This window comes from Pseudoalteromonas arabiensis (assembly GCF_001550155.1).
GTDB lineage: Bacteria > Pseudomonadota > Gammaproteobacteria > Enterobacterales > Alteromonadaceae > Pseudoalteromonas > Pseudoalteromonas arabiensis.
Genome location: NZ_LRUF01000005.1, coordinates 115,344 through 173,014 on the forward strand (window position 1 = coordinate 115,344; position 57,671 = coordinate 173,014).

General features: G+C 41.7%; 51 protein-coding genes (2 of these 51 cut by a window edge). 34 read left to right on the top strand and 17 right to left on the bottom strand.

From position 1 onward, the window contains the following. The 4 genes from secA to PAARA_RS01275 form a co-directional block, all read left to right on the top strand. Nucleotides 1-2,687 carry the 3' portion of a preprotein translocase subunit SecA gene (secA, locus tag PAARA_RS01260; RefSeq protein WP_062567271.1) on the top strand. 22 nt of this gene lie to the left of the window's left edge, so the window shows 2,687 of its 2,709 coding nt (coding positions 23-2,709); its start codon lies off the left edge, out of view; its stop codon occupies nucleotides 2,685-2,687. 61 nt (nucleotides 2,688-2,748) lie between these two features. Continuing rightward, nucleotides 2,749-3,150, top strand: coding sequence for an 8-oxo-dGTP diphosphatase MutT (gene mutT, locus PAARA_RS01265; protein WP_062567272.1), 402 nt, complete (start codon nucleotides 2,749-2,751; stop codon nucleotides 3,148-3,150). Between the two features lie 251 nt (nucleotides 3,151-3,401). Then, nucleotides 3,402-4,406 (top strand): NAD-dependent epimerase, encoded by a 1,005-nt coding sequence (locus tag PAARA_RS01270; RefSeq protein WP_062567273.1) that lies wholly within the window; start codon nucleotides 3,402-3,404, stop codon nucleotides 4,404-4,406. 275 nt (nucleotides 4,407-4,681) lie between these two features. Continuing rightward, nucleotides 4,682-6,754 (top strand): M13 family metallopeptidase, encoded by a 2,073-nt coding sequence (locus PAARA_RS01275; RefSeq protein WP_062567274.1) that lies wholly within the window; start codon nucleotides 4,682-4,684, stop codon nucleotides 6,752-6,754. A gap of 146 nt (nucleotides 6,755-6,900) precedes the next feature. Here the strand turns inward: PAARA_RS01275 and yjgA are convergent, their stop codons facing one another. After that, nucleotides 6,901-7,422, bottom strand: coding sequence for a ribosome biogenesis factor YjgA (gene yjgA / locus PAARA_RS01280; protein WP_062567435.1), 522 nt, complete (start codon nucleotides 7,420-7,422; stop codon nucleotides 6,901-6,903). 137 nt (nucleotides 7,423-7,559) lie between these two features. Between yjgA and pmbA the strand changes: the two genes are divergently transcribed. Beyond that, nucleotides 7,560-8,897 (top strand): metalloprotease PmbA, encoded by a 1,338-nt coding sequence (gene pmbA, locus PAARA_RS01285; RefSeq protein ID WP_062567275.1) that lies wholly within the window; start codon nucleotides 7,560-7,562, stop codon nucleotides 8,895-8,897. Between the two features lie 130 nt (nucleotides 8,898-9,027). Continuing rightward, the gene (locus PAARA_RS01290; protein WP_062567276.1) at nucleotides 9,028-9,444 is read left to right on the top strand and encodes a VOC family protein; all 417 of its coding nucleotides are present in this window, start codon (nucleotides 9,028-9,030) and stop codon (nucleotides 9,442-9,444) included. A 108-nt stretch (nucleotides 9,445-9,552) separates the two neighbouring features. On the opposite strand, the gene PAARA_RS01295 is transcribed toward PAARA_RS01290, so the two are convergent. Continuing rightward, on the bottom strand, nucleotides 9,553-10,212 hold the full coding sequence (locus PAARA_RS01295; protein WP_062567277.1) for a LiaF domain-containing protein: 660 nt from the start codon (nucleotides 10,210-10,212) through the stop codon (nucleotides 9,553-9,555). 329 nt (nucleotides 10,213-10,541) lie between these two features. On the opposite strand from PAARA_RS01295, the gene PAARA_RS01300 reads away from it, so the two are divergent. The 3 genes from PAARA_RS01300 (at nucleotide 10,542) to PAARA_RS01305 (ending at nucleotide 11,784) form a co-directional block, all read left to right on the top strand. After that, entirely contained in the window at nucleotides 10,542-11,108 is a 567-nt protein-coding gene (locus PAARA_RS01300; RefSeq protein ID WP_062567278.1) for a BON domain-containing protein, read from the top strand. 61 nt (nucleotides 11,109-11,169) lie between these two features. Continuing rightward, nucleotides 11,170-11,328 carry a YqaE/Pmp3 family membrane protein gene (locus PAARA_RS20320; protein WP_064971745.1) on the top strand — a complete coding sequence of 53 codons (159 nt, stop codon included), beginning with the start codon at nucleotides 11,170-11,172 and terminating at the stop codon, nucleotides 11,326-11,328. Between the two features lie 243 nt (nucleotides 11,329-11,571). Next, nucleotides 11,572-11,784 carry a hypothetical protein gene (locus PAARA_RS01305; RefSeq protein WP_062567279.1) on the top strand — a complete coding sequence of 71 codons (213 nt, stop codon included), beginning with the start codon at nucleotides 11,572-11,574 and terminating at the stop codon, nucleotides 11,782-11,784. Here the strand turns inward: PAARA_RS01305 and PAARA_RS01310 are convergent. Beyond that, nucleotides 11,769-13,796: a methyl-accepting chemotaxis protein gene (locus PAARA_RS01310; RefSeq protein WP_062567280.1), complete on the bottom strand. Its 2,028-nt coding sequence runs from the start codon at nucleotides 13,794-13,796 to the stop codon at nucleotides 11,769-11,771. The two genes, PAARA_RS01305 and PAARA_RS01310, sit on opposite strands and share 16 nt — an antisense overlap. Nucleotides 13,797-13,918: 122 nt before the next feature. Between PAARA_RS01310 and PAARA_RS01315 the strand changes: the two genes are divergently transcribed. Continuing rightward, a complete protein-coding gene (locus PAARA_RS01315; protein ID WP_062567281.1) occupies nucleotides 13,919-14,689 on the top strand; it encodes a Rossmann-fold NAD(P)-binding domain-containing protein in 771 nt (256 codons plus the stop codon). Between the two features lie 4 nt (nucleotides 14,690-14,693). Here PAARA_RS01315 and hutC read toward each other — a convergent pair whose 3' ends face one another. Next, nucleotides 14,694-15,401 (bottom strand): histidine utilization repressor, encoded by a 708-nt coding sequence (gene hutC / locus PAARA_RS01320; RefSeq protein WP_062567282.1) that lies wholly within the window; start codon nucleotides 15,399-15,401, stop codon nucleotides 14,694-14,696. A 153-nt stretch (nucleotides 15,402-15,554) separates the two neighbouring features. On the opposite strand from hutC, the gene hutI reads away from it, so the two are divergent. Continuing rightward, a complete protein-coding gene (gene hutI, locus PAARA_RS01325) occupies nucleotides 15,555-16,796 on the top strand; it encodes an imidazolonepropionase (protein ID WP_062567283.1) in 1,242 nt (413 codons plus the stop codon). 120 nt (nucleotides 16,797-16,916) lie between these two features. After that, nucleotides 16,917-18,590, top strand: coding sequence for a GGDEF domain-containing phosphodiesterase (locus tag PAARA_RS01330; RefSeq protein WP_209438162.1), 1,674 nt, complete (start codon nucleotides 16,917-16,919; stop codon nucleotides 18,588-18,590). An 85-nt stretch (nucleotides 18,591-18,675) separates the two neighbouring features. Here PAARA_RS01330 and PAARA_RS01335 read toward each other — a convergent pair whose 3' ends face one another. Further along, nucleotides 18,676-19,725 (bottom strand): formimidoylglutamase, encoded by a 1,050-nt coding sequence (locus PAARA_RS01335; protein ID WP_062567285.1) that lies wholly within the window; start codon nucleotides 19,723-19,725, stop codon nucleotides 18,676-18,678. A 5-nt stretch (nucleotides 19,726-19,730) separates the two neighbouring features. Then, nucleotides 19,731-20,231, bottom strand: a complete 501-nt coding sequence (gene rraA, locus PAARA_RS01340) for a ribonuclease E activity regulator RraA (protein WP_062567286.1) — start codon at nucleotides 20,229-20,231, stop codon at nucleotides 19,731-19,733. 212 nt (nucleotides 20,232-20,443) lie between these two features. On the opposite strand from rraA, the gene PAARA_RS01345 reads away from it, so the two are divergent. The 3 genes from PAARA_RS01345 to PAARA_RS01355 all read left to right on the top strand — a co-directional run bounded on the left by PAARA_RS01345 (nucleotide 20,444) and on the right by PAARA_RS01355 (nucleotide 23,999). Then, nucleotides 20,444-20,980, top strand: a complete 537-nt coding sequence (locus PAARA_RS01345) for a phosphatase PAP2 family protein (RefSeq protein ID WP_062567287.1) — start codon at nucleotides 20,444-20,446, stop codon at nucleotides 20,978-20,980. Next, nucleotides 20,977-22,026, top strand: a complete 1,050-nt coding sequence (locus tag PAARA_RS01350) for an MJ1255/VC2487 family glycosyltransferase (protein ID WP_062567288.1) — start codon at nucleotides 20,977-20,979, stop codon at nucleotides 22,024-22,026. The genes PAARA_RS01345 and PAARA_RS01350 overlap by 4 nt, the downstream gene beginning before the upstream one ends. A gap of 92 nt (nucleotides 22,027-22,118) precedes the next feature. Further along, nucleotides 22,119-23,999 (top strand): methyl-accepting chemotaxis protein, encoded by a 1,881-nt coding sequence (locus PAARA_RS01355; protein WP_062567289.1) that lies wholly within the window; start codon nucleotides 22,119-22,121, stop codon nucleotides 23,997-23,999. 70 nt (nucleotides 24,000-24,069) lie between these two features. Here the strand turns inward: PAARA_RS01355 and PAARA_RS01360 are convergent, their stop codons facing one another. From PAARA_RS01360 to priA, 5 genes are all read right to left on the bottom strand, one after another. Continuing rightward, complete coding sequence (locus PAARA_RS01360) at nucleotides 24,070-24,444, bottom strand: gamma-butyrobetaine hydroxylase family protein (RefSeq protein WP_062567290.1); 375 nt, start codon at nucleotides 24,442-24,444, stop codon at nucleotides 24,070-24,072. 75 nt (nucleotides 24,445-24,519) lie between these two features. Then, nucleotides 24,520-25,848, bottom strand: a complete 1,329-nt coding sequence (gene hslU, locus PAARA_RS01365) for an HslU--HslV peptidase ATPase subunit (RefSeq protein ID WP_062567291.1) — start codon at nucleotides 25,846-25,848, stop codon at nucleotides 24,520-24,522. A gap of 11 nt (nucleotides 25,849-25,859) precedes the next feature. Then, nucleotides 25,860-26,378, bottom strand: coding sequence for an ATP-dependent protease subunit HslV (gene hslV / locus PAARA_RS01370; RefSeq protein WP_062567292.1), 519 nt, complete (start codon nucleotides 26,376-26,378; stop codon nucleotides 25,860-25,862). 79 nt (nucleotides 26,379-26,457) lie between these two features. Beyond that, nucleotides 26,458-26,985, bottom strand: coding sequence for an SPOR domain-containing protein (locus PAARA_RS01375; RefSeq protein WP_062567293.1), 528 nt, complete (start codon nucleotides 26,983-26,985; stop codon nucleotides 26,458-26,460). A gap of 16 nt (nucleotides 26,986-27,001) precedes the next feature. Continuing rightward, the gene (gene priA, locus PAARA_RS01380) at nucleotides 27,002-29,182 is read right to left on the bottom strand and encodes a primosomal protein N' (RefSeq protein ID WP_062567294.1); all 2,181 of its coding nucleotides are present in this window, start codon (nucleotides 29,180-29,182) and stop codon (nucleotides 27,002-27,004) included. 233 nt (nucleotides 29,183-29,415) lie between these two features. Between priA and rpmE the strand changes: the two genes are divergently transcribed. Then, the gene (gene rpmE, locus PAARA_RS01385) at nucleotides 29,416-29,631 is read left to right on the top strand and encodes a 50S ribosomal protein L31 (protein ID WP_036973208.1); all 216 of its coding nucleotides are present in this window, start codon (nucleotides 29,416-29,418) and stop codon (nucleotides 29,629-29,631) included. 535 nt (nucleotides 29,632-30,166) lie between these two features. Next, complete coding sequence (locus PAARA_RS01390; protein WP_062567436.1) at nucleotides 30,167-31,408, top strand: malic enzyme-like NAD(P)-binding protein; 1,242 nt, start codon at nucleotides 30,167-30,169, stop codon at nucleotides 31,406-31,408. Between the two features lie 75 nt (nucleotides 31,409-31,483). On the opposite strand, the gene metJ is transcribed toward PAARA_RS01390, so the two are convergent. Beyond that, nucleotides 31,484-31,804 carry a met regulon transcriptional regulator MetJ gene (gene metJ, locus PAARA_RS01395; protein WP_062567295.1) on the bottom strand — a complete coding sequence of 107 codons (321 nt, stop codon included), beginning with the start codon at nucleotides 31,802-31,804 and terminating at the stop codon, nucleotides 31,484-31,486. A 225-nt stretch (nucleotides 31,805-32,029) separates the two neighbouring features. Between metJ and metB the strand changes: the two genes are divergently transcribed. Together metB and metL are read left to right on the top strand one after the other, a co-directional pair. Continuing rightward, nucleotides 32,030-33,289: a cystathionine gamma-synthase gene (metB, locus tag PAARA_RS01400; protein WP_062567296.1), complete on the top strand. Its 1,260-nt coding sequence runs from the start codon at nucleotides 32,030-32,032 to the stop codon at nucleotides 33,287-33,289. A 5-nt stretch (nucleotides 33,290-33,294) separates the two neighbouring features. Further along, nucleotides 33,295-35,640, top strand: a complete 2,346-nt coding sequence (gene metL / locus PAARA_RS01405; RefSeq protein ID WP_062567297.1) for a bifunctional aspartate kinase/homoserine dehydrogenase II — start codon at nucleotides 33,295-33,297, stop codon at nucleotides 35,638-35,640. A 96-nt stretch (nucleotides 35,641-35,736) separates the two neighbouring features. Here the strand turns inward: metL and PAARA_RS01410 are convergent, their stop codons facing one another. Beyond that, nucleotides 35,737-38,238 carry a penicillin-binding protein 1A gene (locus tag PAARA_RS01410; protein ID WP_062567298.1) on the bottom strand — a complete coding sequence of 834 codons (2,502 nt, stop codon included), beginning with the start codon at nucleotides 38,236-38,238 and terminating at the stop codon, nucleotides 35,737-35,739. 132 nt (nucleotides 38,239-38,370) lie between these two features. On the opposite strand from PAARA_RS01410, the gene PAARA_RS01415 reads away from it, so the two are divergent. The 9 genes from PAARA_RS01415 (at nucleotide 38,371) to PAARA_RS01455 (ending at nucleotide 47,231) form a co-directional block, all read left to right on the top strand. Further along, nucleotides 38,371-39,450: a pilus assembly protein PilM gene (locus tag PAARA_RS01415; protein WP_062567299.1), complete on the top strand. Its 1,080-nt coding sequence runs from the start codon at nucleotides 38,371-38,373 to the stop codon at nucleotides 39,448-39,450. Continuing rightward, nucleotides 39,438-40,010, top strand: a complete 573-nt coding sequence (locus PAARA_RS01420) for a PilN domain-containing protein (protein ID WP_062567300.1) — start codon at nucleotides 39,438-39,440, stop codon at nucleotides 40,008-40,010. Before PAARA_RS01415 ends, PAARA_RS01420 begins: the two co-directional genes overlap by 13 nt. Then, nucleotides 40,000-40,605: a type IV pilus inner membrane component PilO gene (locus PAARA_RS01425; protein WP_062567301.1), complete on the top strand. Its 606-nt coding sequence runs from the start codon at nucleotides 40,000-40,002 to the stop codon at nucleotides 40,603-40,605. Before PAARA_RS01420 ends, PAARA_RS01425 begins: the two co-directional genes overlap by 11 nt. 20 nt (nucleotides 40,606-40,625) lie before the next feature. Further along, complete coding sequence (locus tag PAARA_RS01430) at nucleotides 40,626-41,138, top strand: pilus assembly protein PilP (RefSeq protein WP_062567302.1); 513 nt, start codon at nucleotides 40,626-40,628, stop codon at nucleotides 41,136-41,138. Nucleotides 41,139-41,190: 52 nt separating this feature from the next. Further along, nucleotides 41,191-43,203: a type IV pilus secretin PilQ gene (locus PAARA_RS01435; protein ID WP_405128702.1), complete on the top strand. Its 2,013-nt coding sequence runs from the start codon at nucleotides 41,191-41,193 to the stop codon at nucleotides 43,201-43,203. Nucleotides 43,204-43,382: 179 nt separating this feature from the next. After that, entirely contained in the window at nucleotides 43,383-43,901 is a 519-nt protein-coding gene (gene aroK, locus PAARA_RS01440; RefSeq protein WP_036973192.1) for a shikimate kinase AroK, read from the top strand. A 26-nt stretch (nucleotides 43,902-43,927) separates the two neighbouring features. Next, a complete protein-coding gene (gene aroB / locus PAARA_RS01445) occupies nucleotides 43,928-44,998 on the top strand; it encodes a 3-dehydroquinate synthase (RefSeq protein ID WP_062567304.1) in 1,071 nt (356 codons plus the stop codon). Continuing rightward, nucleotides 44,998-46,335, top strand: a complete 1,338-nt coding sequence (locus PAARA_RS01450) for an AAA family ATPase (RefSeq protein ID WP_062567305.1) — start codon at nucleotides 44,998-45,000, stop codon at nucleotides 46,333-46,335. Before aroB ends, PAARA_RS01450 begins: the two co-directional genes overlap by 1 nt. A 53-nt stretch (nucleotides 46,336-46,388) precedes the next feature. Further along, entirely contained in the window at nucleotides 46,389-47,231 is an 843-nt protein-coding gene (locus PAARA_RS01455) for a Dam family site-specific DNA-(adenine-N6)-methyltransferase (protein ID WP_062567306.1), read from the top strand. Here PAARA_RS01455 and PAARA_RS01460 read toward each other — a convergent pair. Then, the gene (locus tag PAARA_RS01460) at nucleotides 47,203-47,388 is read right to left on the bottom strand and encodes a DUF2970 domain-containing protein (RefSeq protein ID WP_062567307.1); all 186 of its coding nucleotides are present in this window, start codon (nucleotides 47,386-47,388) and stop codon (nucleotides 47,203-47,205) included. The two genes, PAARA_RS01455 and PAARA_RS01460, sit on opposite strands and share 29 nt — an antisense overlap. A gap of 5 nt (nucleotides 47,389-47,393) precedes the next feature. Then, nucleotides 47,394-47,690 carry a hypothetical protein gene (locus PAARA_RS01465; RefSeq protein ID WP_062567308.1) on the bottom strand — a complete coding sequence of 99 codons (297 nt, stop codon included), beginning with the start codon at nucleotides 47,688-47,690 and terminating at the stop codon, nucleotides 47,394-47,396. A gap of 317 nt (nucleotides 47,691-48,007) precedes the next feature. On the opposite strand from PAARA_RS01465, the gene rpe reads away from it, so the two are divergent. The 3 genes from rpe to trpS are packed head-to-tail and all read left to right on the top strand — an operon-like array spanning nucleotide 48,008 to nucleotide 50,407. Further along, nucleotides 48,008-48,694, top strand: coding sequence for a ribulose-phosphate 3-epimerase (gene rpe / locus PAARA_RS01470; protein WP_062567309.1), 687 nt, complete (start codon nucleotides 48,008-48,010; stop codon nucleotides 48,692-48,694). Then, nucleotides 48,691-49,356 (top strand): phosphoglycolate phosphatase, encoded by a 666-nt coding sequence (locus PAARA_RS01475; protein ID WP_062567310.1) that lies wholly within the window; start codon nucleotides 48,691-48,693, stop codon nucleotides 49,354-49,356. Before rpe ends, PAARA_RS01475 begins: the two co-directional genes overlap by 4 nt. A gap of 46 nt (nucleotides 49,357-49,402) precedes the next feature. Then, nucleotides 49,403-50,407 carry a tryptophan--tRNA ligase gene (gene trpS, locus PAARA_RS01480; RefSeq protein ID WP_062567311.1) on the top strand — a complete coding sequence of 335 codons (1,005 nt, stop codon included), beginning with the start codon at nucleotides 49,403-49,405 and terminating at the stop codon, nucleotides 50,405-50,407. A gap of 57 nt (nucleotides 50,408-50,464) precedes the next feature. Here the strand turns inward: trpS and PAARA_RS01485 are convergent, their stop codons facing one another. Beyond that, nucleotides 50,465-51,523 (bottom strand): hypothetical protein, encoded by a 1,059-nt coding sequence (locus PAARA_RS01485; protein WP_062567312.1) that lies wholly within the window; start codon nucleotides 51,521-51,523, stop codon nucleotides 50,465-50,467. Nucleotides 51,524-51,535: 12 nt separating this feature from the next. Continuing rightward, nucleotides 51,536-54,355 carry an excinuclease ABC subunit UvrA gene (gene uvrA / locus PAARA_RS01490; protein ID WP_062567313.1) on the bottom strand — a complete coding sequence of 940 codons (2,820 nt, stop codon included), beginning with the start codon at nucleotides 54,353-54,355 and terminating at the stop codon, nucleotides 51,536-51,538. A gap of 162 nt (nucleotides 54,356-54,517) precedes the next feature. Between uvrA and PAARA_RS01495 the strand changes: the two genes are divergently transcribed. The 3 genes from PAARA_RS01495 to PAARA_RS01505 form a co-directional block, all read left to right on the top strand. Beyond that, nucleotides 54,518-55,885, top strand: a complete 1,368-nt coding sequence (locus tag PAARA_RS01495; RefSeq protein WP_062567314.1) for an MFS transporter — start codon at nucleotides 54,518-54,520, stop codon at nucleotides 55,883-55,885. A gap of 20 nt (nucleotides 55,886-55,905) precedes the next feature. After that, entirely contained in the window at nucleotides 55,906-56,604 is a 699-nt protein-coding gene (gene ssb, locus PAARA_RS01500; RefSeq protein WP_062567315.1) for a single-stranded DNA-binding protein, read from the top strand. A gap of 321 nt (nucleotides 56,605-56,925) precedes the next feature. Continuing rightward, nucleotides 56,926-57,671, top strand: the 5' portion of a protein-coding gene (locus PAARA_RS01505; RefSeq protein ID WP_167346328.1) for an EAL domain-containing protein. The gene runs 910 nt beyond the window's last position; only the first 746 of its 1,656 coding nucleotides appear in the window; it begins with the start codon at nucleotides 56,926-56,928; its stop codon lies off the right edge, out of view.

The window sequence follows — 57,671 nt, forward strand, 5'->3', positions numbered from 1 at the left end:
AGATTTTTGGTAGTCGCAATGACCGCACTATTAAAAACCTAAGAAAGACGGTCGCACTGATCAATGCGCTTGAAACGCAATTAGAGGCGCTTTCTGATGAAGATCTAAAAGCAAAAACAGCGGAATTTAGAGAGCGTTACGATAACGGACAAAGCCTAGATGATATCTTACCAGAAGCATTTGCTGTGGTACGTGAAGCATCTAAGCGTGTAAATGGCATGCGTCACTTCGATGTACAGTTACTAGGTGGTATGGTTTTACATCAAGGTCGTATCGCAGAGATGCGTACCGGTGAAGGTAAAACATTAACGGCAACATTGCCTGCCTACCTACGTGGTTTAACAGGCAAAGGTGTTCACGTAATTACCGTGAACGACTACCTTGCAAAACGTGATGCGGAAACTAACCGTCCATTATTTGAATTCTTAGGCCTAACAGTAGGCTGTAACGTACCGGGTATGATGCCACAGCAAAAGAAAATCGCTTACGCTGCTGACATTACTTATGGTACGAATAATGAATTTGGCTTTGATTACCTGCGCGATAACATGGCATTTAGCATTGAAGAGCGTGTGCAACGCCCACTTTACTACGCAGTAGTGGATGAGGTGGATTCAATCCTAATCGATGAAGCGCGTACGCCGCTTATTATCTCAGGCCCTGCTGAAGATAGCTCTGAGCTTTACATCGAAATCAACAAAATTGTGCCAGAACTTGAGCTACAAGAAAAAGAAGATGAAGAAGGCGTTGAAGGCGACGGCGACTACACTATCGACGAAAAGTCTAAGCAAGTTCACTTAACTGAACGTGGTCAAGTTAAAGTTGAAGAACTACTGATCGAGCGCGGCTTAATTGAAGAAGGCGATTCACTTTATTCAGCCTCCAGCATCACATTATTAAGCCATGTGTATGCGGCGCTTCGTGCTCATAAGCTGTATCAAAAAGACGTTGATTACGTTGTTAAAGAAAACGAAGTTATCATTGTTGATGAGCATACAGGCCGTACAATGGAAGGTCGCCGTTGGTCAGAGGGTTTACACCAAGCTGTTGAAGCAAAAGAAGGTGTACGCATTCAAAACGAAAACCAAACATTGGCATCAATCACATTCCAAAACTACTTCCGTTTATACGACACATTAGCGGGTATGACAGGTACAGCAGACACAGAAGCGTTTGAGTTCCAGTCTATCTACGGTCTCGACACAGTCGTAATGCCAACGAACAAACCGATGATCCGTGACGATCGTGCTGACCTTGTCTACCTTACACAAGAAGAAAAGTACGAAGCAATCCTTGCTGATATCAAAGATTGTCAAGAGCGTGGTCAACCGGTACTTGTGGGTACTATTTCTATCGAAAGTTCTGAGTACTTATCGCAGTTCTTGCGTAAAGAAAAAATTAAGCACAATGTACTTAATGCGAAATTCCATGCCCAAGAAGCAGACATTGTTGCTGACGCTGGCTTACCTGGCACAGTAACCATTGCAACTAACATGGCCGGTCGTGGTACCGATATCGTGTTAGGTGGTAACTGGCAAAGTGAGGTTGAAAAGCTTGAAGAGCCAACTGATGAGCAAATCAAAGCGATTAAAGAAGCGTGGCAAAAACGTCACGACGCGGTAATCGAAGCGGGTGGCCTACATATCATTGGTACTGAGCGTCATGAATCTCGTCGTATCGATAACCAGTTACGTGGTCGCTCGGGTCGTCAAGGTGATGCCGGTTCAAGCCGTTTCTACTTATCAATGGATGACGCATTAATGCGTATCTTTGCTGGTGAGCGCATGACGAACATGATGCGTAAGCTAGGTATGCAACGCGGTGAAGCGATTGAGCATCCTTGGGTTAACCGTGCAATCGAAAACGCACAACGTAAAGTTGAAGCGCGTAACTTCGACGTTCGTAAACAATTACTTGAGTACGATGATGTAGCAAACGATCAACGTCGTGTTGTTTACTCACAACGTAATGAGCTACTTGAAGAAGGCGATATTTCAGAAACTATCACAGCTATTCGCAGCGATGTGCTAAACGGTACGATTGACCAATACATTGTGCCGCAAAGCCTAGCTGAAATGTGGGATATTCCAGGCCTTGAAGAACGTTTAAAGCAGGATTTCTTAATCGAGCTACCTATTGCACAATGGTTAGCTGATGATAATAAACTGTACGAAGAAAAACTTCGAGAGCGTATTGAAGAAGCGGTTGAGCAAGCATATAAGCAAAAAGAAGAGATGGTAGGTGAGTCTGTACTACGTCAATTCGAAAAAGCAATTATGCTACAAAGTCTTGATCAACATTGGAAAGATCACTTGGCAGCGATGGATCACCTTCGTCAAGGTATTCACTTGCGTGGCTATGCGCAGAAGAATCCGAAGCAAGAATATAAGCGAGAGTCGTTCGAGTTATTCTCTGAAATGCTTGAGAACTTAAAAGTCGACGTTGTCGGTATTTTGAGTAAAGTACAAGTTCGCGCTGAAGAAGATGTTGAAAAAGTTGAAGAGCAACATCGTAAGAGCGAAAATGCACCGCGTGAATACCAGCACGAAGAGGCAGAGCACCTTGGTGGCGAAACATCACAAGATGCAGTGGTTAGCCATCGTGCAGAACCGAAAGTCGGTCGTAATGAACCGTGTCCTTGTGGTTCAGGCCAAAAATTCAAACAGTGTTGTGGTAAATTAAAGTAACCTAAACTCTGGGAAAAAAGCGACGCTTGCGTCGCTTTTTTTATGATTGAGGAAATATAAAATGACTAAAAAAATAGTGCATGTTGCAGTCGGCGTTATTTATAAAGATCAGCAGCTATTTATCTGTAAACGTCCAGATGACAAACACCAAGGCGGCTTGTGGGAATTCCCCGGCGGTAAGGTCGAGCAGGGCGAAAGCGTATTTACAGCGTTACAGCGCGAGCTACTAGAAGAAGTAAATCTAACCGTTAATGGCAGTGAAGCGCTAATGGTGATCGAACATGACTATGGCGATAAATGCGTTCGTTTAGATGTGCATATTGTTGATAACTTCACAGGCACTGCTCATGGCGCAGAGGGGCAACAAGGGAAGTGGGTAGCAATTAATGAACTTGATAGTTACGCCTTTCCTGCTGCCAATGTAGAAATAGTTGAAAAGATAAAGCAAAAATACGAGCAATAAGCTTTGGTGAAAGTGTGAAATTTAAAAGCGCCCTGCAAGCCATTGTCCGCTTGGTGGTGTGTAATTCCCTCTTTCTCTATCAAAAGTGCTGATATAAAATAAAACGACACTAAATAGCGTATGATAAATATATTCTAATAGTATATGCCTTACTTGTTTACGGTATCATAGCTTCTCTATTCAGTGTTTTTTGACCTACACTTTTGTTTTTTGTCAGCGTTTAGTGCTGAACCTCTTTTTTAAGGTTAACAATGAAATATTTAGTCACCGGAGCCGCGGGTTTTATTGGTGCTGCGACGTGCCAAAAGCTATTGACCGCAGGGCATGATGTTATAGGTATCGATAATTTAAATGATTATTACGATGTTAACTTAAAACTGGCTCGATTGGCTCAATTTGAATCTCATGAGCGCTTTTCTTTTAAAAAGCTTGATATAGCGAATCGCGTTGAAATGGCTGAGTTATTCGAAGTAGAAAAGTTTGAACGCGTTATTCACTTGGCGGCTCAAGCTGGTGTGCGTTATTCGATTGAAAATCCTGATTCATACGCCGATTCAAACTTAGTTGGACACTTAAATATTTTAGAGGGATGTCGCCATAACAAGGTAGCACATCTAGTGTATGCGTCTTCTAGTTCTGTGTATGGTTTAAATGAAAAAACACCATTTGAAACAAAAGATAGCGTTGACCATCCTGTATCATTTTATGCAGCAACTAAAAAAGCGAATGAGTTAATGGCGCATAGTTACTCGCATTTATATGATTTACCCACCACAGGGTTACGCTTTTTCACTGTATACGGCCCATGGGGTCGCCCAGATATGGCGCCTTTTATTTTTACTAAAAAGATGCTTGCTGATGAAACAATAGATATCAATAACAATGGCGATATGTGGCGCGATTTTACTTATATTGATGATATCGTTGAGGGCGTTATTAGGGCGGCAGATGTTATTCCAGAGCGTAATGATCATTGGCGAGTAGAGACTGGTTCACCTTCGACAAGTTCTGCTCCGTACCGTGTTTATAACATTGGCCATGGTAGCCCTATAAATCTAATGAAGTTTATTGAAGCCATCGAGTCTGAGCTGGGTATTGAAGCAAAGAAAAACTTTCGAGAAATGCAGGCCGGTGATGTTTATAAAACATTTGCGGATACCCAAGACTTGTTTGCTGTAACAGGTTATAAACCAGCTATAGGTTTAGAAGAGGGGGTAACAAAGTTAGTTACTTGGTATAAATCATTTTATGGCTAAATTATAAAGCCCAAATACAATAGATGATTGAGCTTCGACCTGCGGATGTTTGTAAGGTAACTATTATCTTTATTTAAGTAATAGCGACCTTACAAAATAAGCGTCTATTTGTTTCACACTATCGCTTAAATATGCGACTCATCGCTTTTGATAAGAATTGTTACATATTCGATTTTATTGTTTTGCTTGAGAGGTTTATGATGGACAAAGCGAAAGACTGCCTATTCGTAGTATTTCGAAAATACCTCTAACTATACGATAAGTACGGGAACCTCATGAAAAAAGTAACACTTACCGCGGCAAGTATTGCACTTGCGCTCGGTCTTGTTGGTTGTGGTGAAAAAGAACAAGAAACTAAAGCACCAGCAACTGCTGCCGTCACTGAAGCAAAAGCGCCTTTAAATTCAGGTATTGAACTGGCGAACATGGACAAGTCTGTTCGCGCACAAGATGACTTTTACTATCACGTAAACGGCGAATGGTTAGAAAAAACAGACATTCCTGGTGATAAATCAAACTACGGTTCATTTACTCAGCTTTATGATGATTCGCAAAAAGCGATGAAAGAAGTACTCGAAAAAGCGGCCGCAAATACCAATGTTAAGCCAGGTTCTGATGAAGCAAAACTCGCTGCATTCTATAACAGCTACATGGATGAAGCCGCTCGTGAAGCGGCAGGCATCAAACCATTATCGCCAGTACTTGAAAGTGTTGATGCTGTAAAGAGCAAGTCCGATCTTGTTGCTTTAATGGCTGAACTTCGCATTAAAGGCGGTAACTTGCCGTTTGGTTGGTACGTAAATAACGACGCGAAAAACTCTAGCGAAAACGCGATGTATGTTTATCAGTCTGGCTTAGGTTTACCCGATCGCGACTACTACCTAAAAGATGATGAAAAATTCACAAAAATTCGTGAAGCTTATCAAGCATACGTAACCGCTATCTTAAGCAAAGCGGGTGTCGCTGATGCAGAATCTGCGGCTAAAGCTATTATTGATCTTGAAACACGTATTGCTGATGCACAGTGGAGCCGAGTAGAAAGCCGTGATGCAACTAAATCTTACAACAAGATGAGCGTTGCAGATGCCAACAAACTTACTGGTGACTTTGATTTTGCTGCTTACCTTGATGCGTCAGGCATCAAGACTGAAGATGTCATTGTTCGCCAACCTAGCTACCTAGAAAAATTTGCAGGTATCTACAGCGATACAGACTTAGCAACTTGGCAGAACTACCTTAAGTTCCATTTTGTAAGTAACTACTCAGCGCTATTAGATAAAGAGCTTGTTGATCTTAACTTTGATTTCTACAGCACAACACTGCGCGGTGTGACAGAGCAGTCACCACTTTGGAAAAAAGCCGTTGATGCATCAAACGGTGTATTAGGTGAAATGTTGGGTAAAGTGTACGTTAAAGACAACTTCCCGCCTGAAGCGAAAGCGCGCATGGAAGAGTTAGTTGATAACGTGATCAAAGGTTACGCAGTAGCAATTGAAAACCTTGAGTGGATGAGCCCAGAAACAAAAATTGCTGCGAAAGCAAAACTTGATAAGTTCACACCTAAAATTGGCTACCCAGATAAGTGGAAAGACTACTCAGCACTTGAAATGAAAGGTGATGACCTAGTGGGTAATTACATTCGCCATAGTGAGTGGGAATTTGCAGATATGACGGCAAAACTAGGTAAGCCTGTTGATCGTTCTGAGTGGCATATGACACCACAAACAGTAAATGCTTACTATAACCCAGTGAACAACGAAATTGTATTCCCAGCGGCTATCTTACAACCACCATTCTTTAACCTAGAAGCAGATGATGCTGTTAACTATGGTGCAATTGGTGCGGTCATTGGTCACGAGCTAGGTCATGGTTTTGATGACCAAGGTGCTAAGTATGATGGTGACGGTAACTTACGTAACTGGTGGAGCGAATCAGACCTTAAACAGTTTGAAGAGCGCACCGGCCAGTTAGTTGCTCAATACAATGAATACAAGCCATTTGAAGATGCTAGCGTAAATGGTGAGCTTACACTTGGTGAAAACATTGGTGACTTAGGCGGCTTAACCGTCGCTTATACTGCTTATCAATTATCACTGGGTGATGAAAAAGCGCCTATCATTGATGGTTACACAGGTGATCAGCGTTTCTTCATGGGGTGGTCACAAATTTGGCGTCGTAAGTACCGTGACGAAGAGTTACGTAACCGCCTAATGACAGACCCTCATTCACCAAGCCATTACCGTGTAATCGGTATTCTTTCAAACATGCCAGAGTTCTATCAGGCATTTGATGTGAAAGAAGGCGACAAGATGTATATCAAACCAGAAGATCGCGTAAAAATCTGGTAATGGATTATTGATTTAAAAAAGGCTCTGAGTGAACGCTCAGAGCCTTTTTTGTATATGTTTTATTTTTCAGGAAGCATTTCAACGCAGGAATGGCTGTAAAAATCCGTACCATTTACATCAAGCGGCTTTCAGTTTATTAAAATAATTTAAACCATAATTGCATCTTTCAGATACTGGAATAATTCTTTGTAACTCTTAGCTGGTTTTTCTGCTTTGACTTCTTTGGCAGCGCCACGCACTAACTGGCGCATTTTTTGGCGCTCAAGTGCTGGATATTGCTCAATCGTTGGATTAATTAAGTCATCACCTTGCTTGATTAAATCATCTCGAAGCTTTTCGATTTTATTCATTAATACATCAGCTTGGTTATTTTTGTTCAGCATGATGTCAATCATGGCCTGAATTTCGTCCACGTTTTCTGTGGTACGTAATACTTTGGCGATGTAGTTTAAGTTACGGCGGTAAGCATCACTCTTATCACTGACTTTATCAGAAACAACTAACGCTTCTTTTAAATCGTGATTGAGCGGTAAACGATCACGTTGCTTTTTCGGCATTTTTGCGATTTCAGCACCCAGACCATGATATTGCATGGCTTCACGTTTTAATTCGCTTTTTGATACGTAAATAATTTCTTCTTCGATAAGTGGCTTTTTCTTCTTCGCCATAAGGATGCTCATTCAGTAAACTTAACTATTGGCTATTATACGTCATTTAGTTAATGATTAATATTAGCTGATGCACGTCTCGCAGTGTGTTAGCATTCGTTACACTATAAAAAATAGCAGAACCTAGGACACACAAGATGAAAGATCCTATTTATCAACACATTTCTGAAGTTAAAGACGCGGTCAGCGAAGTGCTAGAGCATGCAAAAAAGCTCGGTGCAACTGCAGCAGAAGCGGCGATGTCGAGCACCTCAGGTTTGTCTGTCAGCACGCGCATGGGCGAAGTTGAAACAATAGAGTTTAACCAAGACGGTGGCTTAGGTATCAGTGTTTATGTGGGTAATAACAAAGGCTCTGCTTCAACGGCCGACTTAAACCCTAAAACATTACGTACAGTGGTCGAAAAAGCCATTGATATCGCAAAATTCACTTCTGATGATCCATACAATGGAATCGCTGATAAAGAGCTACTTGAGTTTGCGCCGCTCGATTTAGATTTATACCACCCGTGGGAAGTAAGCCCAGAGCAAGGTATTGAACTTTGTCATCAAGCAGAGCAGGCGGCACTAAACGCCGATGAGCGTATTGTCAATTCAGATGGGGCGAGTTTTTCTTCTCACCAAGGTTTACGTGTTTATGGTAACAGCCATGGCATGGTTGCAGGTTACCCGCGCACGCGTCATAGCATTAGCACTATGGTGATTGGTAAAGAAGGCGAGCAAATGCAGCGCGATTCTGCGTATACCGTAGCGCGCCATAAAGATGATTTAAACGACGCTGCAAAAGTGGGCCTCGAAGCGGCAACAGAAACCTTGGCTAAACTTAATAGCCAAAAGCTCGGTACTATGAAAGTGCCTGTTATCTTTAGAGCAGATATTGCCAATTCATTATTCGGTCATTTAGTGTCGGCGATTGGCGGTGGTGCGCTTTATCGTAAATCGAGTTTCTTGCTTGATAGCCTAGGGACTAAAGTATTTAGCGATTGTGTGAATATCTCTGAGCGCCCGCATTTATTAAAAGGTTTAGCGTCTTCACCGTTTGATGCTGAAGGTTTAAAAACCGTCGATCGTGAAATTATTCAAGGTGGTGAGCTGCAAACTTACCTGTTAGCAAGCTATGCAGCACGCAAACTGTCTATGGCACCAACGGGTCATGCTGGTGGTATTCATAACTGGTTAGTTGAGCAAACGCATGCTGATTTGAACGCGTTATTAAAAACCATGGGCACAGGTTTATTAGTGACTGAACTTATGGGCCAAGGTGTGAACACAGTGACTGGTGATTACTCACGTGGCGCAGCGGGCTTCTGGGTTGAGAGTGGCGAAATTCAATACCCAGTAAGTGAAATCACGATTGCTGGTAACTTAAAAGATATGTTTAAAGCGGTCGTTGGCTTAGGTGGTGACATTGAGCGCCGTGGCGGTATTCAAACAGGCTCTGTATTAATTGAACAAATGCAGGTTGCAGGAAGTTAATTCATCAATAATTAATCATTTTTTAAAAGCCTCACTTTAGTGGGGTTTTTTTATTTGAAAAAGCGCTTTACCTAAACTTAACTTGAGGTTTTATCTTGGTGGCAGTTTAAAAATAAAAAGGAAATCCATCATGTATTTAGAACACGTAAACCTTGTTGTTAGTAATGTTGATGCCATGCTGCACTTTTATAAAGTCGCATTCCCGCACTGGCGTGTGCGTAGTCAAGGTGACAGCACATGGTCTGGCAAACCACGCAAATGGCTGCACTTTGGTGATGATTACCAATACCTTGCACTGAGTGATAACGGTGAAGATGAAAATCGTGATTTAGCGGGTCATCAAGTTGGCCTTGCCCATTTTGCTTATGTGACAAACGACATTAACGCCGTCATTGAACGTCTTGTTTCAGCCGGTTATGAAATTGATAAACGGGGTCCAGAAAATCCATACCGAAAAAATGTTTACTTTATCGACCCCGCAGGTTTTGAAGTTGAGTTTGTAGAGTATTTCAGTGATATTCCAAGTGAAAGGAATAATGATCTTTGATGTTGCCGTGAAATTTATGTCGCGCGGTAGTTGTAGCTGCGGGTTGACCCCGCGTCATTGGTTACCTATTGCGCGATGTAAAATCGCGCCTACAATACCTCGCAACTTTTACTGCACCCTATTCATTTCTTTCCAACTGGCTTTTAGGCTATTGGCAAAGCTGATGAACTTTTCTTTCATGGTACGCTTTACTTTGATCTCCACTGAGCCTAGCCATACGTTACCTTCAATGGTAATGGTTGGGCCCTGACCTTTATTTAGAGCAACTGACTTGTTTTCTACGCTGCCAATAACGCTAAACAGTTTAGATACCACATTAACGTGTTCAGGCACGTAGATCTCGTCGTTACCTAAAATACAGTTTACGTAAATAGTGACATGCTGATGCTGGAAAATCGCTTCACTAAAGTCGAGCTCAATTGAACCTAGGCAGTTTGTGAGGTGAATTTCTTTTGGCACAAGCCACTGGCCGCTGCGTTCATTTGAACCAAGAATACTACGTAACTGTAAGTTTTCATTATCATTGCTATGACTGTAGTGAGGTTTAAATTGAGCATGTTTATGTGATTTGTAATCAGTATCAGCTTTTAGCGCTAAGTCAGCAACAAGCTCAACAAGTACTTCGTTGCTGGTGGCCGCCATTGCTTGATCTAGTCGGCGTTCAAATGCCTCAGCTGAAATAACGGCATGACTGTAGTTATAAATGAGTTGATCGATGACTTCTTCTCTTACTTGATCGATTGGGCGATCTTCAAGTTTAACGGCCATGGTAGTTCCCTGTTGTAATTATAAAGTGATTGTTCTGTTATTGGATATGTAGCAAAGCTCAGGCCAAAGTTTATTTATATAAAAATCAATGTATTGTGTTTTTTGGCTTGTTAGTAACTTCGTTAAATTAACCATAGATTAATATTATCTGCAACTAATTGGTCATTTTTGCAACATTGTGAACTTATTACCGAGCAGCCTGTAAATTGTTACCTAGAAGAATATAACCATTATATGACTAAATTCATAAGGTGTTGATATATAAGGGTTAAATAGTTGGCATTAAAGTCGCATTAGTTAATTCGTCTTTAATCAAAAGGAGAAAGATTATGAATACATTCAACAAGTCTATGATTGCCGCGTTAGTTATTGGTGCTACTAGCATGTCAGCTCAGGCAAGCAGCTGGGAAAATGAAAGTAAAGATGCTTGGATTGATGGTAAGGCAGAAACTGTTCTTTTAATGAACACAAATCTAAACAACTTTGATATCAACACAGATGTAAAAAATGGCAAGGTTGTACTAACTGGTAAAGTGAAAAGTGAGCTTGATAAAGAATTAGCGGAAGAGCTAGTACTGAGCTTAGACGGCGTAACTGATGTTGAAAACAAGCTTACAGTTGTAAAAGACATGAAGACTAAGCACGCCAAAAAAGATATGGGCGACTCAGCTGAAAGTGACTTAACAGATGCAAAAATCAGCACTGTAATTACTACACGCTTCCTATTTAACTCAGAAGTAGGTGGTACTGATATCGATGTAGATACTGATAATGGTGTTGTAACCCTTAAAGGTACCGTTGAATCTGAAGCTGAAAAACAACTTGCAGTAAGCATTGCAGAAAATGCTGAAGATGTTCGCAAAGTAATCGATGAATTAACGATTGTTGCTGAATAATAAGTAATTAATGAAAGCCCAGCTTTGGCTGGGTTTTTATTTTATTTTCAAGGAGTGAATCATGGATTTAATTCGCATTATATTGTCAGTTTTAATTCCCCCATTAGGTGTATTTTTACAGGTAGGTTTAGGTGCACAATTCTGGATTAATATTCTTTTAACTCTATTAGGGTACATTCCAGGCTTGATTCATGCTGTGTATATTATTGCTAAACGATAATTGCACACAAGGATGATTTAGGAGCACTGCAAGGAAACGCTGTAGGAGTAACGGATTATAAACCGCAAGGAGTTACATAATGGAAAACGTAGCAAAGCACAATGGAAAGCAAGGAAGTAACAAGGCGTTATGGACAAGCGCACAATGGCAACGCTTTATGGAAAAGGTGAAAGGATAATTGCTAAGGAGCAGCAAATGGTAAGGAACCTAAAATGGATGAAGCTAGCGTAAGGAGGTGACTATATGGAACAAGTACAAACGCAATCAAAACAAGGAACGGATCAGCAAGGAGTTGCTTTATGGAATAAGCAGCAGTGGCAAGACTTTATGGATCATGCGAAAGCAGTTGCACCACAGGTAACAGGGAAGGCTGACGATAAAAACCCGATATTATCATCTTCAGGTGATATCGGGTTTTTAATCACATCAGCAATTTATCTTTATAATTTAAACTGATTAACAGTTCTATTTAGTGACACTGCTAATTCATTCAAATCACGGGCTTCATCAGCCAATTCATGAGCATGATCTGCTGTGCTATTCACTAAATGATTAATAGCCGCAAGGCTGTTATTGATATCTTCTGCCACCACTGTTTGTTGCTCCGTAGAGGTCGCAATTTGATGACTTTGATCTTGTACGTTTGTCACTGATTGTGCGATGTCTTGCAGTGCTGTCAGTACAATTTGTGTTTGTTCAACAGAGCCCTCAGCGCGTTCTTGCCCTTGTTGCATCATCGTGGATGCTTGTTGAGCACTCTGCTGTAACCTGCTGATCATATTACGAATATCATCTGTTGACTCTTGCGTACGGCTAGCTAATGAACGTACTTCGTCAGCAACCACTGCAAAACCTCGACCTTGCTCGCCTGCACGCGCTGCTTCAATGGCAGCATTAAGGGCCAGTAAATTAGTTTGTTCTGCAATAGAGTTGATTACATCGATGACGGCACCAATATTACCGCTTTCTTGCTCAAGACCAGCAACGACTTTAGACGCTTCACCAATGTGGCTTGCCAATGCGGTCATGACTGATTGAGCCTGTGTAGAACGGTTTGTGCCATCAACAGTAATGGTTTGTACTTGTTCAGCTGCATTATTGGTATTTTGTGCATTGCGCGAAATTTCGAGTACTGTTGAGGCCATTTCAGTGACAGCTGCACTAACACTGTCTACTTGTCGCTTTTCTTGTTGAATTTCATCATTGGTCTTTTGAGATACTGTTTTTAGCTGTGAAGCTGCTTGGCTTAACTGCTCCGCTTGTGCTGCAGTATTGAGCATCATTGCACGCAATTTATCAATAAAGGTGTTCATATGCAGGGCTAATTGGCCCACTTCATCGTGACTTTTTATATCAATTTTTTGTGTCAGGTCGCCATCTCCTGAGGCGATATCACGCATAATGTAAGTTAGTTTAGTCAGCGGTTTGGTGATCATTTGCGTAGCCCAAAAGATCATTGCAATGATAATCGTAAGAATAATGAACACTGATGTTGTGGTTGTCATTACCGCATCATTGACAGGCTCATCAATCATGCTGGTCGGAATTAAAATACCTACATACCAATCAAGATAAGGGGTTTCTAATTCAAGGCGATTGAAGACAACGTAATACTGCTCACCTTTAAAAGTGATGAAGCTACTACCGTCTTTTTTACTTTTCATAATGCGATTTAATTCGCTAAAGCCTGATGTATCGTTAAACTGTTTCTCTAGCGCTTCTAGGCCTTCTTTGCCATTTGGGCCTTCGTCGGTAATTGATAGTTTGTGACCTGTTCGTTTCGAAAGGTGCACAACTTTTTGGTTGCCATCAAGTAAAAAACCAAATCCTTGACCATTGAAACGAATATTTTCGACCATGTCGTTAATATTGTTGAGCTGTAAGTCGACACCACCAAAACCAATGAGTTTATTTTGTTTGTTATACACTGGTTGTTGTACAACCGCTGACGCATTGCCTGTGGTTAAGTCAACGGAAATAGGGCCGACATAGAGCTTATTTATTGCTAGAGCATCTTGCCACCAACCACGTTTATAAGCGTAATAAGGGTCACCGTTAAAGTGTGTAGTACGTTCATTTTCTTTAAAGTACTCACCGGTGGTTGCTGAGGCAAAAAAAGCAGATAGAATATTGTCATCATTACCACTAATGCGTACAAAGTCTTGATTGATGCTGTTGTACCCAGGTTGGTTATCAAGTGGTTGATCACGCTCAGTCCAATTTTCAAACCAATTCACTAAATGTGGGTTAGTAATAAAAGTTTCAACAACTTTACCATAGCGAGCAAAGTAACCTTGCATTGAAAGTCGCTCACTTTGTAGGTAACTGTCAGCTTCTCGCTGAATTGCTTGTCGTGATAAGTCAGCTATGTGACTAACAAAAAAGCTCGATGCGATGATAAGTAGTACACTGATCGTCCCACCGATAAGAAGTAATATTTTTTTACGTAAAGAGAGGTTGTTTAACATAGGTGCACGTGTTTTTATTATTAGCTAGAGTAATCTATCTAATCATATTTGCACCCAAATCGCTACAAGACAAAGTAAAGTTTGTTAATAAAATAATACATAATACAAGGGGATGTTACCAAGTGGTTGTTAATGATAATAAATTAGTGGTGCTAGGTGCTGGCTGGCTAGGTGAAGCACTTTGTCTTAAGGCAAATAAATTAGGTTGGCAGGTGCAAGGCACTGGAAGAGAGGTCAAGCATGACCACGACTTTCAACGCCAATTGATATTACAATCAGGTGGATTAAAGCACACTGTCTCTTTAAAAGACGCGTGGTGGGTATGTGCTATTCCACCTAAAAGCCGCGACACTCAAAGTGATTATCTAGCGACGCTTTCCGCCAGTCTAGAGTTAGCTAAATCGCTGCAATGCCGAGGCTTTATTTTATGTTCTTCAACGGGTGTATATAACAACGCTGATAATACATACACAGAGCAAAGTACTATTGAATGTTCGTCACCTCGCCAACAGCTGTTGTATGATGCTGAACAATGCGTGCTGCAAGCGGGTGGTAAAGTATTGCGGCTGGCGGGGTTAGTTGGGCCAAACCGCGAACCTGGGCGGTTTGTCGCAGGTAAGGAGCTTAAGAGTTCAAGTCAACAGCTCGTCAATATGGTGCATCGAGACGATGTTATTCATGCTATTTTCAAGTTGATCGAAGGTTGGCCTAATGCATCTGCAATCTATAATGTAGTCAACCCTGCTCATCCAACGAAAGTTGATTATTACCAACAAAAGTGTGCCGAGCAGGGTACCTCTGAGCCAAGTTTCACCAGCGATGAGGCCAAGATGCGAATCATTGATGGATCGGCTATTGAGTCTTTAGGTTTTCAATATCAGTGGTCAATTTAAGCGGTTATTTTTTAAAGGTTAAATGCCCTCCTAGCCTATACTTACTGCCGGGGGAGACTAAACGTGCAAAGCTTACGATCCCCTCAGAGCACCAAGTTCGACGAATAACCTGCAGGCAAGGCTCTTCATTGTAAAGGTTGAGCCACTGACACATTTCACTGTTTGGCATAATTGCTTCAACAGTGTGTCTTGCTTCTGTTAATGGGGCTGCACTTGAGAGATATTCGTGGGGAGTCAGGGTGTGAAAGTTCTGTTGCAAATAATCTTTAGCCAGCTTTGGATTGACGAAACGCTCTTCAACTTGTAGTGGTTGCTCATTTTCATTGTGGACAATAACACTTCGATACACATGGCTATCAACATCAACACTTAATGCTATGGCAATAGGTGCAATGGCTTGTATTGATTCCATTACTAAAACAGTACAGCTGTATTGGCCATTTCGAGCTTTTACTTCATCGGCAATATTTTTTATCTCAAGGAGAGAAGACTGTGACTTTAAACTGGCAACAAAGGTTCCAAGTCCTTGGCTACGAGTTAAAATACCAGCATCTGTCAGTTCACTTAATGCTCGTCTTGCAGTCATTCTACTTACTTTGAATTGATTCGTTAACTCATTCTCTGACGGTACTCGATCGTTTTCTTGCCATTGGCCGGAACGAATATTATCAACTATAAATTGCTTTATCTGTGCGAATTTAGTGATGCTCATTGAAGGCGGGTGTATAAAGTTAATAGTATGTTACAAGGTGGCATAATTATCTTGTATATACAAGGTGACTTGATAAACTTTACGTCTATTTTAGCTTACCTGCTTGAGAGCAAAGCTAAGTCAGGGCACTGCAAAATTTAGTATAGGTGAAAAATGCACACAATGAACAATGATGAGTCACACTGGGATCTACTAATTACAGATGCCAATATTGCTACCATGAACCCTGCTATTGATGCACCCTATGGTGCTATCGAAAATGGCGCTATTGCTGTTAAAGATGGCAAGATTGCTTGGTTAGGGAAACAAGCTGAGCTACCAAAGTTTGATGCATTAGCTACCCCAACTGTGTCAGTGAAAGGGCAGTGGCTTACACCCGGTTTAATTGATTGTCATACTCACCTTGTTTTTGCTGGAAGCCGTGCCGAAGAGTTTGAACAACGACTGCAAGGTGTCAGTTATGAGCAGATAGCTGCAAATGGCGGGGGGATTGCAAGCACAGTTCGTGCTACGCGTGAAGCTGATCATGAAACATTATTTGTTGCAGCAAAAGAGCGTTTGAATGCGCTGTTTTCAGAAGGGGTGACAACGGTTGAAATTAAATCAGGCTATGGCCTTGATTGTGAGAACGAAATTAAACTTCTTGAAGTTGCGCGCTTATTAGGTGAAAACCATCCGGTTGATGTGAAAACGACCTTCTTAGGCGCCCATGCACTGCCTTTAGAGTATAAAGGTCGTAGCGATGAGTATATCGATCTTGTCTGTGGTGAGATGTTAGAACGGGTCGTTCAGGCCAACTTAGCTGATGCGGTCGATGCATTTTGTGAGAATGTCGGGTTTAGCAATGAGCAAACACGGCGTGTATTTGAAGCCGCGAAGAAATATAACTTACCGGTTAAATTGCATGCTGAGCAGTTATCAAATCAGCATGGTGCAGAGCTTGTCGCTGAATTTAATGGCTTATCAGCCGATCATATTGAACATCTTGATGAGGCAGGCATTCAAGCTATGGCGAAAGCGGGTACTGCAGCAGTATTATTACCGGGTGCTTTTTACTTCTTAAGAGAAACAAAATATCCGCCAATAGAGCTGTTACAGCAGTACCAAGTGCCCATTGCTATTTCTACTGACTTTAACCCAGGTACCTCGCCATTGTGCTCTTTGCATTTGATGATGAATATGGCATGTACTATTTTTCGTATGACCCCAGAGCAAGCGTTAGCTGGGGTGACACGAAACGCCGCAGGTGCATTGGGTCTTGATGATCGTGGCGTCTTAAAAGTGGGTGCTCGTGCTGATATTGCCCATTGGCAAATATCTCATCCTGCACAATTAAGTTATCAGTTTGGTGTAAATAAACTGTCAAATCTGTGGATTTTGGGTAGACTAAATTAGATAGAACTTTTACACAGTTTGGATTACATGTCATTGATTGCTAGTTTAACAAGTGCCAGTACAAGTCTTCTCTTTGTGAGTGGAGATGTCATTGCTGTGTTTTTGGCAGGTGCACTGTTTATGGCTATGGTATGTGCGCTGTGTGTGACTCAAAATCCTATTTTACGACTCAGCCTAGTAGTCAATGGTATGCTTGGCCTTGCTATCCTGAGTTTAAGTGAGCCTTGGCTGATTTTGCTTTTGGCGATCAGTTTTTGCTTCCATCTTTGGCAAGCATTCAGAACCACTAATTGGCTAGCCATTATTATAAGTGTCACAGCAGCATTGTGTTTTGCGGTGTTGTTTTCTGCCCATTTATTATTGGATGTTGCTTTTTATTGGCTCGTATCTGCGGTAATAATGCTGACTGTGTCGGGCTTTTTCAACTACGAAGAAGCCAACGAAGAGGAAGAAGTTCCTTCTTTATTAACTCACCATAATGAAATAGATAAAACGCCTTTAAGTGACTTGCCTGATCGCAAAGCGCTGCAAGATGGCTTTTTACACTTTCGACAGCAACACCCGAATAATTGCGCTTTAGTCGTGATACGTTTAGAAGGCTTTGAAAGTGTAAATCAGCATATAGGTCGTGATTTTGGAGACTTGTTGCTTGCACAATCAGCCAGCCGTATAAAACATCAGTTAGAATCAGATTCTGTGCTTAGTGTCGAGGCTCCTTCGGGACTTCATGAGAAGCTTGCTCATTTAGGTGGATTAAATTTTGCGTTTATTTGTTCACTTGAAGAGCAACAACATCATCATGAGCAATTAATTAATAAAATTAGACAAGTAACCTTAAAGCCATTTAATGTGGCAAATTGCACCATTGAAGTGAAAGTCAGAGCCAGCTATGTTGGTTGTGATAATCCAGAACATAGTTTTGATAATTTGCTCTCGTTTGCCAACCTTGCGCTTGATGCCAACCCAAATAAGGAAATTGTGCCTTATCATGCAAATATGATGGTGGAACAGCTTGAACAACAAGCACGACTGCGCGAGCTGTCTAACCTTGATTTTGCCAGTGAATTAGAGCTGTATTTTCAACCGATTATACGTAATAGTGATGAGCGCATAGAGTTTTTAGAGTTACTATTGCGATGGCAGCACCCAAAGCAAGGTATTTTGGCTGCTAATAAGTTCATTGATGATATACGTGTTGCAGGGCTTGGTTATCCTGTCGCTGCGTATGTAATAGAGCGAGCTGCAGAGCTTGCGATGGCGCTGAGAATGGAAGGGATTGAGCTTCCTTTAAGTATTAATGTGTTTGGCCCCGAAATGCTCAATGAAGAGTTTATTGAATTTGTTGATCGTATTTTCAGTGAACACCGCTTAGAGATTGGTGACTTGATCATTGAATGCCCACTTGATTTGTTTATGAATCTTGATGACCAAGGCAAAGCGATGATAGCCAGATTAAATAGTATTGGTATCAAATTATGTGTAGATGGGTTTGGTGATACTCCTATTTTACTTTCAAAACTGCCAAACTTAAATGTCGAGTACATAAAAGTAGCTCCGTCGCTCACCGCTGACTTTGCTCATCAAAGCCAAGTGCGTAGCTTAGTGTCTGGTATGGTTGATATGCACAACCAAAACAATGCAAAAGTAATATGCGAAGGGGTAGAAACTCAAGAGCATCTTAAGTTTGTTAAGTCGCTTAATGCCTATGCGGCTCAAGGATATTATTTTAGTTATCCATTGAGTAGTGTAGGGATGATGTCTTGGTTAAAACAGTGGCGCTTAGAGCATCAATGATTATAGCTGTGGGTTTACCCCACGTTGCTTATTACGTGATACAAATTGCGCGATATAAAATCGCGCCTACAATCTTAACCTCGAACTAACCTGCTTCCCTGGCTTGTAAGTAAGCGTTCACAAGGGCGGTGATGATTTGGCCAGCATCGTTCATTCCTGCTTCTAAACCAACCGGATGTTGTGAGGGCGCACCTTCGCATAAGTGCAAGTAATGCGCATTGCTGTTGCTTGCTGCTACATGTACAAAGTGTTCTGCATCAGCGACACTAAACCCGCAGTTTGTATAAGCACTCACAGGCATGAGTGAAATACTGTCGAGATCGACTTCAACTCCTAATGGCGCTTTACTTAAACGCGCTGTTGCTTGTTTGCATGCAGTTGATAGGTCAATAGTACGACGTACTTGGATATCTTGATAGCTATCAAAGGTGAAGTGAGCACTTTTGAGTGCATCAAGGATCGCTTGATTATTTTTAAACTCATGCAAGCCAATGACGTGATAATCAGCGAGATGATTTTCTTCAAAGGCATACCTAAAGCCATTGCCGCTGTGACGACCTTCGCATGCTCTAAAATCTGCATGAGGGTCAAGGTTTATAGCATGAACTGGTTTATTATACTGTTTACTTAAGGCTCGCAAAATTCCTAAGCAATTGTTGTGTCCACCGCCAATAACGATAGGTTCTAAACCAGCAGCGAAAATCATCGCAAGCACGTGCTCAACGCGGGTATCTATTTGTGCACAAAGCTGGCGTAGCTTAGCCAAATCGTCATCGTTTTTATTATCAAGGTGTGTGGCTTGTTGGTGTAAATCATCAAGTGCCACTTCGCCTAGCAATAATACACGCTCGTGATTTAAAAACTGGTTATGTGACTGGTTAAGAAATCGCTTTAAAAAGGCAGGCCATGCTTGGTGTGAGCCGCCATTACCTAAATTTGCTCGTGGGCCAATATCTTCACATACCCCAACTAATACATAGCGAATACCGAAATGTTTCGCATCAATTAAAGCTTGTTGGGCATTAACATGGGTATCCAATAAAGACAGTGCTTGCCATGCTTTTTGTTCATTTAAGCGGCGTGTACATAAATGTTCTACAGCCGCTCGTTCATAAATTTTAAGGTAATCAGTCACCGAGTTTAGTCTTCTTCTATTACTTCTAACTCTAATTCTTCGGCAGATAAAAGAATGCCAGTGCTATCTGCATAGATAAAGTCGTCATCAAAAAACGACACTCCTGCAAAGTTAACACCAATGCCATCTTCGCCGGCACCTTCGCTGTCAGCTGCAACGGGAATCGAAGCAATCGCTTGAACGCCTAAGTCGAGTTCTTCTAACTCATCAACATGACGTATTGCACCGTAAACGATGATGCCTTGCCAATTATTTTCCAATGCAATTTCAGCCAGCTCAATATCGATTAATGCACGGCGAGTGGAACCGCCACCATCAACGAGTAGAACGCTATCAGTTCCATCTGTTGATAAAATCTCGCGGATCAGCTCATTGTTTTCAAAGCATTTAACAGTTTTTACTCGACCACTAAAGCTTGGGCGTCCACCAAAATTAATAAACATTGGTTCGAGCACATCAACCACATCTGCAAAGTGGTCGCATAAATCCGAAGTGCTGTAATCCATTTTTTCATCCTCTAAAGAGACTGTCTGTTTAGTATTCAGTATACCTTGATACAACTCAATAACAACGACTTAATGTGGGTTTATTGGTTTAAATCAAAGGATTTTGTACACCGCAACATTAGTGTCTCAAAAGCGTCACCTAATTGTTATTTTTAACGCCTAAGCTGAGATGAGTATAAAAATTAGGCGCAAAGTATGACAAGGAGCTCACCATGGCAAACAACATACTTACAAGGTTAGCAAAGGTTGATGAGCAGCTGTTTTTGAGTGTCTTCAATGACGCTTCTCCAAACTGGGTGAAAAAGTCAGCAATCGGTTTATCAAAGACGGGAGATGGCGGGTTATATGTGGTGTTGCTCATTGGTCTTTGGTGGTTTACAGAGCAATTACACTTTCAGCAACTTGCACAGTGCCTATTGCTGGGCTTCGCGATAGAACGGCCTATCTATTTCTTAGCAAAAAAGCGGATTGCAAGGGTGCGTCCATGTGATTGCTTAGTTCAAGGTGCTTATTTGATCCCGAGTGACCAGTTTAGTTTACCGTCAGGGCATAGTGCAGGGGCATTTGTCGTGGCCACAATATTGGCTATTTATTTTCCTGAGCTTTCATTTGTCTGTTTTATGTGGGCATCAGGTGTCGCCATATCAAGAGTGATAATTGGGGTGCATTATCCTGCCGATGTATTAATAGGGGCGGCGATGGGGTCGTGTTGTGCAATGTTAGCTGTAATGGTGGTGGAATATCTATGAGAATTTTATATGGTATCCAAGGGACGGGAAATGGTCATATTACACGTGCTCGTGTCATGGCAACGACCTTTAGTGCATTGGATGTTGAGGTAGACTATGTGTTTTCTGGTCGAACTGAGCTTGATTACTTTGATATGGACGATTTTGCCGACTACAGAACATTTCGGGGTTTATCGTTTAATAGTAAATCAGGGCAGGTTGATAGTATAAAAACCCTAAAGAATGCACGCCCTTTACAGCTATTAAAAGATATTAAAAACTTAGACTTACGCCACTATGATTTAGTGTTCAATGACTTTGAGCCTATTACAGCGTGGGCGGCAAGGCAGCAAGGTGTACCTGTAGTGGGTATGAGCCATCAAGCTGCATTTTTATCAGATAAAGTGCCTATGTTTGGTCGGGCTTTCTTGCGGCGTGCACTTATACGTAATTATGCACCAGCGAATGTTTATCTAGGTGTGCACTGGCAACCTTACGCTGAGAATATTATTCCACCATTTATTGCAAATCATCACCATGACAACCCTGTAATGGTCGAAAACAAAGTACTTGTATATTTACCATTTGAAAACCTAGACAGTGTTGTTGATTATTTGAAGGATTTCCCTGAACGTGAGTTCTATTGCTATCACCCCAATGCCAAGGATAGCTCGGTGGGGAATATTCATTTGCGTGCGCCATCAAGAGTCGGCTTTTTAAATGATTTAGCCAATGCGGGGGGCGTTATCGGTAATGCAGGGTTTGAGCTTGCCAGTGAAGCGTTACAATTAGGCAAAAAGCTACTCTTAAAGCCGCTTGGCAAACAATTTGAGCAAGGGATTAATGCACAAACGTTATTAGCGATGGGGGCTGCTCATGTAATGAGCTATTTGAATCCAAATGCAATGGATGATTGGCTTCAATCCCCCCAAAATAAAAAACTGAATTTTCCGAGTGATCCGGCCCCATTAGTCGACTGGTTGCAGAAAAAACAATGGCAACAGCTAGATAAGTTGCATCATCATTTATGGCAACAGGTTGATCTGGGACAAAAAATCATTGTCTAAGCGTTTCTTATAGCGGAAAATGCATGCAAAATTTAGCTGCTTTCAATAATTTAGCTATACTCTAAAATGCATATTTCGATGGGGCACTTTGAATGAATGTATTACAAAACTTAACTATAAAGCGTCGTTTACAGTTAAACGCGCTAGTTGTTGGTCTTGCAATGGTTGTGATGCTGTGTGTAATTATCTTTGAGTCGCGCATGATGCTCAAGCTCAATGAAACGATTCAAAATGCTGAAGAGCTCGATATTCATGAGCTTTCAATGCGTAAGCATGAGAAAAACTTTCTATTTTACAAAGATGTAGATAGCCTTGAGTTATTCGAAAAAGAATATGATGGCCTAAAAAACAAAATGGCACGCCTTGATGAATTACTTGTTGATTTATCAATGGATGTAAGCAAGCTAAATGAATTCAGAGGGCTTGCGAAAGCCTACTATGAAGATTTTCAAGCAGTTGTTGTACTGCAAAAGAAAATCGGTCTACACCCCAAAGATGCGCTTTATGGTGACTTAAGAGGGGCTGTTCATCAGGTCGAGACTTTACTAAGTGAGCGCGAGAACTATCGTTTGTTAACGCTCATGTTACAGTTGCGCCGTGCAGAAAAAGATTTTATGTTGCGCTTTGACTTAAAATATTTAAGTAAGTTTGATGACCTAGTTGAAACATTCAAAACAGAGATCAGAAACTCACGATTCGATGCCAGTTATGAAAGTCAGTTACTGAGCTTACTAACCACCTATCAAACGAAATTTAAAGCATTAGTCGATGCACAGGTGGCACTTGGCCTTGATTTAGAGTCAGGCGCATTAGGTGAAATGAAAGCCAGTGTTGAGAAAAGTGATGCGATTGTGTCTGAACTTACTAATGACACCAAAGCGTTTGTGGAATCAAGCGCAGCGCAAGCGCAGTTTATTGCCGTTATGGTATTCATTATTGCCAGTATCGTGGTTATGGCGTTGGTTTATTTTACCAGCCGTTCTATTATTCAGCCAATTGAGCGTGTTTACCACACGATTAATGAGATTCGCCGCAGCAATGACTTAAGTATGGCGATTGCTCAGTCAGGTAAAGACGAAATTACCACTATGTCTATGGACTTTAATAGCTTGATTGGTGATTTTAAAAAGCTAATTTACGAGGTGAACACTGCACTTGGAACGCTTAATGTCGCTACTGAGCACTTATCAGAAACAACTGCTGCAACGAGTTCAGGCATGCAAGAGCAGTTACACGAAGCAGATATGGTTGCCACAGCAGCAACAGAAATGCAGGCAACGATTCAAGATATTTCTCATAACACTGAAGCGGCCGCTAAAAAAGCAGAGTCAACTAACTTAAGTGCTCAGCAAGGTCGCTCGGAAGTTGAATCAACCGTGGTGCAAATTAACCACCTGTCTGAATCATTGGGTAATGCGTCTAATGTTGTGTCTCAACTTGAAAAAGATGCCGAAACGATTGGCTCGGTACTTGATGTAATTCGGGGTATTGCAGAGCAAACCAACTTACTTGCTCTGAATGCGGCAATTGAAGCTGCTCGCGCAGGTGAGCAAGGGCGTGGCTTTGCTGTGGTTGCTGACGAAGTACGTTCACTGGCACAGCGCACGCAAGATTCAACTCAAGAGATTGAGAGTATTATCTCCACTCTACAAGGGCGTACTCAAGAAGTGGTGAGTATTATGCAAGAATGTCGAGCTCAAGGTGGTGAGAGTGCAGATCAAGCCAGCAAAGCCGGTGAGTTACTGCGTTCGATTACCGAAGATGTGCAAACCATCATGGAAATGAGTACACACATTGCAACGGCTATTGATGAGCAAAGCCAAGTAGCCTCTGAGGTTAACAAAAATGTGGTTCGCATTCGTGATATAGCTCAAGAAGCGTCAGGCCATGCGGCAACCAATGCGCAAACCAGCGAAGAAGTGTCTGAGCAAGCGCGTGTGCTTTATCAAGCAATTGATAAGTTTAAAGTTTAATACATTTTTTGTAGGTAAAAGAACAGCGCGTTGACTAGTCGTCATCGCGCTTTTTGATTTTTGATAGCCTCTAAGGCACAAACTTAATAGGCACGCTGTCTTTGTTAGCTTCGTGCTCTGTGACTCGCGTTTGGTATTGCTGCCAAAGTTCATCATGATTGGCTTGTAAGTCTGCTAAGTAATGCCAGCTGTATAAACCGCTGTTATGATTATCACTAAATACTAAGCGCAGAGCATAATGGCCAACCGGCTCAATCTTACTAATCGCTACTTGCTGTTTATCAAGCACCAGTTTCATAGGTTCGTTGCCATGGCCTTGTACTTCTGCTGAAGGCGAGTGAACACGCAAAAATTCAGCATTAAATCGCGCAATAGAGTCATCGTCAAAATGAACATCTAAGACTTTACTTACAGTGTGGTAATGAACTTTAGTGACTTCTTTCATGTCAGCCTCGATAGACGATTTATAAACTAAAAAGCCTCCAGTTGGAGGCTTTTGATTATAACGCTAATTTGTTGATTAAAGAATGAAGCGACTTAAGTCTTCATCTTCAACAAGTGCACCTAAGTGCTGTTCAACATAGCTTGCATCGATTGTCAGTTTTGAGCCTGCTTTTTCAGATGCATCAAATGAAATTTCTTCCATTAGTTTTTCCATCACAGTGTGCAGACGACGAGCACCAATGTTTTCGGTTTTCTCGTTAACTTGCCACGCAGCTTTAGCAATACGCTCAATTGCGTCATCAGTAAACTCAACATCAACTTGTTCTGTTTTTAACAGTTCACGTTGCTGCTCAGTGAGTGATGCATGAGGTTCGGTTAGAATGCGTTTGAAGTCATCTGCTGATAGTGCTTCAAGTTCAACACGAATAGGTAAGCGGCCTTGAAGTTCAGGGATCATATCTGATGGTTTAGACATCTGGAATGCGCCTGAGGCAATAAATAACATGTGGTCGGTTTTCACCATGCCGTGCTTAGTGCTAACTGTTGAGCCTTCGATAAGTGGTAGTAAGTCGCGTTGTACACCTTCACGACTTACATCAGGGCCAGATGCTTCACCACGTTTACAGATTTTATCAATCTCATCGATAAACACGATACCGTTTTGTTCAACTGCGAAAATAGCCTGCTCTTTTAACTCTTCAGGGTTAACCAGTTTTGCTGCTTCTTCTTCAACTAGTAGCTTAAATGCTTCTTTAATTTTTAGCTTACGCTTGCTGCGCTTGTCGCCACCCATATTTTGGAACATGCTCTGTAGCTGGTTGGTCATTTCTTCCATACCAGGCGGTGCCATAATCTCAACATTAGGCTGTGCTTGTGCAACATCGATATCAATTTCTTTATCGTCTAGCTGACCTTCACGTAATTTTTTACGGAAAGATTGACGAGTAGAAGAGTTCTCTTCTGTTTTTGACTCACCAAATGTATCGCGTGCTGGTGGCAATAAAGCATCTAAAATACGCTCTTCTGCCGCTTCTTCAGCGCGATATTTGAATTTCTTAGTTTGTTGTTCACGTGTCATTTTAATCGAAATATCAACTAAATCACGGATGATCGTCTCAACTTCTTTACCAACATAGCCCACTTCGGTGAACTTAGTTGCTTCCACTTTAATGAAAGGGGCATTAGCAAGTTTTGCAAGGCGGCGAGCAATTTCAGTTTTACCCACACCTGTAGGACCAATCATTAAAATGTTTTTTGGTGTTACTTCGGTACGTAAATCATAGCTCAGTTGCATACGGCGCCAGCGGTTACGTAGCGCGATTGAAACTGCTTTTTTAGCTTTTGCTTGGCCAATAATATGTTGATCAAGCTCGTGAACGATTTCTCTTGGCGTCATCTCAGACATAGCAGTTCCTATTACAATTCTTCAATGGTTTGATAGTTATTCGTAAATACGCAGATATTGCCAGCAATTGTCAGGCTTTTTTCGACAATTTCACGAGCACTTAAATCGGTATTTTCCAGTAGTGCAGTGGCTGCTGATTGTGCGAAGTTACCACCGCTACCAATAGCAATAAGGTCATTTTCAGGCTGCACAACATCGCCATTACCCGTGATAATTAATGAGGCGGTTTTATCTGCGACTGCAAGCAGAGCTTCAAGCTTTCTAAGGGCGCGATCACTGCGCCAGTCTTTAGCCATCTCAACGGCAGCCTTAGTGAGGTTACCTTGATGCATTTCTAATTTACTTTCAAAACGTTCGAATAGAGTGAAGGCATCAGCAGTACCGCCAGCAAATCCAGCGATTACTTTGCCATTATAAAGGCGTCGAACTTTACGGGCGTTGCCCTTCATTACGGTATTACCAAGTGAAACTTGGCCATCGCCACCAATAACGACCTTGTCGTCGCGGCGTACACTTACAATAGTGGTCATGTTTTTCCTCATCTTCGAGCGGCAGAGCCGCTCGTAAAAAGCGATTGATGAGGTGTTTATATGGGTGAATGAACTAAAATCAAGTCCAAAGCCAAATACCGCAGCCCATTATTTTGATGCGTTTCAGTTTATTTTTGTCACTTTCTGCTTGGCGTTTGGTTTTATAGGGCCCCAAGCGCACTTTGTACCATACGCCATTACTTCCTTCGACGCGCTTAGCTTCTGCAACAAGGCCTGCAAATGCTATTTTTGCTTTTAGGGTTTGTGCTTGTTCTAGTGTTCTAAACGAGCCACATTGCATAACGTATGGGCCTTTTTGTTCAAGCTCTTTTACTTCAACTTGAACTTCATGCTCTTTTATTTCTTTTATAAACTCAGGCGGTTTAGGTTTTGGAATCACCTTTTCTTCCGCTTTAGTCGGATTGGCTTGCTGCTCAACAAGTGCAGGATCAGCATTGTGCTTTATGTACCACAAACCATAGCCAAAGCAGCCCACAAGAATAATAGCAAGGAGCACTAATGCAACTGGAAAAGGTTTTTTTGCGGGTGCCTGCTTTTTATTATTTCGATTCGATGGTTTTTTATTTATGTAATCGTGTTGTGCCATGATTCTCTATTGGCCTTTAAATCATATCTATAGGATCAACGTCTAAGCTCCACCGCACCTTTTGCGCAAGTTTACTGGTACTAATATAGTCAACCATTTGCGCTAAATACTGGTGTAAGTGGGAACGCTCCTGCGCTTGAATATGTAATTGGAACCGATACTTACCCGCCACACGTTCCAGTGGCGCGGGGATCGGGCCGAGCAATTGTATACCAGATACACTCTGTACAGGAACCAAATCAGTTAAAAAATCCATAACTTGATTTATGTTATGTCCTTCAGCACGCACAATCGCCATATTCGTAATGGGGGGAAGCAGGGCATCTTCTCGCTCAGTCAAGGCGTAACGCGCAAAGTCTTGGTAGCCATTATTAACAAGGTCTTGCAGTAGCGGGTGCTCAGGAAAGTGCGTCTGCAATAACACGTGCCCAGGCTCACCACTACGTCCAGCACGGCCTGCTACTTGTGTTACAAGTTGCGCTAAATGCTCAGTGGCACGAAAATCACATGAATAGAGGCCACTATCGACATCTAAAATCAGTACTAAACTAACATCGGCAAAATGGTGGCCTTTTGCCAACATTTGCGTGCCAACTAAAATACGAGCGCCGCCTTGGTTGATGTCATCGAGGGCTTTTTCTAGGCTACCTTTACGGCGTGTTGAATCACGGTCGATACGGCTAATAGGAATATCGGGAAAGGTTTGCGTTAAAAACTCTTCGATTTGCTCAGTGCCTTTACCGTTTGGAAAGATCTGCGTACTGCCACAATCAGGGCACTGATGAGGCACGGTATGTTGTTCACCACAGTGGTGACAAATCATTTGGCCAATGGCTTTATGAAATGTTGCGCTGGTACTACAACGTGAGCACTCACTTAGCCAGCCGCATTCATGGCATATAAGCGTAGGTGAAAAACCACGGCGATTTAAAAATACCATAACTTGCTTGCCACGCTCTAAATGTTGGCGCATATAAGCAAGACTGGCATGAGCGATGCCAGCTTGCTCAGGTTGTCCTTTCATGTCCAATAGTTGAAACTGATTATCGGTGCTGGTTTGTGCTCGCTGTGTTAAACTAAGTAGCTGATATTTATTAGTAATCGCCTTATGCAAGGTTTCTAATGCAGGTGTCGCGCTGCCGAGTATCAATGGAATATTATGTTGGAAGGCTCTGTAAGCGGCAAGATCTCGCGCATGGTAGCGTAGTGTATCTTGCTGTTTAAATGAGCTGTCATGCTCTTCATCAACAATGATCATGCCTAGTGATGAAAAAGGTAAAAATATACTCGAACGTGTGCCGATAACTATCGCACAACTGCCTTTTTCACAAAAGCGCCATGTTTGTAGGCGCTCGTTATCAGTGAGTGCCGAATGCCATAGCATAATGGGCGTATCAGGAAAGCGACGACGAAAACGATTGACGGTTTGTGGGGTTAGACCTATTTCAGGAACCAAAACCAAAGCTTGTTGGCCTTTTTTTAATATTTCTTCAAGGCATTGTAAGTAAACTTCCGTTTTGCCGCTGCCAGTCACCCCTTCGAGTAGAAAGCTTGCAAACCCATGGGCTTGGTTAATGGTAGTACAAGCGACAGCTTGTTCTTTATTGAGAGTCGGTTTTTTACTCACTGTTGGTGCGTGTTGCTGCCATTGATTGTCATGCTCAATAAATTGTTTGATTAGCGCTTTCTCTAGCAGGCTATCAATTGTTTTTTTATTAAAACCGAGCGCTTTTAATTCGGTTAACGATGACTTACCCGACTGCGCAAGTTGCTTTAATAAGTTGAGTTGCGTTTTCGCCCGTAAAGAGGGGAGCTTTGCCCCTTTTTCAGTTAACTCAACCATATTAATGCTGGTTTTGTCAGGGCATTCACCTTGTCTTAAAGCAGCGGGCAGTGCAGTATGTATGGTCTCACCTAAAGGATAGCAGTAGTAGCGAGCTGTAAACTTTAATAGCTCTAAATGACGTTTGGATAAAATCGGGGCTTCGTCAATCACCTCTATGATGGCTTTTATCTTCTCTTTAGGGATGTCAGTACTTGTTTTCGTGGCAAGTATGACCGCTACTTTTTTTTGTGGGCCGAATGGCACAAGAACACGCATGCCCGGCTGCAATTCAATGTTATGCAACAGCGGTTCAACTTTATAATCGAAGGTACGCGGTAAAGGGACTTTTATGGCAACTTCTACAAAGTGCATGGTGGCTCAACGAAAACAAGAACAGACAGATAATGTACTAAAAATAGTCGTAAAAACCTACCAACAAATGCTAAGCCAAGCGCCGTCTGTTTATTTTTTTAGCGAAAGATGCATTTAAAGCTTGTCGCAGAGCGTATTGGCCTATAAAATACGCGGCCTATTAATTGTATTAACGACGTATGGTGCCAGACTACGGGTTTGGAGAGCGATGCGGCCTTAACTAGAGGTTCCCTATGAAAGAAGGTATTCACCCTAAGTACGAAGCTATCACTGCAACTTGTTCATGTGGTAACAAATTCGAAACTAGCTCTACTTTATGTAAAGACATCCACTTAGACGTATGTTCTGAGTGTCACCCGTTTTACACTGGTAAGCAAAAGATTTTAGACACTGGCGGCCGTGTTGATCGTTTCAACAAGCGCTTCGGTGCACTTAGCAGCAAGAAGTAATGTCTGCTGTTTAGTTAAAAAAAGCACCTTAGGGTGCTTTTTTTATACCTGAAATTAACAAAGCATGATATTAGACGCTATGCCGAACATGCTGTTTTCACTCACTTCCCATATAACTATTTTTGCTTGTTATGCTCATTATGTCGCTAATTTTGCAGACAAAGTGCAATCCCTTCGCTATATTCTTAGATGTATAAATGATTCCAAAAGTTACAAAAAGTAATAAATTTAAATAACTTTGTAAGTAAATGCTGGCAATGTCGTCGAAATGGTCACTTGGAACTAATTTCGGCTATTTGCAGTGTTCGTGCATATAAAATACAAAAACAGGTGCTTAAAAGGTCATAAATAGGTGAATTTTTATGTCTGATTAATCGCAACTATGCACAGAAGTTGTGGGTAAATCCTTTAAAATTAAGCGATATGGCATATAACAGGATAGACCTGATAATACTTGGAATTTTTATACATTACAGGTATCGTACTGATGCAAGCTCTCTCACTTTTTAACTTTTTTGCAGGATACTATCGCGTTATGTCAGATTTCCGTGAACAAGCATTACATTACCACGCTCACCCCGTTCCAGGTAAAATTAGTGTTGAACTAACCAAGCCGGCCGAAACGGTTAACGATCTCGCTTTAGCTTATAGCCCAGGTGTGGCTGAACCAGTTCGTGAAATCGCTGCTGATCCAGCAAATGCCTACAAATATACTGGTAAAGGTAACATGGTTGCGGTGATTTCAAACGGTACCGCAATTTTAGGTTTGGGTAACTTAGGCCCTCTTGCATCAAAACCTGTCATGGAAGGTAAAGCATTACTATTCAAACGTTTTGCTGGCCTTGATTCAATCGATATTGAAGTAAAACATCGCACTACAGAAGATTTCATCAATACGGTTGCAAACATCGCTGATACGTTTGGCGGCATCAACCTAGAAGATATTAAAGCACCAGAATGTTTTGAAATTGAAAAAGCGCTTATCGAGCGCTGCGATATTCCAGTTTTCCACGATGACCAACATGGTACAGCTATTGTTACTGCTGCCGGTATGCTTAATGCCCTTGAAGTACAAGGTAAGGATATCGAAGATGCCATTATCGTATGTTTAGGAGCTGGTGCGGCAGCTGTTGCTTGTATGGAACTGTTAATTAAGTGTGGTGCATTACGTGAGCATATCTATATGCTTGACCGTAAAGGTGTGATCCATACTCGCCGCGATGATTTAAACGAATATAAGCAGTTGTTTGCTAACAACACTGATAAACGTACATTACAAGACGTTATTGCTGATGCGGATGTATTTGTAGGTGTATCTGGGCCAGATTTATTGACGGCGGATGACTTAAAGCTAATGGCAGACAAGCCAGTGGTGTTTGCGTGTTCAAACCCAGATCCTGAGATTGCGCCAGAAGTTGCACACAGTGCGCGCAATGATTTAATTATGGCAACGGGTCGTTCAGATTTTCCTAACCAAGTAAATAACGTGCTTTGTTTCCCGTTTATTTTCCGCGGTGCGCTTGATGTGCGTGCAACGGCAATTAATGATGAAATGAAAATTGCAGCTGTGCATGCTATTCGTGGTATTGCCAAAGAGCCAGTACCAAGCGAAGTATTAACAGCTGCTGGCGTTGAATCACTTGAGTTTGGTGCCGAGTACATCATTCCGAAGCCAATGGACCCGCGTTTATTACCACGTATCGCGCGTGCTGTTGCAGAAGCGGCGGTTGAGTCGGGCGTTGCGCAAATCGAAATGCCAGAAGATTACATGCGTTAAATTTATTTACGCTAATAAAAAACTCAGCCTTAGCTGAGTTTTTTTATACCTGTGAATCGGCGTGTATCCGATGGCTCATTCAGAATCAAGTACAGGGATATCTAATCCCATTTCAAGCATGATCTTTTTCACTTCTTCAGGGACTTTTTCTGGGTTGTCTTTGCGTAAGTCGTCATCATTTGGTAATGGCTGACCTGTAAAAGCATGTAGAAAAGCTTCGCATAGAAGCTCACTATTTGTCGCATGTCGTAGGTTGTTGATCTGACGACGAGTGCGTTCATCTGTTAATACTTTTAGTACATTTAGCGGAATTGATACGGTAATCTTTTTAACTTGTTCTGATTTTTTACCGTGTTCTGCGTATGGGTGAATGTATTCACCGTTCCATTTAGCCATAAGTAATTTCGTTGCCTCGGTTATAAGTAGTTCACGCCTTTTTCACAGCGCAAAGATGCGGAAATTTTATCTCTTTAAAAAAGATAGTCAAATACTAGTTATTTAGCCATCTAGTCGTGTAAATGTATAAACTTCTTTATGTCAGCCACAAATGCTTTGACTTCTCATAATTGATCATCTAACCTTTTAGACGTCTAAACATCCAATTAATGAGTAGGTGATGAAATGAGTGAAAAAAATAAAGCGACGATAGCTGTTCGTCATGGTATCGAAGCTGACAAACATCATGGTGCTGTCGTTCCACCTATCTATTTATCAACCACCTATTCATTTGCTGATTTTGATACTAAACGTCAGTATGACTACGGACGCAGTGGTAATCCGAATCGTGATATTTTGGCTGAAACACTGGCTGAACTTGAAGGCGGTGCAAAAGGCATTATTACAGCAACGGGTATGTCTGCGGTGCATTTAGCAACACAGCTTTTAAATAGTGACGACACTTTAGTGATCCCGCATGACTGCTATGGTGGCAGTTACCGTTTATTCACATCATTAGAAAAGCGCGGGTTATTGAAGCTAAAAGTGTTAGATTTAACCAACAGTGAAAATCATCAAGAAATTTTAGCAATCAAACCAAAGCTTATCTGGATAGAGACACCCAGTAATCCAATTTTGCGTTTAACTGATATTAAAGCGATCACCTCAATTGCTAAGCAATGTGGAGCCTTAGTTGCTGCCGATAATACGTTCTTATCACCAGCACTCCAAAATCCAATTCAGTTTGGTGTAGATATCGTCGTACATTCAACGACTAAGTATATTAATGGCCACTCAGATGTAGTAGGTGGTGCAGTGATTGCCGCAACACAAGAGCTTGGTGATGAACTAGCTTGGTGGGCAAATAACATTGGTATTACCGGTGCACCATTCGATAGTTATTTAACCCTTCGTGGTTTGCGAACATTAAATGTGCGTTTAAAACAACACCAAGAGAATGCGTTTGCAATCGCTCAGTATTTAGAAAATTCGCCTTTTGTTAGTCAGGTTTATTACCCTGGTCTTGCTTCTCATCCTCAGCATGAGCTCGCTAAAGCGCAGCAACGTGGCTTTGGTGGTATGGTTAGCTTTGATATTAAAGGTGATATTAATGACGCTGCTGCGTTTTTAACAAGCTTAAAAGAGTTTAGCCTTGCAGAGTCATTGGGTGGGGTTGAGAGCCTTATTTGCCATCCTGCGACAATGACTCATGCTGGCATGGATCCTAAAGCACGCCTTGAGGCAGGTGTGGGCGATACACTCATTCGTATTTCTGTCGGTATTGAAGATATTAACGACTTAATTGCTGATCTGGAACGTGTTTTCAATCAAGTTAAACCAGGCGAAGGCTTACAAGCGGGCCAACCTAAAGCCGCTCAAGTACAGCCAACTAATCAGCAAAATACATCGTTTAAGTTAACGCCTGCACATACGGCATTGTGGTAGAAGAAATGGTTAATATTGTTCATAAATTTGGTGGCTCAAGCCTAAGCTCAGCCGAGCGGTATCAAGCAGTTGCGAACATTGTGTTGGCAAACACTGAGCTAGGCGATTGTGTTGTTGTATCAGCCTCTGGGAAAACGACAGACACACTTGTAAAGCTCTGGCAGAGCTATCAACAAAATGATAATCAAGCTGTGAGTGATATTTTATTGCTTATTGATAATAATCAGCGTGCACTAATCGAGCAGCTATTAGTGTCGCAGAGTAAGCAACATGCATTAGCTAAACTAAAAGATGAATTAGCATCACTGACAGCGTTAATTGCCCAGCAACAACTACATGAAGCACCTTTACTTGCTCATGGTGAGGTTTGGTCTGCTCGGTTACTTGCAGCCTATTTAAATCAACTCGGTTTAGAATCTAAAGATGTTGATGCAAGACAGCTCTTTACTTTGCATGATGGCCAATTGTTGCATCAAAAAAATCAGCAAAGTTGCAGTGAGTTAATCAACCATAACCAGATCAATGTTGTGACGGGGTTTATTGCCGCTGATTGCCAAGGCAATACCGTAACCCTAGGGCGCAATGGCAGTGACTATAGTGCCACACTACTGGCTAGTTATACCTTTGCAAAGCAAGTTTCAATTTGGACTGATACACAAGGTGTATTTAGTACAGATCCTCGCAAAGTTAAAAATGCTGTTAAATATAACAAGGTATGCCGTGAACAAGCGAATTTGTTAGCCCGTTTAGGTAACCCTGTATTGCATGCTAAGACATTGTCGCCGCTAAAAGGTAGCGACATTAAACTCGTTGTAAGAAGCAGCTTTGACTGTGAGGCAAGCCCAACAGAGGTTGTAAAAGAGGGGTACAGTAAAGCTAAACGTTTTATTACGACCCTTGATAACATTGACTTGCTTCGTGTTGATAAATTAAGTAGTGGCGAAGTGGGTGAATTGAGCCAGTTGATTCAGCATAGCCTGCATCACTTTGTAAAAGCCGGCGATACCTATCTGTTAGTGCCAGGCTCGTGTACACATCAAGTTGTAAGTTACCTTGCAGGGCGTGCCAATATTGTTGAGTCTAATTTAAGTGGTTGTGCGGTGGTAGCGCCAAGTAGTGATATTAGCTCACTTGCAGAGCAAACAACGGCGTTATTAAAAGAGCAAAGTATCAACACACGCTTTGTACAGCAAGATGAAAACTACGTGTTAGTTTTAAAAGACCAAGCGATTGATAGTGACGTGCTGACCTTACTACACGACAAGTTAATTAATAAAGGCCAAGAGTTGGCTGTGATTGTTGCTGGGCTGGGTAATGTTGGGGAGGTGTTTCTTTCACAACTACAAGCGCAGCTAAAACGCCTTTCAGAACACTATGAAGTGAAAGTGGTCGCTTTACTTCGCTCCAAGCAAATACTGTTTAGTGCTAGTGGTTTGAACACTAAGATGTGGCAAGAACAGTGGCAAAATGAAGCACAAAACTACGAAAAAGAAGAGCTATTAACACGTATTAGTGAACTCGATTATGAGCACAAAGTGATCGTAGATATCACAGCTAGTGAAGCGTTTAGCCTTTTATACCCTGATTTTGTTGAGCTAAACTGCCACCTGATCAGTGCTAATAAATATGCCGGTACTGCAGCTAATAGTTGGTATCAAAACCTACGCAGTAATTTAGCTGAGCGTAATTTATTATGGCGTTATAACACCAGTGTTGGTGCAGGTTTGCCTATCAACTTTGCACTCGCTGATCTGCAAAACAGTGGCGATAAAATTAACCGTATTGAAGGGGTTTTTTCCGGTACTCTGTCGTGGTTATGCAGCAGTTATGATGGCAGCGTGCCGTTTTCTGATTTAGTACTAAAAGCACAGCAAATGGGTTACACAGAGCCTGATCCTCGTGAAGATTTGTCGGGTCGAGATATGCAACGTAAGCTGCTTATTTTAGCACGTGATCTCGGCCTAGATATAGAGCTTGATGATATTGCTTTAACACCATTAATGCCTGAAGAGTTGGCCGCGGGTAGTTGGCAAGATTTCTTAGCAAATAAGCATTTACTTGATGAATTTATGACGATAAAAGCTGAGCAAGCACAAGTCGAAAATAAGCTTGTTCGCTATACCGGCGCGATTACCATTACTCATGGCAACGTGAAAGCTGAAGTTGGTCTAGTTAATGTAGCAAAAGACGATGTGCTGGCAAGCCTTAAGCCAGGTGACAATATCTTTGTTATTAACTCACAGTGGTACACTGAGAACGCTTTGGTAATACAAGGCCCAGGTGCAGGAAAAGAAGTCACTGCGGCAGGGGTTCATTCTGATTTGTACTGGTTGGTGAACAACCTAAAATAAATCTTGTTTATCGTGTAATAAAAAACCGCCAAATGAAGTGACCCCCAATAGTTGGACATGCCAATTACTGGGGGTCTTTTTATTACACTCAATTAGCTAAAATAGCTCTTCTTCTGTTGAAAGATTTTCTTCGAATACATCAGTTGGCTGATCGAGTACATATTTCGTAGGGGCTGTGCCCTTAATAAAGTACTCAAAGCGGCTGGTATAATCATTTTTATGACTAAGCAAGCCCGTGGCTAAGTCAATACGAACAGACACCAGTCCTTCAGGTAACTCAATAGGTGCCTCAGGCATGCCATCGAGTGCGACTCGCATAAAATCAACCCAAGCAGGTTGAGCTGTTTTAGCACCAGACTCTGCACCAGATATTTGTGATTTATCTAGATTATTATTGTAGGTTGAACGGCCAAGTGGGTTACCTGGGTTATCGAAACCAACCCACACTGAGGTCATTACATTTCGATTAAAACCACTAAACCAAGTATCCACAGAGTCATTGGTTGTACCGGTTTTACCCGAAAGATCACGGCGCTCAAGTGCTTGAGCTCGCCAGCCTGTACCACTCCAGCCCGTTTTGTGGGTCCAACTACCGCCACCCCAAATTGCGCTATGCATCGCTTGTGAAATTAAGAAAGCATTTTGCTTTGAAATAATACGCGGTGCACAACGCGGCGCAGTATCAGGTTGTGCTGAATTTAACTGGTCACTGTCAGCTGTATAACTTGTAAATGATGTCGGCTCGGGCGTGTCACACGCAAGCTCTGGCTGTGTTTTAAATATCGTATTGCCAGAAGAATCTTGTATTTCAGTAATAAAATACGGGGTGATGAGGTGTCCACCATTAGCAAAGCTACTCATCCCTCTGGCAAGTTCAAGCGGTGTAATTGAAGCACTGCCTAATGCAAGGGATTCACTGCGGTTAATATCGCTATTCAAAAAGCCGAATTTGAGTAGGTGGTCTGCGGTGCGTTGTAAGCCAACACCGCGTAGTAACCTTACAGAGATCACGTTTTTAGATTGTGCAAGGGCACGGCGGATACGAATAGGGCCGTTATACACTGCAGGGCTGTTCTTTGGACGCCATGCAACACCTTGGCTTTTATCCCACTGATTTATAGGCGCATCGTTTAAAATAGATGCCAAGGTGTAGCCGTTTTCAAGTGCCGCTGAGTAGATAAAAGGTTTTATATTTGACCCTACTTGACGTTTTGCTTGAACAGCACGGTTGTATTGGCTTTGCTCAAAGCTGTAGCCCCCAACGATAGCCTTAATACGGCCATCTTGTGGGTCGAGGGATACTAATGCACTTGATGCTTCAGGTATCTGGCTCAAAATGTAGCTGTCATCAGTGTTTTTACGAAGCCATATTTGTGCGCCCGCTGTGAGGATTTCAGCAGCTGTTTTTGGTGGGAAGCTTTGACGGTAGCGAGTGATATATTTACGCGCCCACTTTAAGCCATCCCATTCAACCGTTACCTGTTCGCCATTTTTTAGCAACACTTGAATTGATTGTTCTGCAACTTGGGTAACGACACCTGTTAATAATGGACCAAACTCTTTAACGTCTTTTAGTTTTTCTAAAATCGCGTCTTTGTTAAGAGGGTTTTCTGTTTCGCTATCCCATAGCTGAGCTGTTGCACCTCGATAGCCATGACGCATATCGTAAGCATGGAGGTTATTGACTAAAGCATCTTGTGCAGCTTGTTGTATTTCAGAATCGATACTTGTAAATACTCTAAAGCCAGTATTGTAAGCGCGTTCATGACCAAAACGGGCGACCATTTCTGCACGTACCATTTCTGAAATATAGGGCGCGTATACATCAATTTCAGCGCCGTGAAACTTAGCTGTGATAGGGGCACTAGTTGCTTCATCATATTGCGCTTGTGTGATGTATTTTTCTGTATACATACGACCAAGCACTACGTTTCGGCGTGCTTTAGCACGTACAGGGTTTCGGATAGGGTTTAAAGCAGAGGGGGCTTTTGGTAAGCCTGCAATCATCGCCATTTGCGCAAGGGTTAGTTCGTTTAGTTCTTTACCGTAGTAAACTTGGGCGGCGGCACCAATACCAAAAGCTCGATTTCCAAGCTCAATTTTATTTAAGTACAACTCAAGAATTTCATCTTTACTAAGAATACTTTCAATATGCAGTGCGATGAAAATTTCTTTGACCTTACGAATATAAGCTTTTTCTCGAGTTAAGAAAAAGTTACGAGCTAACTGCATAGTTATAGTGCTTGCGCCTTGTTTCTTTTCACCTGTGGATATGAGTACAATGGCAGAGCGAACAATACCAATAGGGTCAATCCCTATGTGTTCGTAAAAGCGGTTGTCTTCAGTTGCCAAAATTGCATCAATGAGTGGCTGTGGTATTTGATCTATCGTGACGGGAATACGTCGTTTTTCACCAAATTGATTAATCAATAAGCCGTCCCGAGAAAAAACCTGCATAGGTGTCTGTAACTGAACGTCTTTTAGTACCTGAACGCTAGGAATGTCAGGTTTAACGTAATAGTATAGACCGACTAAAGTAATAAGGCCTAAAAACGAGCAGATGATAATAAATTGTAAAGTTCTCTTTAATAAAATCACTTATATTTTCCCTAAATAGACTCCCAATTAGAATCGGAGACTGCTAGTATATATTGATTAAAAAATGAATAATATTTTTTCAGACAAAAATTATAACTTGTTTATTATTAAAACAAAGGCCAAGTTGCAAACATGCTAAGTCAACTATTTAAAAAGCCTTCATCTATGATGGTAGGGATCGACATTGGATCGCATTGTATCAAAGCGGTGTTGTTGCAGAAAACAGACGCAGGTTTGCGACTTGAGGCTTTAGCGATAGAACCTATGCCTAAAGGCGCAATATCTGAACGATCAATCCAAGATATTGAAGCAATTGGCAATGTGATTACTAAATTAAAAAAGAAACTACCCAAATCAGTTCAGTCCGCGGCCGTAGCCGTGTCTGGACAAACCGTGATCACGAAAGTTATTTTTATGGATGTATCATTAACTGATGCTGAATTAGAGTCGCAAATTGCCATTGAAGCCGACAGCCTCATTCCTTATCCACTTGATGAGGTTAATATTGATTTCGAAAAACTTTCAATCAATGAAGCTGATCCAAGTAAAGTGAATGTTTTACTCTCTGCTGCGCGAACTGAAAGTGTAGAGGCACGGGTTAGTGCACTTGAAACAGCCAACCTGAAAGCGAAAGTTGTTGATGTTGAAAGCTACGCATTGAGTCGTGCCATGGACATCTACTATCAGCAGCTACCAAGTGATGCTTTTAACAAGTGTGTAGCCGTCGTTGATATCGGTGCTGTATTGATGCTGGTGAGTGTTGTTCAAGCGGGTGAAACGATATATACCCGTGACCAAGTATTTGGTGGTGACCAATACACTAATAGTATTGTCAGTTATTACAACAAGAGTTTTGATGAAGCTGAAATTGGTAAAACAACCGGTGATTTACCCCCTAATTATACCTTTGAGGTGCTTGCACCATTTCAAACATCGCTTTTACAGCAAGTAAGGCGTGCTGTGCAAATGTTCCTAACAACCAGTGGTAAAGATCAGGTCGATTATATTGTTTTAACCGGTGGAACCGCCATGATAGATGGGTTAGACCGTCTATTGATTGAAGAATTAGGGATCCATGCAGTGGTTGCAGAACCTTTTGCTAATATTGAGATAGCCCCAAAGATAGATCGTAACGTTTTACAACGTCATCGTACGCAATTTGCAATAGCGACAGGGTTAGCATTAAGGAGCTTTTCATCATGCCACATATAAACCTGCTACCTTGGCGTGAACAGCAACGAAAAGAGTCACAAAATAAATTTGTCACTATTTTGTTTGCAGTTGTGGTGGTTTGCTTCTTGAGTATGTATATCCTGAGCTCTTTTTATAGCGGTCTGCGCGAAGGGCAAAATATTAAAAATGATTTTTTGAATACAGAAATAGCATTACTGAATCAACGTATTCGTGAAATTAACGAGTTGGATAAAAAGAAAGAAAGCTTACAACAACGTATGCGCTTAATCGAAGAGTTACAAAGCAGCCGTAACCTGGGTACGCAAATTATGGACGAAGTTGCGAAAATAGTGCCTGCGGGAGTGTACTTAACTAAATTAGAGCGCCGCGGTAATAGTATTCATGTTGTCGGTCGTAGCGAGTCAAATAACCGTTTATCAACCATGCTACGCCAAGTTCAAGGCTCTTATTTACTTGAACGACCTATCATGCAAGGTATTGTTGCAGGTGAACAAACATCAAGACTACTGAGTGACTTTAATATGGAATTTTATGTTAAGCCATTTGATAAGATAGGCGAGGCGCGCAATGAACCTTGATATCAAATCGTTAACAGAAATAGATTGGAATGAAATAGAGCTCGAAAACATGGGCGATTGGCCTATCGCCGTTAAAGTTCTGTGTTGTAGCTTTGTTGCAGCTATTGTACTTTACTTTAGTTACAGCTTATTGGTGTCTGATGAAATCGCGAGTTACCAAGCTGCTGTTGAGAAAGAAACCCAATTGCGCACCACCTATAAGCAAAAGTACGCTATAGCCAGTAATTTAGAACTGTATCGCCAACAAATGATTGATATGGAAGAAAAGTTCTCGCAGCTATTGAAGCGCTTACCGACCTCAAATGAAACCCCTGGATTACTCGATGATTTATCTTATGTGGGAACAACCAGCGGCCTTACATTCTTAAAAATTGGTTGGTTACCTGAAATAGAAAAAGAATTTTATACTGAGTTACCAATAAAAATAGAGGTTGTGGGTACTTATCATGAGTTTGGTGATTTTGTTGGTAAAGTCGCACAGCTTCCTCGTATTGTGAGCCTTCATGATTTCACAATTCAAACCTTAGGAAATGATGAGTTAACGTTTAGTGTTGTGGCTAAAACATACCGCTATGAAGGAGGGACTAAAAAGTGAAACAGTTCCCCTTAGTAATCATGATGAGCTTATTGCTCAGTGCCTGTAACGATGACACCTCTGAGCAAAAAGAGTTTATTGATCAGGTTAAAGCAAGCACAACACCGAAGGTCGAGCCGATTCCACAAATGGCGAATTTTGAATATTTTGAATACAGTGCAGGTAAAATGCGCAGCCCATTTGTCGCCCCTAAGCCTGAAATTATTCAAAATAATCTCGTGCAGGTAAAAAACTGCTTACATCCCGATCCTGACCGTGTTCGCCAGCCACTAGAAAAATACCCGCTTGATAATTTATCAATGAAAGGAACAATTGGCCGAAGTGGTCAAACATGGGCACTGATCAAAGCGGCTGATGAAACTCTTTATCGGGTTACTGTTGGTAATTATCTTGGTTTGTATCATGGCGAAATAAAAGAAGTGCATGACAATTATATACAATTATTAGAATTAATCCCTGATGGGGCTGGTTGTTGGAAAGAGCGTCTGACAAAACTAGAAATGTTAGAGGCAAATACAAATGGTGCAAGTTAATCGTATGAAAAGTAAAAACAAAATGCATAAAGCAACGACTTGGTTAAATGATATGCATAAATATATATTAGCTGCATTAGCTTTTTTTATGGCGCAAGCTGCTGTAGCCGCTCCATTATTATATGACATACGTTATAACCCATTAATGAAGGGCGAGACACAATTACAACTCGTCTTTGATGAAGCACTTACCTTTGAGCCTAAAGTGCAGGTGTATAACACGCCAGCTCGTATTGAGATGCTATTTAGTGATGTAGGCGTTGATAACGGTGTTCGTGATGTGGCCGTTAACCAAGCGGGTATAAAGCATGTGACAAGCACAATGACTTCTGAAGGTCTAAAAGTGACGGTATCTTTAGAGCGTTTGAAAATTTATAAAACAATAGCCAAAGATAACATAGTCAGCTTACATGTTTCGGACAATCCAATCACATCCGACGAAGCAGATCCTCTTTCTGCAAAGAACAATTATATCAATACAATTCAGTCGATAGATTTTCGCCGTGGTGAAAAGGGAGAAGGGCGTGTACTTGTATTTCTGCAAGATACGCAAGCTGCCATCGACGTTCACGAAAGTGGTGGGAAAATTGTTGCAGAGTTTCATCACACAGATATTTTAGATGATCTACTTTATCAATTAGATGTACTTGATTTTGGCACTGTGGTTAGCTCAATCGAAACCTTTAAAGAGGGTAATATGAGCCGTGTTGTCATTGAGCCTAATGCGGCGTTTAAATTTACTCATCAACAAATAGAAAATATTTTCACCCTCACTGTTGAAAAAGATGATTCACAGCGGGCCTACCTTGATGGTGGTATAGAGTATCAAGGTCGACCAATGACCTTAAACTTTCAAGATATTCCGGTGCGCGCCGTTTTGCAGATTATTGCTGGCTATAATGAGTTTAATCTAGTGACCAGTGACTCTGTAACAGGAAACATTACATTACGCCTAGAAGGTGTACCATGGGATCAAGCGCTGGACGTTGTGTTAAAAGTCAAAGGTCTAGACAAACGTATGGATGGCACGATTTTAATGGTTGCGCCATCTGAAGAGCTTGCAGCCCGAGAAGCAAAAGAGTTAAAAGCGAAACAACAAGTTGAAGACTTAGAACCTCTATACAGTGAGTACATTCGCCTTAACTACGCAAAAGCAGAAGAGTTTGCGGACTTATTAAAAACCGACACCAATAGTATCATTTCTGCGCGTGGTAGTGTGTCAGTTGATAAACGTACTAACACACTGCTAATCAAAGATACCGCAAAGAGTATTGAAAGTGTTCGCCGTATGGTTGAAACCTTAGATATTCCGGTAAAACAAGTGGTGATTGAGTCACGTATGGTAACAGTACGAGACAATGTTCAAGAAGACTTGGGGGTTCGTTGGGGCTTTAGTGATCAACAAGGGAGTGATGGGATTGCTGGCACATTAGAAGGTGCAGAGACGATTTCGAATGGGGTTATTCCTAATTTGTCTGATCGACTCAACGTTAATTTACCAATCTCAAACCCTGCGGGAAGCATTGGTATGCATGTAGCAAAACTTGCAAATGGCACCTTAATTGATTTAGAGCTGACAGCGCTTGAGGAAGAAAACAAAGGTGAAATTATTGCAAGTCCTCGTATTACAACAGCAAACCAGCAAAAAGCGCGCATAGAACAAGGTACTGAGATCCCTTATGTTGAAGCGGCATCAAGTGGTGCAACAACGGTGAGCTTTAAAAAAGCAGTATTAAGCTTAGAAGTAACACCGCACATCACGCCAGATAACAAAGTCATCTTAGATCTTGTGATTACACAAGATACACGCGGTGACACTGTTCAGACACCAACAGGACCTGCTGTAGCGATTGATACCCAACAGATTCAAACACAAGTGTTGGTTGAAAACGGACAGACGGTTGTGCTTGGCGGTATTTTCCAACAGCAAATCGTCAATTCAACAAAGAAAGTTCCCCTATTGGGTGATATTCCGTACTTAGGTGTTTTATTTAGAAGCACCAGTGAATTTAATGAAAAAAGAGAGTTGTTGATCTTCGTAACACCAAAAATTCAAATCGATTAGGTGATTTTTTCTTAATCAACGAGCAATTAACCTGTTTAATTGCTCGTTATATGGCTTTTTATGTTAATTGACTTGAAATACCCAATCAATTACTGAGATAATCCCCTCCTTAATTTTGGGGCCAGGTCGTTAGGCGGGGTTTTATTTCAAATTTTAGAGTTCGTTTGTACTAAAAAGATATGGCTGAGAAACGTAATATATTTCTAGTGGGCCCTATGGGGGCTGGCAAAAGCACAATTGGTCGTCACATTGCTGACCAATTACACCTTGAATTTTTCGATTCAGATCAAGAGATCGAGCGTCGTACTGGAGCAGATATTGCTTGGGTATTCGATCTTGAGGGTGAAGAGGGCTTTCGACTTCGTGAAGAAACTGTTATTTCAGACTTAACTGAGATGCAAGGTATCGTTCTTGCAACCGGTGGTGGTTCTGTGATCAGTAAAGAAGTACGTAACAAGCTTTCTGCTCGTGGTATTGTTGTATACCTTGAAACGCCGATCGAAAAGCAAGTTGCACGCACGCAGCGCGACAAGCGTCGTCCATTATTGCAAACAGAAGAAGCACCGCGCGATGTATTAGAGCGCTTAGCTGAAGAACGCGAACCGCTATACAAAGAAGTCGCTGATTTTGTTGTCCGCACTGATGAACAAAGCGCAAAAGTTGTTGCTAATCAAATCATCGAGAAATTAGATTTTTAAAAACCAAGAATAAAAGGAAACTAGCGATGCTTGAATTAACTGTTAATTTGGACGAGCGAAGTTATCCTATTTATATTGGTCAATCTGCACTTCAATACCAAGGTCGACTCCGTGAACATATCGGTGATTGTCGACCTGTTATTATCACCAACGACACTATTGCACCTTTATATTTAGATGATGTAATGAGGTCGTTGGCTGATCATAATCCGCTCTCTTTTATTATTCCTGATGGTGAACAATATAAGTCACTAGAGTGGTTTGAAAAGATTTCAGCATTTTTACTTGAGCATAACTGTGGCCGAGACACCTGCTTAATAGCTTTGGGTGGTGGTGTGGTTGGCGATTTAACGGGCTTTGTGGCAGCGTGTTATCAACGTGGAGTGCCGTTTATACAAGTACCAACAACCTTACTATCACAGGTCGATTCCTCGGTGGGCGGTAAAACAGCGGTAAATCATCCGTTAGGTAAGAACATGATTGGCGCTTTCTATCAGCCACAAGCGGTGTTCATTGATACTAAGTCTTTGCATACGTTGCCTGAGCGTGAGTTTGCAGCAGGTATGGCTGAAGTCATTAAGTATGGCCTGATCTACGATACAGAATTATTTGCTTACCTTGAGCAAAATATTGCCAACCTTAAATCACTCGATGAGCAAACATTACAACACGTGATTTACCGTTGCTGCGAAATTAAAGCGCTTATTGTTGCTGAAGATGAAAAAGAAGCGGGCCTGCGTGCATTATTGAATCTAGGTCATACGTTTGGTCATGCGATTGAAGCACAGATGGGCTATGGTAATTGGCTACACGGTGAAGCGGTTGCAGCGGGTATGGTATTGGCGGCAAGACTAGCGCATAAGCGTCGTGATTTATCACAGCAAGAGGTTGAACGTATTGAAGCGCTTATTGCTCAATACGACTTACCTGTGGAAGCGCCAGATGAGATGACTTGCGAGCAGTTTCTTACCCATATGCGCAAAGATAAGAAAAATAAAAAAGGCACCATTCGCTTTATTCTTCCTACAAAATTTGGTCAATGTGCGCTGGTTAGTGATGTAACTGATCAGCAGGTTTGTGATTTACTTATACGCTAATGCAATCGCAAATATTGCCTAGCCGTGCTGCGCTAGTTGATCGAATCGCCCTGCAGTTTGAATATGGGCAAAACCTAATATGTTTATTAGGTCCTTCTGGTTTAGGGAAAAGTTATCTATTAGAAACTTTTATTACCGATAAGTATCTTGAGTTTAATAAAGCTTTTGTGCAACTTAACGGTAAGATGACGGATCAACAATTTGTTACTGATTTACTCGAACAGAATTTTCGCAACCCGCTTATCGATCACTCATTAACACTTTCAGAGAACTTTTATCAGCTCTATAAGCAGCAGCCATGTGGCGATTGTTTATGGGTTATCGATGGTGGTCGTCACCTATCAGAAGAGCTTGTTCAGCAGCTTGAGCTTATTGCCAAGCAAAGCCCCAGTACGCTCTATATCCTAATAGCCTCGCAATCGGTAGGGCAGTTTACACAAGCCGTTGAAATTCATCTTGAAGCCCTCAATATGAGTGAGAGTAAACAATTGATGCGTTGGTTTTTTCCTAACTTGCCAGTTGAAGAAGACCCTGTTTTTCGCACTTTTGTTGAAGAAGCAAAGGGTAATCCAGCTCTTTTATTGGCTTGGCAGCCACAAGAACACACCGCTGATATTCGTGAACCTGAAAAAAGTTATAAATTACTCTACTTACTCTTATTACTGTTAACGACCATGCTGCTGATAATTGGCTTTTTATACAAGGCCGATATGACCGAGTGGTGGAAAGAGCATTATCAACAAGATACAACAGCAAAGGTAGCCACTGCGCTGCCAGCTGAAAAAATCATAGCACCAACTGACAAAGCACTTGAAAAAGCACCTATTGAAACCGCTCAGCAACAAAGTAATGAGCAAGAACAACCTGTTGCTACGCTATCACATGAAAATAACGTATCAGCAATTGTTGATAGTTTAGCTATTCCTGTACCTGCTGAACCTCAAGAAACGGCAGAAAGTGATGATATCGCCACTGATTTAGAAGGTGCACCCGCGGAGCAAAAGCAGCTAACAGAGCCCGCTGAGGTTGCAACGTTAACTGGAAATGCCTGGTACTTAGCTGAACCTGATGGGCACTTTGTTATTCAACTGCTGGCTGTAACTAAACAAGAAATTACCGATAAGTTTATTACAGAAAATAACTTACAGGATACAGTTCACATATACCAAGCCCTACGTAATGGTACACGTTGGTGGATTGTTACTTCCGGCAGTTATGAAAGCTTAGGTGACGCAAAAAAGGCTGCTTTACAGCTTTCTGATAATGTGCGTAAAAATCAGCCTTTTTACAAAAAAATAAGTAAAATTAAGCAAGAAATCGCCTCACTAGATCAGTAAAATAAAACAGATTAGTGTAGAATCGCGCAACACTGAATTGAAGTTAAGAGCAGATGCAGCAAAAGACCAGAGCCTTCCTTAAGTGGGCAGGTGGAAAATACAGCTTAGTAGAAGATATTCATGCCCGTTTAAAAAAAGCGAGCGCGAGCGCTGATACCTTAGTTGAGCCTTTTGTTGGTGCAGGTTCTGTTTTCTTAAATACAGATTTCAAGCATTACATTCTTAATGATATCAATGCAGACCTTATCAACCTATATACCGAACTAAAACGCACTCCGGATGAGTTTATTAGTGATGCGAAAAAACTATTCGTTGAATTAAACAATCATCCTGAAGCTTATTATGAGTATCGTGTTCAGTTTAATCAAAGCAATGATGTGTATGAGCGTGCTATCTTATTCTTATACATGAATCGCCATGGCTACAATGGCTTATGTCGCTACAACCTCAAAGGCATTTTTAATGTGCCTTTTGGTAAATATAAGCGCCCATATTTTCCTGAAAAAGAAATGAGCTTTTTTGCGCACAAAGCACAGCAAGCAACCTTTACCTGTTTAGGCTATGACGAAGTATTTAAGCTTATTCCTGAAAATGCGGTTGTTTATTGCGATCCACCTTATGTGCCGTTAAGTAAAACGGCCTCGTTTACCTCGTATGCGAAAGGGGGCTTTAATTTAGATGATCAAGCTAACCTAGCAAATCTGGCAGAGCAAACAGCATTTGAAAATAACACTCCAGTGCTTATCTCAAACCACGATACAGTGTGGACTCGGAAAATATACAGCCAAGCAGCACTCGATGAGATTCAGGTGAAACGCACAATTAGCCCAAAAGGGGGCTCGCGGAATAAAGTAAATGAGTTGATGGCTATGTATTTAGCACCAAAGAAACGGTGAAATAAATAGCCGCTACGAATAAGCTAAATAACACAAGAGCAATAACAATGATTGTGCTTAATGAGTGCTCTTTGAAATCGGCCTGACGTTTGTTTTCTGATTGCACACCAAAAAAAGCAGCGAAAACACTTTGTAATGCGCTAAAAAACTTACTCATCGGGCTTAAAATTTCGAGCCTAAACTACTAACTTTTTTTGATTCTTCACTACTTGTTAGTAATTCTAGTAAATCTAAATAATGGAATTGTGCGCTGCGGCTATCGCCTGTAAGCCAAGAAAACCAACCTGTTTCTTGTTCGGCTTGCATACATTGATTAGCACTTGTAGAAAGGCCTGTTGTGTTACATTGACAATTTGATGCAGTTAATAAAAAGTCGTCATTCGCAGTTGAAAGCGAATGTGCAAAAGCAGCAACAGTCAGTGCGGACGCGATTAAGATCCCAGTTTTAAAAGCACGCATGGTAATAACCTTTGTTTATGTTATTTTGCCAAGCATACCTAACAATTGCTCAAATAACAAACTTAATTACTGCTGAATTTAAGGAAAAATTAATAAAATTAGTGTCTTGAGGTAAGCTTTATGTTTAATTTTTGTGTGTTAAAACCTAACTATGCGAATAAATTAAATAATTTATTACTCATACTCAAGTTTAGTTAGCTGAATGGACTAGTTCACTGTATTTATTTACCTCACAAAGAGCGCAGTGTTTTAATCGGCTAGCTATTGGGTTACATTATGCGCTCTTCTTGCTGTCGCAAATTATAATGGAATTTCTCATGTTGGAAACATTACAAAAGTATTTAATAGCCCCGTCTATACTCTCGGCCGATTTTGCTCGCTTAGGTGAAGATGTTGATCGTGTACTCGCAAGTGGCGCTGATGTTGTACATTTTGATGTAATGGATAACCATTATGTGCCAAACCTAACTTTTGGCCCGATGATTTGTAAAGCACTGCGTGACTACGGCGTGACGGCACCGATTGATGTACATCTCATGGTAAAACCAGTCGATCGAATTATCCCAGACTTTGCAGAAGCAGGCGCTTCAATTATTAGTTTTCACCCTGAAGCCAGTGAACATATTGATCGCACCTTGCAGCTCATAAAAGACAGTGGCTGCCAAGCAGGTCTGGTGTTCAACCCTGCAACCAGTCTTAGCTACCTTGAACATGTACTCGATAAAGTCGATGTAGTGTTATTAATGTCGGTTAACCCAGGCTTTGGCGGCCAAAGCTTTATTCCTCATACCCTCGAGAAGCTTCGCCAAGCGCGTAAAATTATTGATGACTCAGGTCGCAATATTCGTTTAGAAGTTGATGGTGGTGTGGGTATTGATAATATTGCCGAAATAGCAAAAGCGGGCGCTGATATGTTTGTTTCAGGCTCTGCGATTTTTAATCAACCAGATTATAAAGCGGTAATCGATGCAATGCGCAGTGAACTTGCGAAGGTTGATTCATGAAATACGATGCAGCATTTTTTGATTTAGATGGCACCTTAGTCGACAGTGTTTATGATTTATATATTGCAATGAACCTGACTCTCACTGACTTAGCATTTCCAGTTGTTAGCCAAAATTTGGTCGAAAGCTGGGTGGGAAATGGGATAGAAACACTTGTTAAGCGCGGCTTGAGTGGCGATATGCAAATCAGTGAACATTTAGACGAAGCCCTTGCTGAACGCGCTATTAATTTGTTTTATCAGCATTATGACCAAGTTGTGGGTGACTATAGTGCGCTTTATCAGCATGTAGAAACAGGGCTTGCTGCGCTTGCTGGTATGCCTAAAGTGGTGATCACCAATAAGGCACGTCGTTTTACCGAGAAGTTACTTGATAAACTCTCACTGACCAGCCATTTTCAGCTGATTGTCTGTGGTGATGATATGGCAAAGAAACCATCACCTGAGCCTTTGCAGTTTGCATGTCAGCAACTTGATGTAAGCCCAGAAAAAGCGGTTATGATAGGCGACTCAAAAAGTGATATTTTGGCTGCCAAAGCGGCTAATATTGAAGTTGTTGCGCTAAGCTACGGCTATAACCAAGGTGAAAACCTCGCTGATTTCAATCCAGAGTACCTCTGCGAGAATTTCTTAGATATAATACCTGTTCTTACCCAAAGGTAAGTGCATTTTAAATTCGTCTTTTTAAGTAAAAATATAAAGGAACATCATGAGTAAACCAGTAGTGTTAAGCGGCATTCAGCCAACCGGTGGTATGACAATAGGCAACTATGTTGGCGCTATTAACCAGTGGCTTAAGCTACAGGAAGACCACGAAAGTTTCTTTATGTTAGTAGATTTACACGCCATTACTGTACGTCAAGATCCAGAGCAACTACGCTCTCGCGTACTTGACGGTATTGCGCTGTATGCAGCATGTGGTATCGACCCTGAGAAATCGGCACTATTTGTACAATCTCAAGTGCCTGAACATGCTCAGCTTAGCTGGGTTTTAAACTGTTATGCGCAAATGGGTGAGCTTAACCGTATGACGCAGTTTAAAGATAAGTCGTCAAAGCATGCGAATAACGTAAATGTGGGTTTATTCTCTTACCCTGTGCTGCAAGCGGCTGATATCTTGTTATATCAGGCTGATCAAGTGCCAGTGGGTGAAGATCAAAAGCAACATCTTGAGTTAACACGGGATATTGCAACACGTTTCAATAACTTATACGGTGATGTGTTTAAACTACCTGAACCATATATCCCTGAGTTTGGTGCACGTGTAATGAGCCTGCAAGATCCGTTGAAAAAAATGTCTAAGTCAGATGAAAATCCAAACGGTTACATCATGTTATTAGATGAGCCGAAGAAGATAGAAAAGAAACTGAAAAAAGCAGTAACAGATTCTGACGAGCAAGCGCGTATCTACTTTGATCGTGAAGAAAAACCAGGTGTATCTAACTTACTCACTTTATTATCAGTTGCAACTAAGCGCTCAATTGAAGACTTAGTGCCTGAATATGAAGACAAAATGTATGGTCACCTTAAAAAAGACACAGCAGCAGCTGTTGTTAATATGATTGAGCCAATTCAAGCGCGCTTTAAAGAAATTCGCGAAGATCAGTCACTACTTGATAGCATTATGAAATCAGGTGCTGAAAAGGCGAGTATCCGCGCTGAAAAAACATTAAAAGCTGTTTACGATGCGGTAGGTTTTATCCCTCGTCCGTAAGCTTTTCAACAAATTATTGAAATAAAAATACCGCTTAATAGCGGTATTTTCTGTCTGCTATTTAGTAACTGGCAAGATACCTGGTGAGTCACAAGCAATCACTTCAAAGCGGTAGCCATACTCCGCATTGTTATCTGGGGTTACTTGTACAATTTCATAATCATTGAGTTCAACCGCTTTACTGTTTTCTGTTTTTACACAGCGGGAGTAACTATCTGCCTCAAAGCTGTATGCAAACATGGCAATTAAGCGTTTACTGCGTTCAAAGTAGCCTTTGGTATCTAAAAACTGGCGAAGGTTTTCGGCTGTTTCGCCATCACCGTCAAGATTAATGTCAGGCTTTGGTGTGAGTGGTTTCTCTGAGCTGTCTGGCAATTGTTGTTCTATTTTTTCACTGAGTTCTTCAACCGCTTTTTGTTGCTCTTCACCTGACTCTTTAGCAATGGCTTTACTATCTGCAAAGGTGCTGACAATGTTGTCGAGTACTTCTTCAGGTGGCTGGTCGTCAATAAAGGAAATTAGGTTAATCAATACCACTGACGCTAATACAAAGCGCACTATGGCGGTTAATAGTGGCGAATAGCTTTGGCTTATAAACTTAATTCGCTCAGAGCCAAATGGTTTTATCAGTAATAAAGCAAAAATATAGAAGGGTAAAAAAAGTTGAAATAATAATAGGGTCGCTAGGCTAATGCCCATCGCCCAAGGGGGTAAATATAAGAGAGTGGCAAAGTTATGCGTGTAGTTAAAGTGAGTTGATGAGACATGAGTTACATCGTTTACAATACCGCTCGCACCGGCCAATACAAAGTTAGCGATACTGGCGTAGAAGATTAAAATTAACGCTTTGCCTGCAAGTGAATGCCAAAGCTGATTAAATTTCGGCCAAAACTCTATAACGAGTGCTATGATCGTAATGGTTGCACTTAACCAGCCCGATTGTAGAACAATCAGGCTGCTTAATGCTAACAGATAAAGCTTTTGCGCGGTACTTAAGTTAAACCAAATGGCTTGTATACGTTCAACCAGCTTTGTTTTATGTGGCTGCCAGCTACGCTGCTGTTGTTGAAGCTGTTTATTCGCGCGCCATTTTGCAATTTTTAAATACCTACGCACGCAATATCCTTTTTATAGTAGTGGTTTTAAGTATCTTCCAGTGTGTGAACGCTCACAATCAGCGACCTCTTCAGGTGTACCAGAAATTAAAATTTCTCCCCCACCTGAACCGCCTTCTGGACCTAAATCGACAATCCAGTCTGCGGTTTTAATCACATCAAGATTATGCTCAATAACGACTATGGTGTTACCGTGATCGCGTAAACGGTGGAGCACTACCAATAATTGCTGAATATCAGCAAAGTGTAAACCCGTAGTTGGTTCATCAAGGATATATAAGGTTTTACCCGTATCGCGTTTTGACAGTTCACGAGCCAGTTTCACACGCTGCGCTTCACCACCTGAAAGAGTCGTTGCAGCTTGACCTAAGCGAATATACGACAAGCCGACATCTATTAAGGTTTGTAGTTTACGTGCAATAGCGGGAATTTTATCAAAGTACTCACGGGCATCTTCAACAGTCATTTCGAGTACTTGGTGAATGTTTTTACCTTTGTACTGTACTTCGAGTGTTTCGCGATTATAGCGCTGACCCTTACACACATCACAAGGCACATACACATCCGGTAAAAAGTGCATTTCTACCTTGATTACGCCATCGCCTTGGCACGCCTCACAACGACCACCTTTCACGTTAAAGCTAAAACGACCCACTTTATAGCCTCGTGAACGGGCTTCCTGAGTGCCTGCAAATAGCTCACGAATACCGGTAAAAATACCGGTGTAAGTTGCAGGGTTTGAGCGCGGAGTACGGCCAATGGGGCTTTGGTCAATATCAATGACTTTATCAAAATGATCCAGACCTTGAATTGACTTATACGGTGCCGCTTCTGCGGTTGTTGCGCCATTTAACTCGGTATGAGCCAGCTTAAATAAAGTGTCGTTGATAAGCGTCGATTTACCTGAGCCAGATACACCTGTGACACAGGTCATTAAGCCAAATGGAATACGTAAATCAACGTTCTTTAAGTTGTTACCTGTGGCACCAAATAACTCAAGCCATTTGTCGTTGGTTTGATGGCGAGCCGCAGGTACTTCGATTTTCTTTTCACCAGAGAGGTACTGACCGGTGATTGAATCTTTACTTGCTAGAATATCGTCGTGAGTACCCTCGGCAATAACATGGCCGCCATGAACACCCGCACCTGGGCCAATATCGATAATATGATCCGCCGCTCGAATGGCATCTTCGTCATGTTCAACCACAATCACTGTATTGCCTAAATCACGTAAATGAATAAGGGTTTTTAGTAAGCGGTCGTTATCGCGTTGGTGTAAACCAATTGAAGGCTCATCCAGTACGTACATAACACCAACAAGACCTGCACCGATTTGGCTTGCTAAACGAATACGCTGCGCTTCACCACCAGACAGGGTGTCGGCACTTCGCTCAAGCGATAGATAATTAAGGCCTACATTAATTAAGAAAGATAAACGGTCACGAATTTCTTTGAGAATTTTTTCGGCAATTTGCGCGCGCTGGCCTGTCAGACTTAAACTTTCAAAAAATGCCATGCTTTCACCAATACTCATTGTGGTGATAGCTGGTAGATTCGTTTGACCAATAAATACGTGGCGAGCTTCTTCACGCAATCGAGAGCCATGACAGCTCGGACACGCTTGGCTCGTTTGGTATTTAGCCAGTTCTTCGCGCACTGAGTTTGACTCGGTTTCACGGTAGCGGCGATTCATATTATTTAAAACGCCTTCAAACTCATGGTTACGCGTAATTAAATCGCCACGATCGTTACGATAATTAAAGGCAATTTTAGTTTTGCCTGAGCCTTCAAGAATCACTTTTTGAGCCTCTTTACTAAGCTCTTGGAAAGGCACTTCTAGATCAAACTTATAATGCTCTGCGACTGCTTGCAGCATTTGGAAGTAATAAAAGCTGCGTTTGTCCCAGCCTTTAATTGCCCCACCCGATAAACTTAACTCTGGATTTTGCACAACGCGGTTTGGATCAAAATATTGACGCACACCTAAACCATCACAGCTTTGACATGCACCCGCTGGGTTATTAAACGAGAATAAACGCGGTTCTAGTTCACTCATGGCATAGCCACACGTTGGGCAGGCAAAGTTAGCAGAAAACAGCATGTCTTCGCTGAGTGAGTCGTCCATCGCCGCTACATGGGCAATACCACCTGATAGCTCAAGGGCTGTTTCGAATGATTCAGCTAAACGCTGTTGTTGGCCATCTTTTACTTTAAAGCGGTCAACCACGACCTCGATAGTATGCTTTTTATGAAGCTCGAGAGTCGGTGGATCAGATAAGTCACATACTTCGCCATCAATACGGGCGCGAATAAAGCCTTGGCTTGCGAGTTGCTCTAATAGCTTAACATGCTCACCTTTGCGATCTTTGACTACGGGGGCTAACAGCATTAGCTTGCTACCTTCAGGTAGGGCTAAAACCGTATCGACCATTTGGCTGATCGTTTGTGCGGCAAGTGGCAAGTCGTGAGTAGGGCAGCGAGGCTCACCTACGCGGGCAAATAATAAACGTAGGTAATCGTAAATCTCAGTGATTGTACCAACTGTTGAACGCGGGTTATGCGAGGTCGATTTTTGCTCGATAGAGATAGCAGGCGATAAACCTTCGATGTGATCGACATCGGGTTTTTCCATTAGCGATAAGAACTGTCTTGCATAGGCTGACAGTGATTCAACATAACGACGTTGCCCTTCTGCATACAAAGTATCAAACGCTAAAGACGATTTCCCTGAACCAGATAGGCCAGTGATAACTATCAGCTTATCACGGGGAATGGTTAGGCTGATGTCTTTTAAATTGTGCGTGCGGGCGCCTCGGACTTCAATGTTTTCCATGCTATCTCGTTTTATTACCTAATTATTTTTTCAGTATCTCATAATACGCGATAAGATTAATCCTTGATCAAAGAAAAAATCATCACTTACAGGTGATTATTTAGTTTTCGCTTGTGGTAGAATCCACGCTCAGATTTTAATAGACAGCAAGATCAGTAATTCATGACAGCATCTTCACTCAACTCTCGAGAAAAACGCGCAGCCGTTTCGTTGGCGAGCGTATTTGCATTCCGTATGCTTGGCTTATTTATGCTGATGCCAGTTTTGGCAATTTATGGTCAGCAATTAGAAGGGTTTTCGCCACTGTGGATTGGCTTTGCTATTGGTGCTTATGGTTTAACACAAGCTGTGTTGCAAATTCCGATGGGTTGGTTGTCTGATAAAATTGGTCGTAAAAAAGTCATTATTGGGGGCCTGTGTGTGTTTGCGCTGGGCTCTGTGATTGCGGCAACCGCTGAATCTGTGCAAATGGTGACGCTAGGGCGCGCCTTACAAGGTATGGGCGCGATTGCCAGTGCATTATTAGCGCTGGCTTCTGATTTAAGCCGTGATGAGCAACGTCCGAAAGTGATGGCCGTAATTGGCATGTGCATTGGTATGAGCTTTGCCGTTGCCATGCTACTTGGACCAATTGTTGCTGCCTCTTGGGGAGTTGCTGGCGTATTTTGGCTTACCGCTGGGCTTGCTCTTTTAGGTATTTTAATTGTGTTATTTTTAGTACCTAATGCGGTTAGTAAAGCCCCAAAAGGCGACACGCTCGCTACCTTAGATGACATTAAACAACTCATTAAACACCCGCAATTAGCACGCCTTGATTTTGGTGTGATGTTGCTTCACCTTACATTAACCACCGTATTTGTAGCCTTACCAGGCCAGCTTATAAAAGATGGTTTAATTGCCGATCACCATTGGTATTTATACATCCCTGTGCTGTTTTTAGCGTTTTTCTTGATGGTGCCGATAATGATAGTGGCGATTCGCAAAGAAAAAGAGAAACAAGCCTTTATTGGCTCAATCGCGCTGCTTGTTTTAAGTATGCTGGCTATGTCCCTATGGGTTGACTCTGTGATTGGCATTGGAATTTGTATGCTGGTTTACTTTATTGCTTTTAACTTTTTAGAAGCAACCATGCCTGCACTTGTGTCGCGTATTGCCCCTGCAAATCAAAAAGGCTCTGCGATGGGCGTGTTCTCATCAACGCAGTTTTTTGGTGCCTTTTTAGGTGGTTTATTAGGGGGTTACGTTGCTCAAGTATTAAGTGCGCAAGCAGTGTTTGCGGCGGCGGCACTTGTTGGGTTAATATGGCTTATCCTTGCTTGGAATATGCAAGTCCCACCAAGAAGTAAAATTATTAGCTTAATGACTGAATTAAGTTCAGAGCAGCAGGCACAAGTGCTTGCTTCTCGTCTAGTTGCTTTACCGGGCGTAATTGAAGCAACGGTTGTTTGTGATGAAAATCGCAGCTATTTAAAGATTAATGATAAAGAATTTGACCTAGACCAAGCACGCAAAGTGGCTGGTTTAATCTAACGTTTTATAGGAGAAGTTCCATGGCACGCGGTGTGAACAAAGTTATCTTGGTTGGTAATTTAGGCCAAGATCCAGAAGTACGTTATATGCCTAATGGCAATGGCGTAGCGAATATCAGCATTGCTACGACAGATAGCTGGAAAGATAAAAACACAGGGCAAATGCAAGAGCGTACTGAATGGCACCGTGTTGTGTTATTTGGCAAACTAGCAGAAGTTGCTGGTGAGTATCTTCGTAAAGGTTCACAAGTGTACATTGAAGGTCGTTTACAAACGCGTAAATGGACTGACCAATCAGGCCAAGAAAAATACACCACAGAGATCGTGGTAGACATGGGTGGCCAAATGCAAATGCTAGGTGGTCGTGGTGGCGATCAACAAGGTGGTGGTTATCAAGGTGGCCAATCACAAGGCGGTTACCAAGGTGGTCAACAACAAGGTGGCGGCTACGGCGGTGGCTCACAACAAGCACAAAGCAATAATAGCTATGCTCCACAACAACAGTCTGCGCCAGCACAGCAGCAACAGCGCCCGCAGCAGCAACCTGCACCACAACAACAAAGTAATAACCAGTATGGTGGCGGTTATAATCAACAGCAGCAAAACAACGCGCCACAACAAGGTGGTGGTTTTGCTCCTAAACCTCAAAATGCACCACAAGGCGGCGCATCAAACCCGATGGAACCACCAATCGATTTTGATGATGATATTCCGTTCTAGATCACTCGCATTGAGTGTTTGAGTTATTTAAACCCAGCCTAATTGCTGGGTTTTTTATTGCTTTAACATGGCTTTGTTATTTTGCGTAAGCTTGCAGTTGTCGGTTACAAAATAATTATCATTAACACTTTTTGCTAGGTGTTTAAAAATACATGACTTTTGACAGCGTTGGTCTTAGGATAATTCTGAAATTGCTTTTAATCGCTCTGTAGCCTTGTATTTATAGGGTTCTTGGACAACACTTTGTGTATGTTTGAGCAACAAAGCTGTGAAATGAAAAAAGATTTTACTGCACATATTAAGAAACCGGAGGCCATTTATATGGCGGCCGTTTTTTTGCTATTAGTTGTTTTTAATATTTTTTTAAGTGATGTACTACACGAAAAAGTACATAACTCAGGGACTGAGCTTGCCAAGCAAGTTTATGACTTAAGTCTCGACCCTGTTTCCTCACATGACATTATTGCAACTTTAGTTCAAAGCCAAGGGTTTGTGATGAATACGTCAGAGGTATCACCTAGTTTAGCGAAGTTTATTGATTTAGAGCAGGAAGTATTTAGCTATAAGACGGTGAGCCTGCGGTTATTTCATTGGCCTTCTTGGTTAGTGGAAAGTCATTTGTTTTTGTTTCTAAATTTAATCTTGATTGGAGCGTGTTATTGGGGGTTACGTCGCTGGCGGATGGCGCTTAAGACACCTGTGCTGGAAGATGCAACGATTAAAAAGCCTGCTCAATTAAGTGAGGCCAAGCCTGAAATGCCGCGTAAATTAGTAACGCCAAAGCTTTTGCCTCATCAAGATTTGAATATTCTGTATGGTGTTCCTACTAATTATAACCATTTATTTTCGTTATTTTTTTGGAAAACCCCTTTTCCTGAAAACTTGGATGTCGATAATTATTTTAAATTAGTGATTGCTAAAGGATTTGGTGAGCTGGTCAATCGCTCGGTTAAGTTGCTTCCTTCAGGAGGCGTTGCGGTCACACTGAATAGCGTCCCTGCGACTGAGGTTGATAAATACACTAAGCGATTGCATCAAGTTATCTATCAAGCATGTCTTAATTATCG

Bases quoted from the DNA above. Each gene is read 5' to 3' on its own strand.
- mutT (WP_062567272.1), top strand. From the start codon at position 2,749: ATGACTAAAAAAATAGTGCATGTTGCAGTCGGCGTTATTTATAAAGAT.
- PAARA_RS01270 (WP_062567273.1), top strand. From the start codon at position 3,402: ATGAAATATTTAGTCACCGGAGCCGCGGGTTTTATTGGTGCTGCGACG.
- PAARA_RS01275 (WP_062567274.1), top strand. From the start codon at position 4,682: ATGAAAAAAGTAACACTTACCGCGGCAAGTATTGCACTTGCGCTCGGT.
- yjgA (WP_062567435.1), bottom strand. From the start codon at position 7,422: ATGGCGAAGAAGAAAAAGCCACTTATCGAAGAAGAAATTATTTACGTA.
- pmbA (WP_062567275.1), top strand. From the start codon at position 7,560: ATGAAAGATCCTATTTATCAACACATTTCTGAAGTTAAAGACGCGGTC.
- PAARA_RS01290 (WP_062567276.1), top strand. From the start codon at position 9,028: ATGTATTTAGAACACGTAAACCTTGTTGTTAGTAATGTTGATGCCATG.
- PAARA_RS01295 (WP_062567277.1), bottom strand. From the start codon at position 10,212: ATGGCCGTTAAACTTGAAGATCGCCCAATCGATCAAGTAAGAGAAGAA.
- PAARA_RS01300 (WP_062567278.1), top strand. From the start codon at position 10,542: ATGAATACATTCAACAAGTCTATGATTGCCGCGTTAGTTATTGGTGCT.
- PAARA_RS20320 (WP_064971745.1), top strand. From the start codon at position 11,170: ATGGATTTAATTCGCATTATATTGTCAGTTTTAATTCCCCCATTAGGT.
- PAARA_RS01305 (WP_062567279.1), top strand. From the start codon at position 11,572: ATGGAACAAGTACAAACGCAATCAAAACAAGGAACGGATCAGCAAGGA.
- PAARA_RS01310 (WP_062567280.1), bottom strand. From the start codon at position 13,796: ATGTTAAACAACCTCTCTTTACGTAAAAAAATATTACTTCTTATCGGT.
- hutC (WP_062567282.1), bottom strand. From the start codon at position 15,401: ATGAGCATCACTAAATTCGCACAGATAAAGCAATTTATAGTTGATAAT.
- hutI (WP_062567283.1), top strand. From the start codon at position 15,555: ATGCACACAATGAACAATGATGAGTCACACTGGGATCTACTAATTACA.
- PAARA_RS01330 (WP_209438162.1), top strand. From the start codon at position 16,917: ATGGCTATGGTATGTGCGCTGTGTGTGACTCAAAATCCTATTTTACGA.
- rraA (WP_062567286.1), bottom strand. From the start codon at position 20,231: ATGGATTACAGCACTTCGGATTTATGCGACCACTTTGCAGATGTGGTT.
- PAARA_RS01345 (WP_062567287.1), top strand. From the start codon at position 20,444: ATGGCAAACAACATACTTACAAGGTTAGCAAAGGTTGATGAGCAGCTG.
- PAARA_RS01350 (WP_062567288.1), top strand. From the start codon at position 20,977: ATGAGAATTTTATATGGTATCCAAGGGACGGGAAATGGTCATATTACA.
- PAARA_RS01355 (WP_062567289.1), top strand. From the start codon at position 22,119: ATGAATGTATTACAAAACTTAACTATAAAGCGTCGTTTACAGTTAAAC.
- PAARA_RS01360 (WP_062567290.1), bottom strand. From the start codon at position 24,444: ATGAAAGAAGTCACTAAAGTTCATTACCACACTGTAAGTAAAGTCTTA.
- hslU (WP_062567291.1), bottom strand. From the start codon at position 25,848: ATGTCTGAGATGACGCCAAGAGAAATCGTTCACGAGCTTGATCAACAT.
- hslV (WP_062567292.1), bottom strand. From the start codon at position 26,378: ATGACCACTATTGTAAGTGTACGCCGCGACGACAAGGTCGTTATTGGT.
- PAARA_RS01375 (WP_062567293.1), bottom strand. From the start codon at position 26,985: ATGGCACAACACGATTACATAAATAAAAAACCATCGAATCGAAATAAT.
- priA (WP_062567294.1), bottom strand. From the start codon at position 29,182: ATGCACTTTGTAGAAGTTGCCATAAAAGTCCCTTTACCGCGTACCTTC.
- rpmE (WP_036973208.1), top strand. From the start codon at position 29,416: ATGAAAGAAGGTATTCACCCTAAGTACGAAGCTATCACTGCAACTTGT.
- PAARA_RS01390 (WP_062567436.1), top strand. From the start codon at position 30,167: ATGTCAGATTTCCGTGAACAAGCATTACATTACCACGCTCACCCCGTT.
- metJ (WP_062567295.1), bottom strand. From the start codon at position 31,804: ATGGCTAAATGGAACGGTGAATACATTCACCCATACGCAGAACACGGT.
- metB (WP_062567296.1), top strand. From the start codon at position 32,030: ATGAGTGAAAAAAATAAAGCGACGATAGCTGTTCGTCATGGTATCGAA.
- metL (WP_062567297.1), top strand. From the start codon at position 33,295: ATGGTTAATATTGTTCATAAATTTGGTGGCTCAAGCCTAAGCTCAGCC.
- PAARA_RS01415 (WP_062567299.1), top strand. From the start codon at position 38,371: ATGCTAAGTCAACTATTTAAAAAGCCTTCATCTATGATGGTAGGGATC.
- PAARA_RS01420 (WP_062567300.1), top strand. From the start codon at position 39,438: ATGCCACATATAAACCTGCTACCTTGGCGTGAACAGCAACGAAAAGAG.
- PAARA_RS01425 (WP_062567301.1), top strand. From the start codon at position 40,000: ATGAACCTTGATATCAAATCGTTAACAGAAATAGATTGGAATGAAATA.
- PAARA_RS01430 (WP_062567302.1), top strand. From the start codon at position 40,626: ATGATGAGCTTATTGCTCAGTGCCTGTAACGATGACACCTCTGAGCAA.
- PAARA_RS01435 (WP_405128702.1), top strand. From the start codon at position 41,191: ATGCATAAATATATATTAGCTGCATTAGCTTTTTTTATGGCGCAAGCT.
- aroK (WP_036973192.1), top strand. From the start codon at position 43,383: ATGGCTGAGAAACGTAATATATTTCTAGTGGGCCCTATGGGGGCTGGC.
- aroB (WP_062567304.1), top strand. From the start codon at position 43,928: ATGCTTGAATTAACTGTTAATTTGGACGAGCGAAGTTATCCTATTTAT.
- PAARA_RS01450 (WP_062567305.1), top strand. From the start codon at position 44,998: ATGCAATCGCAAATATTGCCTAGCCGTGCTGCGCTAGTTGATCGAATC.
- PAARA_RS01455 (WP_062567306.1), top strand. From the start codon at position 46,389: ATGCAGCAAAAGACCAGAGCCTTCCTTAAGTGGGCAGGTGGAAAATAC.
- PAARA_RS01460 (WP_062567307.1), bottom strand. From the start codon at position 47,388: ATGAGTAAGTTTTTTAGCGCATTACAAAGTGTTTTCGCTGCTTTTTTT.
- PAARA_RS01465 (WP_062567308.1), bottom strand. From the start codon at position 47,690: ATGCGTGCTTTTAAAACTGGGATCTTAATCGCGTCCGCACTGACTGTT.
- rpe (WP_062567309.1), top strand. From the start codon at position 48,008: ATGTTGGAAACATTACAAAAGTATTTAATAGCCCCGTCTATACTCTCG.
- PAARA_RS01475 (WP_062567310.1), top strand. From the start codon at position 48,691: ATGAAATACGATGCAGCATTTTTTGATTTAGATGGCACCTTAGTCGAC.
- trpS (WP_062567311.1), top strand. From the start codon at position 49,403: ATGAGTAAACCAGTAGTGTTAAGCGGCATTCAGCCAACCGGTGGTATG.
- uvrA (WP_062567313.1), bottom strand. From the start codon at position 54,355: ATGGAAAACATTGAAGTCCGAGGCGCCCGCACGCACAATTTAAAAGAC.
- PAARA_RS01495 (WP_062567314.1), top strand. From the start codon at position 54,518: ATGACAGCATCTTCACTCAACTCTCGAGAAAAACGCGCAGCCGTTTCG.
- ssb (WP_062567315.1), top strand. From the start codon at position 55,906: ATGGCACGCGGTGTGAACAAAGTTATCTTGGTTGGTAATTTAGGCCAA.